Annotated in this window: 44 protein-coding genes and 3 pseudogenes (2 of these 47 only partly in view); 39 read left to right on the top strand and 8 right to left on the bottom strand. The window is 37.6% G+C overall.

Features of this window, described 5'->3' with window-relative positions; all coding sequences use genetic code 11:
• The 3 genes in view from AC06G9_RS16740 to AC06G9_RS16730 are tightly spaced (at most 43 nt apart) and all read left to right on the top strand, a layout consistent with a single transcriptional unit that may run on beyond the window.
• On the top strand, positions 1–279 hold the final stretch of the coding sequence (locus AC06G9_RS16740; protein WP_480956807.1) for an AAA family ATPase. Its footprint begins 975 nt before the window's first position; only the last 279 of its 1,254 coding nucleotides appear in the window; its start codon lies beyond the left edge, outside the window; the stop codon is at positions 277–279.
• A 7-nt stretch (positions 280–286) separates the two neighbouring features.
• The gene (locus AC06G9_RS16735) at positions 287–3,394 is read left to right on the top strand and encodes an HsdR family type I site-specific deoxyribonuclease (RefSeq protein ID WP_480956806.1); all 3,108 of its coding nucleotides are present in this window, start codon (positions 287–289) and stop codon (positions 3,392–3,394) included.
• Between the two features lie 43 nt (positions 3,395–3,437).
• Entirely contained in the window at positions 3,438–3,905 is a 468-nt protein-coding gene (locus AC06G9_RS16730; protein WP_480956805.1) for a tetratricopeptide repeat protein, read from the top strand.
• 756 nt (positions 3,906–4,661) lie between these two features.
• On the opposite strand, the gene AC06G9_RS16725 is transcribed toward AC06G9_RS16730, so the two are convergent.
• Positions 4,662–4,889 (bottom strand): hypothetical protein, encoded by a 228-nt coding sequence (locus AC06G9_RS16725; protein ID WP_480956804.1) that lies wholly within the window; start codon positions 4,887–4,889, stop codon positions 4,662–4,664.
• A gap of 74 nt (positions 4,890–4,963) precedes the next feature.
• On the opposite strand from AC06G9_RS16725, the gene AC06G9_RS16720 reads away from it, so the two are divergent.
• The 10 genes from AC06G9_RS16720 (at position 4,964) to AC06G9_RS16675 (ending at position 13,670) form a co-directional block, all read left to right on the top strand.
• Positions 4,964–5,722: a metallophosphoesterase gene (locus tag AC06G9_RS16720; RefSeq protein ID WP_480956803.1), complete on the top strand. Its 759-nt coding sequence runs from the start codon at positions 4,964–4,966 to the stop codon at positions 5,720–5,722.
• A 131-nt stretch (positions 5,723–5,853) separates the two neighbouring features.
• Positions 5,854–6,336, top strand: coding sequence for a helix-turn-helix transcriptional regulator (locus AC06G9_RS16715; protein ID WP_480956802.1), 483 nt, complete (start codon positions 5,854–5,856; stop codon positions 6,334–6,336).
• Positions 6,337–6,351: 15 nt separating this feature from the next.
• Positions 6,352–6,993: a nucleotidyl transferase AbiEii/AbiGii toxin family protein gene (locus tag AC06G9_RS16710; RefSeq protein ID WP_480956801.1), complete on the top strand. Its 642-nt coding sequence runs from the start codon at positions 6,352–6,354 to the stop codon at positions 6,991–6,993.
• A 298-nt stretch (positions 6,994–7,291) separates the two neighbouring features.
• Positions 7,292–7,723 (top strand): type I restriction endonuclease, encoded by a 432-nt coding sequence (locus AC06G9_RS16705; RefSeq protein WP_480956800.1) that lies wholly within the window; start codon positions 7,292–7,294, stop codon positions 7,721–7,723.
• Positions 7,724–7,737: 14 nt separating this feature from the next.
• The gene (locus tag AC06G9_RS16700) at positions 7,738–8,016 is read left to right on the top strand and encodes a transposase (protein ID WP_480956799.1); all 279 of its coding nucleotides are present in this window, start codon (positions 7,738–7,740) and stop codon (positions 8,014–8,016) included.
• A complete protein-coding gene (locus tag AC06G9_RS16695) occupies positions 8,013–8,864 on the top strand; it encodes an IS3 family transposase (RefSeq protein WP_480956798.1) in 852 nt (283 codons plus the stop codon). The genes AC06G9_RS16700 and AC06G9_RS16695 overlap by 4 nt, the downstream gene beginning before the upstream one ends.
• A gap of 176 nt (positions 8,865–9,040) precedes the next feature.
• Positions 9,041–9,412, top strand: coding sequence for a hypothetical protein (locus tag AC06G9_RS16690; RefSeq protein WP_480956797.1), 372 nt, complete (start codon positions 9,041–9,043; stop codon positions 9,410–9,412).
• 32 nt (positions 9,413–9,444) lie between these two features.
• Positions 9,445–11,529, top strand: coding sequence for an AAA family ATPase (locus AC06G9_RS16685; protein ID WP_480956796.1), 2,085 nt, complete (start codon positions 9,445–9,447; stop codon positions 11,527–11,529).
• Positions 11,529–12,755: an McrC family protein gene (locus tag AC06G9_RS16680; RefSeq protein ID WP_480956795.1), complete on the top strand. Its 1,227-nt coding sequence runs from the start codon at positions 11,529–11,531 to the stop codon at positions 12,753–12,755. Before AC06G9_RS16685 ends, AC06G9_RS16680 begins: the two co-directional genes overlap by 1 nt.
• Before the next feature lie 3 nt (positions 12,756–12,758).
• Positions 12,759–13,670: a hypothetical protein gene (locus tag AC06G9_RS16675; protein WP_480956794.1), complete on the top strand. Its 912-nt coding sequence runs from the start codon at positions 12,759–12,761 to the stop codon at positions 13,668–13,670.
• Between the two features lie 374 nt (positions 13,671–14,044).
• Here the strand turns inward: AC06G9_RS16675 and AC06G9_RS16670 are convergent, their stop codons facing one another.
• Positions 14,045–16,687: an alpha-L-rhamnosidase gene (locus tag AC06G9_RS16670; protein ID WP_480956793.1), complete on the bottom strand. Its 2,643-nt coding sequence runs from the start codon at positions 16,685–16,687 to the stop codon at positions 14,045–14,047.
• 571 nt (positions 16,688–17,258) lie between these two features.
• On the opposite strand from AC06G9_RS16670, the gene AC06G9_RS16665 reads away from it, so the two are divergent.
• The 5 genes from AC06G9_RS16665 (at position 17,259) to AC06G9_RS16645 (ending at position 23,828) form a co-directional block, all read left to right on the top strand.
• Positions 17,259–18,542: a Gfo/Idh/MocA family protein gene (locus tag AC06G9_RS16665; RefSeq protein ID WP_480956792.1), complete on the top strand. Its 1,284-nt coding sequence runs from the start codon at positions 17,259–17,261 to the stop codon at positions 18,540–18,542.
• Between the two features lie 150 nt (positions 18,543–18,692).
• Positions 18,693–19,976 (top strand): Gfo/Idh/MocA family protein, encoded by a 1,284-nt coding sequence (locus AC06G9_RS16660; RefSeq protein ID WP_480956791.1) that lies wholly within the window; start codon positions 18,693–18,695, stop codon positions 19,974–19,976.
• Between the two features lie 379 nt (positions 19,977–20,355).
• The gene (locus tag AC06G9_RS16655) at positions 20,356–21,156 is read left to right on the top strand and encodes a GLPGLI family protein (RefSeq protein ID WP_480956790.1); all 801 of its coding nucleotides are present in this window, start codon (positions 20,356–20,358) and stop codon (positions 21,154–21,156) included.
• A 22-nt stretch (positions 21,157–21,178) separates the two neighbouring features.
• Positions 21,179–21,904, top strand: a complete 726-nt coding sequence (locus AC06G9_RS16650) for a hypothetical protein (protein ID WP_480956789.1) — start codon at positions 21,179–21,181, stop codon at positions 21,902–21,904.
• 244 nt (positions 21,905–22,148) lie between these two features.
• Positions 22,149–23,828: a hypothetical protein gene (locus tag AC06G9_RS16645; protein WP_480956788.1), complete on the top strand. Its 1,680-nt coding sequence runs from the start codon at positions 22,149–22,151 to the stop codon at positions 23,826–23,828.
• A gap of 151 nt (positions 23,829–23,979) precedes the next feature.
• On the opposite strand, the gene AC06G9_RS16640 is transcribed toward AC06G9_RS16645, so the two are convergent.
• A complete protein-coding gene (locus AC06G9_RS16640; protein WP_480956787.1) occupies positions 23,980–24,465 on the bottom strand; it encodes a TlpA family protein disulfide reductase in 486 nt (161 codons plus the stop codon).
• A gap of 127 nt (positions 24,466–24,592) precedes the next feature.
• Between AC06G9_RS16640 and AC06G9_RS16635 the strand changes: the two genes are divergently transcribed.
• From AC06G9_RS16635 to AC06G9_RS16555, 17 genes and pseudogenes are all read left to right on the top strand, one after another.
• Positions 24,593–25,950, top strand: a protein-coding gene (locus AC06G9_RS16635) for an IS3 family transposase (protein WP_430981285.1) whose coding sequence is annotated in 2 segments (ribosomal slippage) — positions 24,593–24,928 and positions 24,931–25,950 — 1,356 coding nt in all. Because the reading frame shifts where the segments join, the coding sequence is not laid out codon by codon here.
• Between the two features lie 97 nt (positions 25,951–26,047).
• Positions 26,048–26,923 (top strand): helix-turn-helix domain-containing protein, encoded by an 876-nt coding sequence (locus AC06G9_RS16630; protein ID WP_254534172.1) that lies wholly within the window; start codon positions 26,048–26,050, stop codon positions 26,921–26,923.
• A gap of 144 nt (positions 26,924–27,067) precedes the next feature.
• Positions 27,068–28,840: an oleate hydratase gene (locus tag AC06G9_RS16625; RefSeq protein ID WP_089765580.1), complete on the top strand. Its 1,773-nt coding sequence runs from the start codon at positions 27,068–27,070 to the stop codon at positions 28,838–28,840.
• Between the two features lie 120 nt (positions 28,841–28,960).
• On the top strand, positions 28,961–30,556 hold the full coding sequence (locus AC06G9_RS16620; RefSeq protein WP_089765578.1) for an oleate hydratase: 1,596 nt from the start codon (positions 28,961–28,963) through the stop codon (positions 30,554–30,556).
• Positions 30,557–30,569: 13 nt separating this feature from the next.
• Positions 30,570–31,466: a 3-hydroxyacyl-CoA dehydrogenase gene (locus AC06G9_RS16615; protein WP_089765576.1), complete on the top strand. Its 897-nt coding sequence runs from the start codon at positions 30,570–30,572 to the stop codon at positions 31,464–31,466.
• Positions 31,467–31,559: 93 nt separating this feature from the next.
• Positions 31,560–31,880: a MarR family winged helix-turn-helix transcriptional regulator gene (locus AC06G9_RS16610; RefSeq protein ID WP_480956786.1), complete on the top strand. Its 321-nt coding sequence runs from the start codon at positions 31,560–31,562 to the stop codon at positions 31,878–31,880.
• 62 nt (positions 31,881–31,942) lie between these two features.
• Positions 31,943–33,006 (top strand): annotated as a pseudogene (locus tag AC06G9_RS16605) (IS3 family transposase); the annotation flags it as partial.
• Positions 33,004–34,284: pseudogene (locus AC06G9_RS16600) on the top strand (TraM recognition domain-containing protein); the annotation flags it as partial. The pseudogenes AC06G9_RS16605 and AC06G9_RS16600, both read left to right, overlap by 3 nt.
• Before the next feature lie 96 nt (positions 34,285–34,380).
• Complete coding sequence (locus AC06G9_RS16595; protein WP_480956785.1) at positions 34,381–34,767, top strand: hypothetical protein; 387 nt, start codon at positions 34,381–34,383, stop codon at positions 34,765–34,767.
• Between the two features lie 160 nt (positions 34,768–34,927).
• Complete coding sequence (locus AC06G9_RS16590; protein ID WP_480956784.1) at positions 34,928–39,268, top strand: CusA/CzcA family heavy metal efflux RND transporter; 4,341 nt, start codon at positions 34,928–34,930, stop codon at positions 39,266–39,268.
• Between the two features lie 66 nt (positions 39,269–39,334).
• Entirely contained in the window at positions 39,335–40,492 is a 1,158-nt protein-coding gene (locus tag AC06G9_RS16585; RefSeq protein WP_480956783.1) for an efflux RND transporter periplasmic adaptor subunit, read from the top strand.
• A gap of 35 nt (positions 40,493–40,527) precedes the next feature.
• Positions 40,528–41,001: a heme-binding domain-containing protein gene (locus AC06G9_RS16580; protein WP_254526883.1), complete on the top strand. Its 474-nt coding sequence runs from the start codon at positions 40,528–40,530 to the stop codon at positions 40,999–41,001.
• Positions 40,998–41,759, top strand: coding sequence for a phosphatase PAP2 family protein (locus AC06G9_RS16575; RefSeq protein WP_341831001.1), 762 nt, complete (start codon positions 40,998–41,000; stop codon positions 41,757–41,759). Before AC06G9_RS16580 ends, AC06G9_RS16575 begins: the two co-directional genes overlap by 4 nt.
• Positions 41,760–41,769: 10 nt before the next feature.
• Positions 41,770–43,563 (top strand): heavy metal translocating P-type ATPase, encoded by a 1,794-nt coding sequence (locus tag AC06G9_RS16570; protein ID WP_480956782.1) that lies wholly within the window; start codon positions 41,770–41,772, stop codon positions 43,561–43,563.
• A 440-nt stretch (positions 43,564–44,003) separates the two neighbouring features.
• A complete protein-coding gene (locus AC06G9_RS16565; protein ID WP_254526881.1) occupies positions 44,004–44,450 on the top strand; it encodes a PaaI family thioesterase in 447 nt (148 codons plus the stop codon).
• Position 44,451: 1 nt separating this feature from the next.
• Positions 44,452–44,667 (top strand): hypothetical protein, encoded by a 216-nt coding sequence (locus AC06G9_RS16560; RefSeq protein WP_480956781.1) that lies wholly within the window; start codon positions 44,452–44,454, stop codon positions 44,665–44,667.
• A gap of 77 nt (positions 44,668–44,744) precedes the next feature.
• A pseudogene (locus AC06G9_RS16555) lies at positions 44,745–46,097 on the top strand (IS3 family transposase).
• Between the two features lie 473 nt (positions 46,098–46,570).
• Here the strand turns inward: AC06G9_RS16555 and AC06G9_RS16550 are convergent.
• Positions 46,571–46,816, bottom strand: coding sequence for a helix-turn-helix domain-containing protein (locus AC06G9_RS16550; RefSeq protein WP_480956780.1), 246 nt, complete (start codon positions 46,814–46,816; stop codon positions 46,571–46,573).
• Positions 46,817–47,570: 754 nt separating this feature from the next.
• Between AC06G9_RS16550 and AC06G9_RS16545 the strand changes: the two genes are divergently transcribed.
• The 3 genes from AC06G9_RS16545 to AC06G9_RS16535 are packed head-to-tail and all read left to right on the top strand — an operon-like array spanning position 47,571 to position 53,597.
• Complete coding sequence (locus AC06G9_RS16545) at positions 47,571–48,986, top strand: TlpA family protein disulfide reductase (RefSeq protein WP_480956779.1); 1,416 nt, start codon at positions 47,571–47,573, stop codon at positions 48,984–48,986.
• A gap of 11 nt (positions 48,987–48,997) precedes the next feature.
• Positions 48,998–52,174 carry a SusC/RagA family TonB-linked outer membrane protein gene (locus AC06G9_RS16540; RefSeq protein WP_480956778.1) on the top strand — a complete coding sequence of 1,059 codons (3,177 nt, stop codon included), beginning with the start codon at positions 48,998–49,000 and terminating at the stop codon, positions 52,172–52,174.
• 10 nt (positions 52,175–52,184) lie between these two features.
• Complete coding sequence (locus AC06G9_RS16535; RefSeq protein WP_480956777.1) at positions 52,185–53,597, top strand: RagB/SusD family nutrient uptake outer membrane protein; 1,413 nt, start codon at positions 52,185–52,187, stop codon at positions 53,595–53,597.
• A 48-nt stretch (positions 53,598–53,645) separates the two neighbouring features.
• Here the strand turns inward: AC06G9_RS16535 and AC06G9_RS16530 are convergent, their stop codons facing one another.
• The 4 genes from AC06G9_RS16530 to AC06G9_RS16515 all read right to left on the bottom strand — a co-directional run bounded on the left by AC06G9_RS16530 (position 53,646) and on the right by AC06G9_RS16515 (position 56,829).
• Complete coding sequence (locus AC06G9_RS16530) at positions 53,646–53,951, bottom strand: hypothetical protein (protein WP_480956776.1); 306 nt, start codon at positions 53,949–53,951, stop codon at positions 53,646–53,648.
• A gap of 121 nt (positions 53,952–54,072) precedes the next feature.
• The gene (locus AC06G9_RS16525) at positions 54,073–54,582 is read right to left on the bottom strand and encodes a MauE/DoxX family redox-associated membrane protein (protein ID WP_480958193.1); all 510 of its coding nucleotides are present in this window, start codon (positions 54,580–54,582) and stop codon (positions 54,073–54,075) included.
• Between the two features lie 199 nt (positions 54,583–54,781).
• Positions 54,782–55,741 carry a hypothetical protein gene (locus AC06G9_RS16520; protein WP_480956775.1) on the bottom strand — a complete coding sequence of 320 codons (960 nt, stop codon included), beginning with the start codon at positions 55,739–55,741 and terminating at the stop codon, positions 54,782–54,784.
• A gap of 101 nt (positions 55,742–55,842) precedes the next feature.
• Positions 55,843–56,829 carry a helix-turn-helix domain-containing protein gene (locus AC06G9_RS16515; protein WP_480956774.1) on the bottom strand — a complete coding sequence of 329 codons (987 nt, stop codon included), beginning with the start codon at positions 56,827–56,829 and terminating at the stop codon, positions 55,843–55,845.
• A gap of 548 nt (positions 56,830–57,377) precedes the next feature.
• Here AC06G9_RS16515 and AC06G9_RS16510 point away from each other — a divergent pair.
• Positions 57,378–57,671: the beginning of a lysophospholipid acyltransferase family protein gene (locus AC06G9_RS16510; RefSeq protein ID WP_480956773.1), read on the top strand. The gene runs 597 nt beyond the window's last position; 294 of the gene's 891 nt are visible here — the first part of the coding sequence; its start codon is at positions 57,378–57,380; its stop codon lies off the right edge, out of view.

Genomic DNA, 57,671 nt, shown 5'->3' with positions numbered 1-57,671 from the left:
GAAAATGCTATTGTTTCTGGTCAGATAAGTAAATATCACTTCAATTTCTTGAGAAATATTCTGGAAAAAACATCTACTTTTCTAGGGCGCAGTAATTGGGGAGAGTTATTGCCGGAAAGGACGGCTGGAGAAAGAGATTTATATTTATCACGTATTATAAATATTTCTAACCATTCTAAACATTCAAGTGAGGAAATATATGAACTAACGGATGAACATAAAAGAATCCTTGCATATATCATGAGAGAAACAGAGATTTTTAACCATTTTAGAAATTAGAAAAGTAATGCCACAATATAACACCATAGCAGAATCAAACAGTTTCATTGTTCTAGATAAGTATACCAAGCATTCTATGCTTAACGAAGCTCCTGTAAGCTATCAAACGGAGCATGCACTTGAAAAAGAATTTATCCAGGACCTAATTAGTCAGGGATATGAAAACCCGAAAGACCTTACTACACAGCAAGCCATGTTAGCTAATGTAAGGGTGCAATTGGAGATACTTAATGATATGGTGTTTACAGATGCGGAATGGACTCGTTTTGTAGCTGAGTATTTGGATAAACCCGGGGATGGTATCATTGATAAAACAAGAAAGTTACATGATAACTATATTTACGATTTTGTATTTGATGATGGTCACATCCAAAACATTTATTTAGTCGATAAAAAGAACATTGTTCGCAATAAAGTGCAAGTCATTTCACAATTCGAACAAAAAGGAGCGCATGCCAATCGATACGATGTAACTATCTTAGTGAATGGTTTACCACTGGTACAGGTCGAAATTAAAAAACGTGGGGTGGCTATCCGTGAGGCGTTTAACCAAGTGCATCGTTACAGCAAAGAAAGCTTCAATAGCGAAAACTCTCTTTTTAAATATTTACAGGTATTTGTTATATCGAACGGTACCGATAGCCGTTATTTTGCTAACACTATAAAACGAGATAAAAACAGTTTCGACTTTACCATGAATTGGGCAAAAGCGGATAATTCTTTGATTAAAGATCTGAAAGATTTTACAGCAACTTTTTTTCAGAAGCACACATTGTTAAATGTATTGCTTACCTATTCAGTTTTTGATACAAGCGATACATTACTCATTATGCGTCCGTATCAAATAGCTGCAACAGAAAGGATTTTATGGAAAGTAGCAAGTTCGTATCAATCCAAAAAATGGTCTTCTACAGAAGGTGGTGGATTTATTTGGCATACTACAGGTTCGGGGAAAACCTTGACCAGCTTTAAAGCAGCAAGATTAGCCACACAGCTTGATTTTATTGATAAAGTATTCTTCGTAGTGGATCGTAAGGATTTGGACTTTCAAACGATGAAGGAATACCAAAGATTTTCTCCCGATAGTGTGAATGGTTCGGATAGCACGGCTGGATTAAAGCGGAATATTGAAAAAGAGGACAACAAGATTATAGTAACCACCATTCAGAAACTGAATAACCTGATGAAAAGCGAGGGAGATTTAGCTATTTATCAAAAGCAAGTGGTTTTCATTTTTGATGAAGCCCACCGTTCACAATTTGGCGAAGCCCAAAAAAATCTGAAGAAGAAATTTAAAAAGTTCTATCAATTTGGTTTTACAGGAACGCCTATTTTCCCGCAAAACGCTTTGGGTTCGGAGACTACAGCATGTGTTTTTGGACGTGAACTACATTCTTACGTGATTACCGATGCTATTCGGGATGAAAAAGTATTGAAATTCAAAGTAGATTATAACGATGTCCGTCCGCAATTTAAAAGTATAGAGCAAGAGCAAGACGAGCAAAAAATAAGTGCAGCAGAAAACAAAACAGCCTTATTGCACCATGCCCGTATTAAAGAAATTTCGCAATACATTTTGCAAAATTTCAGAATTAAGACCCATAGAAATCAAGGTAGCAACAAAGGATTTAATGCAATGTTTGCTGTAAGCAGTGTAGATGCCGCTAAATTGTATTATGAGGAACTCAATCGCCAGCAAAAAGAGATTGAAAAACCACTTAAAATTACAACCATCTTTTCTTTTGCTGCAAACGAAGAGCAAAATGCAGTTGGTGAAATTCCTGATGAAACCTTTGAACCAACAGCAATGGATAGTAGTGCTAAGGAGTTTTTAACCAAAGCCATCAATGATTATAACGCAATGTTCAAAACCAGTTATGGGGTTGAAAGCAAAGAATTTCAAAATTACTATCGTGATCTTGCAAAACGTGTGAAGAGCAAAGAAGTTGATCTGATTATTGTAGTAGGTATGTTCCTTACCGGGTTTGATGCACCTACGCTTAATACGCTATTTGTAGATAAGAACTTGCGCTATCATGGCTTAATGCAAGCCTTTTCGCGTACCAATCGTATTTATGATGCGACAAAAACTTTTGGCAATATCGTTACATTTAGAGATTTAGAACAAGCGACCATTGATGCCATTACTTTATTTGGTGATAAGAACACCAAAAATGTGGTGCTTGAAAAAAGCTATAAAGAGTATTTGGAGGGCTTTACAGACATTGCAACAGGCGAAGCCCGCAGAGGTTATATTGATGTTGTAAATGAGTTGAATGAAAGGTTTCCTAACCCTGATGAAATCGTTAAAGAAAAAGACAAAAAAGAATTTGCGAAGCTTTTTGGGGAATACTTGCGTGTGGAAAATATATTACAGAATTACGATGAATTTACCCATCTAAGAGCATTACAGGAAATCGATTTGAATGATGCTGATGCTGTTGATGCATTCAAAGAAGCTTATTTTGTAACAGATGAGGAAATTGATACCATGCAAACAATAGTTCTGTTGCCGGAAAGAACAGTTCAAGATTATCGTTCTACCTATAATGATATACGCGATTGGATAAGACGAGAAAAAAATGGAAAAGAAGCAGCGGAATCTACAATCGATTGGGATGATGTAGTTTTTGAAATAGACTTATTGAAATCACAAGAAATCAATCTGGATTACATTATCGAATTAATTTTTGAACACAACAAAAATACCAAAGATAAAGTTGCTTTGGTAGAAGAAATTCGTAGAGTTATCCGTGCCAGTATAGGCAATAGAGCAAAAGAGACCTTAGTTGTTGACTTTATTAACGAAACAAATCTTGATACGATTCAAGATAAAGCAGGTATAATAGATGCCTTTTTTGAATATGCACAGGCAAAACAAAAAATAGAGGCGTCAGAATTAATTACAGATGAAAATCTAAACGAGGACGCGACAAAGAGATACATAACTGCATCGTTAAAACGTGAATTTGCCAGTGAAAATGGTACTGAGCTGAATGCTATTTTACCTAAAATGAGTCCGTTAAATCCACAATATTTAACCAAGAAACAAAACGTTTTTCAAAAAATTAGTGCCTTTGTAGAGAAGTTTAAGGGAGTGGGAGGGACTCTTTAGGTCTTGATAATTTTAAAATTGAAGAATTTAAATAATATAATTTATGAGCCGTTATTCTTACATCATAATTTTATCAGTTGTTATTATATTTTCATCATGTTTTAGAAAAACAGCATTGGAACTAGCCAAAGTTGAATTTGAACAAGGAGACCATGCTAAAGTTTTAGAATTAATAGCTTCAGACACTTCGTTTGATGCTAAACTATTAAAGGCAAATAGTTATTTACAAACTAAAAACTATGAGAGTACCGTCCAATTGTTGAAGAGTTTGAATCAAAAGCAAGATACAGTAAATGTTTTATTGATTGAAGGACTATATAAATTGCGTTTGTATAATGATTGTTTAAAAGCTATTAATATACTAAACGAAAAAAGACAAAATAATTTCTTTGTTTTAGATAAGTTAACAAGGATATATCATAATATGGATGATTATAACAAGCTCTTACTGATCAGTAATCAAGGCCTAAAGTTATTTCCGGATTCATCCATTTTTCGTTTAGGGAAGTAGTTGCATAAAACTGAATAAAAGTAGATATTAGTAAAATAATATAAAACCTTGAAGATTAAATATTTTCAAGGTTTTTTGTTTGTATTTGGTTATATTTGATTAGACCGATTTTTACAGGAGTTGTACGTGGATAGTATTTTTTGTACGTCTCACGTACACCACGTACAAACTTTAAATTACTATTATGACATCTTACAGAGTTACGCTTCGCGAGCAAAAGAACAAATCAGGAAGGAATAGTTTATACTTAGATATCTATCCCGCAATTTATGATGACATCACATAAGGTAAAAACAAGTGAAGGTTATTGTTAATCTTAATATCAGGGAATATATCCTTTATCAAACTAACTGAACTTCCATCTTCGTACATCGTTAAAATCTGATTTACTATAGACTCATCAACTGTCTGTAAAGGGGAACTCTTGGAATTGTAATAAAATCTTTCCTGTGCCATTTTAAGTTTATTTGGAGAAATAAAGAAAGGCGCGAAACTAAGATCATATCCTTATCAGAGGCTTGCGACGGCCTTACAACCAGATAGACATAGCTCGCGCCCCAATATCAGGCACGAGCGTAGTCTATCGTTAAAATGGTTGTAATCTGAAGGTCGCAATTTCTGATAAACCATAACGATAGCTTACGCTGTTTCGTTTAAAAAATTATTAGTGTAAAGATAAGTAAAATTGAAGGATATTATCGTTAAAATTCGCTCTTTAATTACCTTAAATATGGTTCATTACAATTTCTAAAGCGGTTATTTTCTCATATCTTTTTTTGCAGCCCGATGATAGTATTGCTTTCCATCTTTTGCGCCGTCCCAAACGTTCGTAACACCTTGGATTTTGATTGGAGCTTCTTTCTCCACGCTAATTAATCTTTTACATATTTTTCTAAATTTTCGATTCCATAGTCGTTTATCCTGTTTCTCAGATATGGCTGTAGTAATTCCGAATATTTTAGTTTTTCTTACTGATCTTGACATCGAACCGTGTATTTTATAGTTTGAATATAACAAAGTTGATCAATAACAAGTATATTGTTTCATAAATTTGTTTTATGAAAATACAGTATTGTTCAGATTTGCATTTAGAATTTCCAGAAAATAAAAGGTTTCTTGAAGAATTTCCTTTACTTCCAGTTGGTGATATTTTAATATTAGCTGGTGATATAGTTCCGTTTAAAAATATGGATCTTGCCAAGGACTTTTTAAAATTTTGTTCCGAAAATTTTCAAGAAACATATTGGATAGCTGGAAACCATGAATTTTACCACATTGCTTTAGATGGTAGAACTTCAGAGTTTAAAGAAGAAATAATTAAAAATGTTTTTTTGGTAAACAATTATACGCTTGAAAGGGAAGGTGTGAAAATTATTTTTTCTACATTATGGACGAAGATCTCTCAAGAAATGTCTTTTTTTATCAAGAAAGGATTGTATGATTATAAGGTAATAAGAGATGGAAATCAGTTCTTCTCTGTAGATCGGTGCAATGAACTTTTTGAAGAAAATCTAAATTATATTAAATCAGCAGTTTCATCTGATGATGAAAAACAAAATATAGTCGTTACGCATCATGTTCCGACCTATATTAATTATCCTCAAGAGTATTTAAACAGTAATATAAGTGAAGCTTTTGCTACGGATTTAAATGATTTTATAGAGTCGGCGAAGATTCATAGTTGGATTTATGGCCATCATCATCGTAATGTTCCTGATTTTAAAGTGGGAGGTTCAAATATGTTGACCAATCAACTGGGATATGTAAAATATGGAGAGAATAGGAGATTTAGATGGGATGCTTTGGTTGAAATATGAGTAAAAAGTTTGGTTATTTGGAATTGTCTTTTGACGCGGCTAATGTTGTTGTTTTTCCTAGTGCTTTTACTTTGTAAGTAATCTATTGTGCACAAATTTTAAATTGTAATCAAATTTGATTACATTTGATTATGGAAAAGAGATTAGAACGTTTTAAAGGTATACATCCAGGTCTGATACTAGAACGAGAACTTAATAAGCGTGCGATTAAGCCAAGTCCCTTTGCATTGTCTGTTGATACTCATAGACAGATTTTTAACGCCATTCTTAAAGGGAAACGAGGTATTCCAATTCCTTTGTCTTTAAAAGTTGATCAAGCTTTAGGATTAGAAGAGGGGACTTTTGCGATGTTACAAACTTTTTATGATATCCAAAAGGTTAAAGAAAACGAGCTGAGTAAAATTCATCCTGATTTGGGTATTATTCGAAAAATACTTTTTTGGGATACGGATATTCATAAAATTGATTGGAAAAAGCAGTATAATGCTGTTATTCAGCGTGTTTTTGAAAGAGGTAATGACGAAGAAAAGAAAGAGATAGAACGTTTTTACGGTTTGGATAGAATTCAAGAGGTTTTAGCTTCAAATAAAACTGAACCAATGTCACTGCATTAACAATAAGATATTTATATGCTTTATTACAACACAGTTAATGAACTGCTTAAGAGTACACTTATTAGATTAATGCAATTAGATGTTTTTTCCTCTTTTCGATTAGTCGGAGGGACAGCCTTAAGTTTGCATTTAGGTCATCGTGAGTCTATAGATATTGATCTTTTTTCGGATGTAGACTATGGAACTTTAGATTTTGAGACTATTGATATTTATTTAAAAAATTCTTTTTCTTATGTAGATTACCTGTCAAATGTAGCTCCAGCTATGGGGAAATCTTATACGATTGGGACAGATGCTGAAAATACAGTAAAACTAGATGTATTCTATACGGATTCTTTTATTAAAGATATGGTTGTAGAAGATGAAATTCGCTTAGCATCTATTGAAGAAATTATAGCAATGAAAATTGATGTGGTACAGCGCGGTGGGCGTAAAAAGGACTTTTGGGACTTGCACGAATTGTTAGGAAAGTATTCTATAATGCATATGCTGGAATTACATGAACATCGCTACCCTTACACGCATGATCGTAATTTAATTATATCAAATCTTGTCAATGTTGAAATTGCGGATAATGATTTTGACCCAATATGTTTTAAAGGCAAATACTGGGAATTTATCAAAGCTGATTTTGAAGATATTATAGCTAGTTTATAGTTATGAAAATACAGGATGGCTTGAATTATAAATTTTAAAACGCCATTTAGTAATTCTACAGCTTGGCAAACTGCAAACTAATAAAAAATCATTTTTGCATATCCAATATTAAAAATATTCCTGTTATTTTAACGGTTTGATTATTAATAGATAAAGACAAGTATTATTGATTAATGATCGATATCTGCGGATTCCCGTAATTCTTATTTATTGGTTTGTTTTACTTTTATTCATTAATATTTAGTAATATTTATTAATTAAAGATATCTTTAAGGAGTATTAAACCATACACCTATTAATGAAATTTAACGAAGATTCTAGAGTCAAAATACCAGCCTTATTGCATTTATTGCGATTAGGTTATCGATATATTCCTATTTCCAAACAGGATCGTATAGAAGAGAATAATATATTCCCTGCTATCTTCATTCCTAAAATTGCTACTTTAAATAATATTTCGGAACAGGAGGCTGAACGTGTTTTAGAGGAAATCAATCTGGAGCTTGATTATGAGGATTTAGGAAAGAAATTTTATGAACGTCTGACAGCTACTTCAGGTGTTAAACTCATCGATTTTGATCATTTTGATAACAATGATTTTCATGTTACAACAGAATTGAGCTGTATAGCTGGAGATGAAGAATTTCGTCCTGATATTACTGTATTGATTAATGGTATGCCTTTGGCTTATCATACTACCCAAATACTGGACAACTGCATAAATGTTTAAATTAGCAGTATAAAATGAAAAAAGAACGCAGGAAATTCAGTGCCAGCTTTAAGGCGAAGGTAGCCATAGAAGCTATCAAGGAACAGCAGACCATTCAGGAACTAGCCGTTAAATACGAGTTGCACCCGACCCAGATCAACACCTGGAAGCGGGAATTTCTGGATAATGCTGAATCGGTTTTTACGACAGAAAAAAGCCCGATAAAAGATGACTCCAAAGAGAAAGAGCTTTATTCCAAGACCGGGGAACTACAGATACAGGTTGATTTCTTAAAAAAAGTATTGGGCAAATGAGTCTTGACGAGAAACGCGGGCTTGTTTGCCCTTCCTATAAGAAAATGAGCGTTTACAGGCAGTGCAAAGTTATTGAGTTACCCCGGAGCAGTTATTATTTTAAACCCAAGGGAGAATCTCTGTTCAACCTGCAGGTTATGAATGCCATAGACCGTAAGTTTCTGGACTGTCCCTTTTACGGGGTAGAGCGCATGACGGACTATTTGAGGCAGGATCTGGGCTATTTCGTTGGGCAGAAGCGGGTTCGTAGGCTGTATAAGCTCATGAACCTGAAAACCATACATCCTAAAAAGAATCTGAGCAAAGCAAACATGGCAGACTATAAATTTCCTTACCTGCTTAGGAACCTTAAAATCGAAAGGCCTGCTCAGGTATGGCAGGCGGATATCACTTACATCCCCATGTTTAAAGGTTTCATGTATATGTTTGCTATCATCGATGTATATAGCCGAAAGATAATGGGCTGGGACGTATCCAATACAATGAATGCTGAATGGTGCAGGGATGTACTGGTAGATACGATCCAAAGGCATGGTAAGCCCGAGATATTCAATACCGATCAGGGGTCTCAGTTTACATCTGAAGTTTTTGTGAAAGCCTTGCAGAAAAATGAGGTAAAGATATCAATGGACGGCAAGGGTAGGGCGCTGGACAATATCTACATTGAAAGGTTCTGGGGATCGCTAAAAAGAGAGAAGATCTATCTCAATCCACCCAATGGTGGGGTTGACTTGTACAAACAGGTGAAGGATTATGTGCACTTCTACAACACCGAGAGAAGGCACAAGTCATTAGGACGAATAACACCAGATGAAAAGTTCTATCAGGAAATTAAAAATGTATCGTAATTATATCTTAGTTTAGTAAAAAGTTGTCCAGCAAACAGGGAGTATCATAAACAACGAAGGTTGATTTAGTGTTAGGTGATGAATGTTATTCATTAGCTAATCATGGAGCTAATGATGTAGGTCGATATAGCTTTAGAAAAGATATCTATCGAATAGAAAATGTTGATCTTAAACTGATGGGATTCGAAGATTATACTAAAAAGGGTTTTGTATTTATCTTGACAAATGATAGGAAGTATTATTTAAATGATGTAAGTGCTAAAAATTCCTTAGATGCGCATTTTTCATTCCATCATGGAGCGGTTTTGTCAAAAGATTATATAGGATGGAATCTTGATAAAGTATCAAAAGATAAGTATTATTTTGGTTCGCAAGACACGATAGATGCTAATAAAAAGAAGCATTGGACGCTAGGTAAAGAATATGTCTATCAATTAGGTCTAAAGTCTGACTATTTAATTCAATGGACCGATTATTCAACTTTTGCTTTGGATAAAGGAAAAGTTGTAGATTTTAAGTATTGTTTGATTGAGATTAATGGGGAATAATAAAATATTTTGATAGTTCAAGTAAAAAATAAATGATATCTAATAAAAACTATTGGCTCTATCAGCCAGGTGAAGATGCAAGATTTTGGGAAGAGTTCTATGAGCATTCTATAATAGGTTTAGGATGGGATTATTTAGGTGATCTTAGTCAGTACAATTCTAAAAATGAAATTGCTGATCAATTACGTAAGTTAGAAAAATCAAGTTCTTCTAAAAAGAATGATGCAACTGCAAATTGGGACTTTTATAAGACTATGCAAGTTGGAGATATTGTTATTGTAAAGAAAGGTCGCAGGAAAATATTAGGATTTGGAGAAGTTATTTCAGATTACATCTATGACCCAAATCGCTCTGAGTATACTAGTGTTCGAAAAATAAAGTGGATTAAAAAAGGAGAGTGGACTGTACCTTTCGATTTGGTATTAAAGACATTAACAGATATTACTAAATATGATTCTGAAGTTTCAAAAGGCCAGAAATACTTTGAGTTTCTTTTATCAATTATGAACGCTGAACAAAATTATAAAGAGCAATTTAGAAATTGGCTGCTTAATAAAACCTCGGATACATCAAATCGCGTAGGATCTTATATGCGTGCTATTGAGATTCTGGATGAGCTTGTTTCACTCAAAATTTTTGAAATGAATGATTTAAAATTCTTGGGTGATTTATATCAAGATCTTATAAAAGAACAACGCAGAGTAGATGGTAAATATTATTATGAAAAATCACCTTCTTATGGTAATAATGGATATTTCTCAGCTGCAATTAGAGAATATATGGATTTTCATAATGAACTATTAAATACTATGAATACATCAGTAGATAATTTGGTTTCTCTTAACCAAATCCTATATGGACCTCCAGGAACAGGAAAGACTTATAAATTAAAAAATGAATATTTTAGCCGTTTCATTGTTAAAGAGATTAGTCAAACTAGGGAACAGTTTCTAAATGAATACGTTAGTGATTTAACATGGTGGCAGATAATTACTATTGTTTTGTTAGATATTAAAAAAGCTAAAGTATTAGATATTCATAATCATGAGTTAATCAAAATCAAGGAAAATCTATCTGCGTCAAAGACTGTTCGCCCGACTATTTGGGGACAATTGCAATCACATACCGTTCTCAATTGTGAGTTTGTAAAAGTAGCGGATAGGTCAGAACCATTGTATTTTTATAAAGATTCAGATTCATATTGGACTATTGTTGAAGATGATCTAAAAGAGAAGTTTCCTGAAGGATATAATTTATATGAAAAATATAAAAATCATGTTGCATCACCAGATGTAGAAATTCATAATTATGATTTTGTTACTTTTCATCAATCTTTCTCGTATGAAGATTTTGTAGAAGGAATAAAGCCAATTCTTGATGAAAATAGTGAGAGTGATATAAAATTTAAGGTTGAAGATGGCGTGTTTAAAAGGTTATGTGATAAGGCTAGAAGAGATCCCAATCATGATTATGCACTTTTTATTGACGAAATCAACAGAGGTAATGTATCAGCTATTTTCGGTGAGTTAATCACCTTAATAGAAGATACTAAGAGAGAAGGAAGTGATGAAGCGCTACAAGTGACTTTACCCTATAGCAAACAAAAGTTTTCTGTACCAGCGAATCTTTATATCATTGGTACGATGAATACGGCAGATCGCTCAGTAGAGGCTCTGGATACGGCTTTACGTAGACGTTTCGTGTTTGAGGAAATGTTACCTAAGCCCGAGCTTTTGAAACAGGATCTCTATGGTTTCGCTGCTTCAGCGATTCTTGAGCGGATTAACCAACGCATCGAAAAACTGATAGATCGTGACCATTGTATTGGGCATGCTTATTTTATAGGCAAAGATGAATCTACAATCATTGATTCCTTTTACAAGAATATTATACCATTGCTGCAAGAGTATTTCTTTGGCGACTATGGCAAGATTGGATTAGTTTTAGGAAAGGGATTTGTGCGTTTGAAAAAAGAAGAAGGTAATGTATTTGCTGATTTTGATTACGATTATGTTGATGATTTAGCAAGTAAACCAATATATGAAATCATCGATTATAGGACGAATCAAGATCTTGATTTATCTTTTGAGAAAGCAATACAGGATTTAATGCGCTAATGTTACAAGAGAATCTAAAACATATTATTCGATTTGAGCATGAAAAGCTTGTATTTGATATGCAAGTCGAGGAAGAGCGAAAACTCTATGAAGCATTAGAAGCATATCATGGTGAGTATACGCCATTTTTTAAGCTGATTAGGAATGGTGTGCAATTTTGTGAATATGTTGGAGTGTTGCAGGTAGGAGGTACTATTATCGAGATTTTGCCAAAAGCTGATAGATCTAGGGATGCTTCTGTCTGGCAGAATATCTTGATTAATATGATTCGTTCGGTTTGGGGATTTTCTGTTAAAGAGTCTGGATCGTCAAATCTGAAATTGAAGCATAACTCGGTCTTAGATTTGTATTTTGAGCTTTTTGTTAATGAATTAGAATCTTTGATTCATCAAGGCTTAATAAAAAAATATATCCGTCAAGAACAAAATGCTAAAGCGCTAAAAGGTAAGTTATCTTTTGCTAAGCATATTCAGCATAATATCATTCATAAAGAACGATTCTATATTGAAACAACAGCTTATACAGTTAATCATAAATTGCATCAAATTATTTATGCAGCTTTAGTATTACTTCAAAATCTTAATCGTAATCCTTTATTAGCTTCACGTATTGGGAATCTGTTGCTTAATTTTCCAGAACAAGAACGTATTAAGATAAATAGCAAAACTTTTGATACGATAACATATGACCGCAAATCGCAATCTTATAAAACTATTATAGATATTGCTGAACTTATATTATTAAACTACCATCCTGATATTAGTAAAGGTCGAAGACAAATTTTAGCCTTGATGTTTGATATGAATGCTTTGTGGGAACAATTTGTCTTAGGATTATTGCGTAAAACATTAAAGGATTATAAAGTTTCGGGACAGATTACTAAGAGGTTCTGGAAGGGAAATACTTTAAGTTCGAATATGCGTCCTGATATTGTTTTGCAGGATGATAATTTTACTACGGTGATTGATACCAAATGGAAAAATCTGAACGGCAAAAGTCCATCGCCAGATGATTTACGTCAAATGTTCGTATACCATGAATATTTCGAGGCCAACAAGGTGGTGTTACTTTATCCTGGAGATGGAAGTTTAATCGAAGGACAATTTTATCTAAAAGATCAATCTGGTTTTGATAATAAACATTGTCATGTTTTACAGATACCCGCTGATAAGGAATTCGGTACTTGGAAGAATAGGATTATTTTAGAAATTAAAAAAACTTTGTAAGTCATGGAGATATTAGATAGATTAAAGTCTTTAGATTTAAATTTGGTAGATGTTAATCAAATATTAGATTTACTTAGAAAAATTAATAGTCAGTTTTTTGTTACTAATAAACTTAAAAAAGGTACAAGGTTGTGTCGAGTTCGTATTTGGAATGAACTACCTAAAATTCCTACAAATGTTAGTGAATTCAGTTATAATCCTAACCCAAGTAAAGAATTTGGTAGAGCTCATTGTATTGGTGAATCTATATTCTATGCTAGTTTAAATTTAGCTGATCCTTTAGTACCTCACTATATGAATGCTCTTCTAGAAACAATAAATGATGATTTAACTAAAAATTTTTCAAGGAGTTATTTCGCTATCTCTAGTTGGATACTGAAAGAGGATTTGCCATTTGTATTGGTAGGTTCAAATTTATTACATTCTAGAGAAAATAAATCTTTAAGAGGACATTTTATTAAATCAATAGACTTGGATAGTAAATTTAAGGATGAGGCAATAATAGTTGATGATTTTTTCAGCAATGAGTTCTCAAAAAAAGTTGAATATAATAACGATTATAAATTATCAGCATCATATTCCAAATACATATTTGAAAATGGATTTAATGCAATTATTTATAATAGTGTTGCATCTAATGGTGCAGGATTAAATATTGCGATAAATAAGGAGTCAATTGATCAAAATATTATAGAGCCTGAACATGTTGTTTATGGAACCTTATATAGAAGAGGTCTTGACTATATAAATGAATATAATATGAAATCTAACAAAATTAGAGAAGATGGTACTATAGAGTGGGGAAAATTATATGGACCAGAATATAAATTAGATCCGAAAACTAAACAATACTTTTTAGGTAATTTTGACATAAAACCAAATTTAACGAACCGACATATATTAAATTTAGATTAATGGTGTTGAAAGACGACTTCTCAGACAATAAAATGTTACAAAATTGAATTTTATTTGTATTTATTTTAAAATAAAGTATTGTAAATCAATTATTAACACTTTTTGTATCGGGAAGTAAGTTTAGAGTTCAATAAAGAAAACTTATTATTATTCAGTATACCTGTTCTTTGATGAAAGTTTATCGAAGTAATGGAGTATCTTTCCAAGAATAGATCAAGATACAAAAAAGGCTGTTTAAGATTAATCTTAAAAGGCCTTTTTTGTATAAAATTAGTAATAAAAAGATTCTTTTGATCATGCAATTTACATATTCAATGATATCAATTTACCCCATACTTCTTGGACCTGATCATTCAATTTGAACAAGTTATAATTTATATTAGCTTAAAGATAAGTTGATGTTCACCTGAACCCAGTTGTATAGTTGTTTGGTCTTTTATATTCGTTGGAGGATAAAATGTAGCTGTAGCATTAGGTGGTATCACAACATCATAGGTTATGGTCTTCTTGTTTTTTTTCCATTTGGAGACAATTGTACCATAGGCTGATCGGTGCGTCACTTCAGATTGATCAAGTGCACGCGGGAATATCGGCTTTAATAAAATGTGTTTAAATCCCGGTTGATCAGTGTCAGGTAAAATACCTCCCAGAGACTTAAAGAACCAGCCACCTATTTCACCAAACATCATATGGTTATCCGAGATATCTCTTTCAGATGCTAAATCCCAATTTTCCAACAATGTAGTAGCTCCATTCACAACCCACCAGCCCCATGAAGGGTAAGTGTCTTGTACAGCAACTTGATATGCAGTTTCTTCATAACCATTGTTTTTTAAAGCATTTAATAGAGCTTTTGCTCCCAAAACACCAACATCAAGATGGAAATTTGTTTCTTCAACTTTCTTGTTCAGATTGAACGCAACCTTAGATCTCATGTCTTCAGGGACTACGTCCCAGTGCAACGGCATGCTTAATTCTGTTTGCGTACCGCTTGCATAAATTCCAGTTGATACATCTAAAAATTTATTATTGATGGCACTTTTGATTTTTTTACTTAAAGCATTATATTTCACATAATCATCCTGTTTGCCAAATAGCTTTGCTGCAGATGCTAATATGGTCGCATCAACGTAGAAATAGATAGAAGAGGTAAGCTCAAGATTGGATATTGATTTAACAGGTACCCAATCTCCTCTACCAAAAGTAGTTATTCCCTCTGGACTAATGCGCGATACGTAGTTAACATAGCGTTTTATATTTTCATAACAATCCTCCAATAGCCTACTATCTCCGTAAAACAGATATATTTGCCATGGGATAATGGCGATTGTACTGGTCCAGTCCAACCCATTTGCAGTGCCATATCCCCATCCTCCTGTGGGAATAATATCGGGCAGTACCCCATTGGGTTGTTGTTCATCGCGATGATCAGCTAACCATTTTTCATAAACTGTAATACCATCAAAATTGTATAGAGCAGTTTCAATAGCGAGATGTCCATCGCCTGTCCAACCATTTTTTTCTCTTTGTGGACAATCTGTTGGATACCCCATTAAATTAGAAAGATAAGCGTTATTGGTTACTTTCCAAAGGTCATTGACCAGTTTCGAAGATGTTTTGACTTCCCCAAGTGCATCAACATCACTATGCATGAAATAAGAAGTAATTTTTAAATCTTGAAGCGAAATAGGTTCTGTACTGTTTATCTCAACATAACGAAATCCTTTATAATTAAATTTAGGAATAAATTCATCCTCTTTTTTACCACTTAGAGTGAAGATATCCGTTTGGAAGGGATCTGTAAACTTGTCTCCGCGAAAATAAACATCGATATTAGATAAATTAATTCGGCCATGATCATCCAGACGTTCCCCATGTTTTATTTTCAGGACCGTTCCAGCAGCCCCCTTTGCTTTCACTTCCGTTACACCTGCCATATTTTGCCCCATGTCAAAGACATAAGTTTTATCATCTATTTTTTTGATGGAAATTGGTGAATAGGGGGTGATCAATCGAATTGGTACCGTTTGTTGTGAAATAATAAGTTCTGCAGGAGCACTCCGATATTTCACACCTTTCCATTTTGAGTCATCAAAATGAGCTTTATTCCAATCTTCTTGTTCTAATCTTGCATCATAGTGCTCGCCAGTATAAATACTATTATAAGTAATTGGTCCAGAAGAAGTCTTCCAATCTTGTTCAGATACAATCGTTTCTTCGGTACCATCTGTGTACACAATACGCAAATCCATACAAAATGCCGGACGATTTCTCCAAGGTGCTTTATCGAAATCCCATACTGCCAGAGATTGGTGATTGTACCAACCATTTCCCAGAATAACTCCAATAGCATTTTTACCCGATTGCAATTGTTTTGTAACATCATGTACAACGTATAGTGTGCGTTTGTCGAAACGGGTATACATCGGATCAAGCCAATTTTTACCTACCTTTTCTCCATTTAAAGACAGCTCATATAATCCTGCCGCTGCAATATATGCTCGTGCAGATAGAATTGTTTTTTTTATTTCAAATGCCTTTCTGAAATAAGGTGCTTGTTTGTGATGAATATCATGATGATCGCTTATCCATGAACCTTTCCAATTCGATCGTCCCATCATCCCTGTTTCAAAAGTTGAAATTTCCGAAGAACTGGGTTTTCCGTTTTTGTCCCATACATTGACCTTCCAATAATACTTCGTTAGTGGGGCTAGACTTTTACCCTTATATGAAACAATAATATCCGATTTGAGCTGCTTCCCGGTATTCCAACTTTCACCGATATTATGAGTAACAGCTATTGAATCTGTTCCAATAACGATTTGATATGCCGTTTGCATAGCGTCTTGCCGGGTATCTTTAAGCATCCATGTCAATCTGGGATTTGGAATATCTATACCCAAAGGATTGCTGAGATGTTCGCATTTCAGTCCTATCGGTTCACAAATGTTTACATTCTCTTGTGCATATAGATGAGTATGTATGACTAGGTATGTAATAAATAAGGCTATCTTCATTCTAAATGGTTTATTATCCTCTCTTATTGAATAAGCAATCGCTTCATCGAGTATTTGAAATGGTCAGTTTGGTTTATATCTAATGTAAAAATACATTTTTACTTAATTATTTAACAATGCTAATGCGTTTTAGTGATTAAATAAATGATTTATCCAAATTTTAATGATTTTTATCATTCTGATTCAAGTAATCTTTTAGCCGATCAATCGCGGTTAATAGCAGATCGTTTTGTAACTTATTTAATATATAAGGAAAACATATACTGACCATAAAATCTGGTTATTTTTTGTAAATAATGCTTCTACCTAACGATAAACAAGATAAATCAGGTTTTATATGATGGTCTTTGGTTGCTATGATATGTGTATTTATGAAATGTCTTAATATACAGTAGTTTGAGTCAAACAATATTTTTTCTATATTAGAAAGTATAAACTAAACAAAAACCTAAAATCAGCTGATTTTTACTTAAGGATAACATGAAAACTGAAAAGTAATAAGCTATTCAATTAACCATAACTTCATAGCGTTTTCATGTGATCTCTGAAAAATTGGGGCTACTGTATGATCATGAATAGACAAAAATTTCTTAAAACGTCAACATTACTAGCTGCGTCGGCATTATTATTTAAAGGAACTCAAGGGCTTGCTCAAACAAAAGCAATCCGTATTGGGGTGATCGGTGTGAATGGAATGGGGTGGTCTAACTTAATGGCTATATTACAAAATAAAAATGTGTTCTGTACAGCACTGTGCGATGTCGATGAGAATGTGCTTAAAAAGCGTATTGCTGAACTGGATAAACGTAATATAAAAGTTCAATCTTATATTGATTACCAGGCATTGTTAAAAGACCAAAATGTAGATGCTGTCATTATTGCGACGCCCGATCATTGGCATTGCTTGATGATGGTAGATGCTGTAAAAGCAGGTAAACATGTTTATATAGAAAAACCAATAGGCAATTCGATCAAAGAATGTGAGGTCATGGTGAGTGCTGCTCAGAAATACAATGCCATTGTTCAGGTAGGGCAGTGGCAAAGAAGTCAACAGCATTTTGAAGATGCGATGAAATTTTTACATGGTGGCAGTCTAGGTAAGGTGCGGATGGTTAAAGTTTGGGCATACCTAGGTTGGAAGAAAGATGTTCCAATTTTACCAGATACTGCAATTCCATCTGGAGTACACTATGAACGATGGCTAGGTCCCGCTCCGAAAAGACCATTTAATCGGAATCGATTTCATTTTAATTTTCGTTGGTTTTGGGATTATGCAGGTGGCTTGATGACAGATTGGGGAGTACATATGTTAGATTTTGCACTCATTGGGATGAATGTTTCTGATCCACGTTCAATAATGGCAGCAGGAGGTAAATTTGCCTACCCTGATGATGTAGAGGAGACTCCAGATACCTTGACTACTTTATATGAATTCGATGGTTTTAACGTGCAGTGGGAGCATGCTATTGGAATTGACCAGGGCCCCTATAACAAAGGACATGGAGTCGCTTTTATAGGTAACAACGGAACTTTAGTGCTCAATAGACAAGGTTGGGAAGTATTGCCAGAAGGTAATCGAATGGAAGCAGTTCCACTACAAAGAGCAAAAGACGATGGATTGGAAAGACATATGAACAATTTTGTGGAAGCGATCTTTGCACAAGACAGAACTATACTCAAAGCACCAATTGAAGCTGGTGCCCATATTGCCGTTTTATCACAAATGGGAAATATTGCTTATAGAACAGGTAAAAAGTTGTATTGGAATAAAGAGAAACAACAATTTTCAGATAAAGAGGCCAATAGATATTTAGATGCAGCTTACCATAACGGCTATACATACCCTAAAATTTAGATTTAGTAATCTTAAGGTATGCTTATTTAAACTAAACCTATAGCGGAAAACCGTCATTATCAAAAAGTTTAATGACATCAATAAAAATCATATAGATCAAAAATATTAAAATATAAACCTAAAAAGGACTTAACCAAGTATATACTAATTATGAATAGGAGAGATTTTATAGATAAAAGTGTGAAAGCTAGTTTGGCTTTTACAATTGTTCCCCGATCGGTATTGGGAGGAGCAAATTTTATAGCACCTAGTGATCGGATCAATCTGGCATATATCGGAGTAGGTAAACAATCTTATACCCTTATGAATCGTTTAGCGAATTGTAAAGAGGTATTGATACATGCGGCATCTGATGTCGATTCTAAAAAGTTGAATAATTTCATTTTAGAGACGACCAAAACGCAAACAACTTTGAGAAAACCATCCATTCAAATGAAAGGTTATGGGTTATATCGCGAGCTATTGGAACGAAAGGATATTGATGCTGTGGTCATTGCTACTCCCGATCATTGGCATGCACAAGTTGCCGTAGATGCAGCTCGTGCAGGAAAGGATATCTATTGCGAAAAACCACTAGCATTGACCATTGCTGAAGGCCGAGCGATGGTTAATGCGAGTAGAAAGTATGATCGAGTTTTTCAAACAGGAAGCATGCAAAGATCTTCTTACAATTTTAGACAAGCAGTGAATCTGATACGAAATGGGTATATAGGGCAGGTGAAGGAGGTAAATGTAGCTATTGGAGAACCTGTGAAACAATGTGATCTACCAACGATGCCAGTTCCAAAGGAATTAGACTGGGATATGTGGGTAGGACCATCTATGTATCGTGGATACCATCCGATATTAGCCCCAAGGTTAGAAGATCCAGAGTGGGCTGGTTGGAGATGGTATCGTGATTTTGGTGGTGGTTATATTACAGATTGGGGAGCGCATATGTTTGATATCGTACAATGGGCTTTGGATATGGATCAAAGCGGACCAGAATTATTTCTCCCCCCTAAAAAACCGATGGCCCAACATGGCCTTTCATTTATTTATAAAAATGGTGTAAAAGTGAATCATACGCCTTGGGGAGAGCACAATGCTATACAGTTTATTGGTACAGAAGGTAAGATCGAAGTGAGCCGTTCCTTTCTCCGAACAAGTCCAGAGCGTTTGGCCTCTTTAAAGTTGACTGCACAAGATAAACTTGTTTATCACAGTGATAATCATTATCAAGACTGGATAGATGCCATTAAGAAAAGGTCAAAACCCATATGTGACGTTGAGATTGGGCATCGCACAAGTTCGGTTTGTAATGCCGTAAATATTGCATATGAATTGCAAAAGGATTTAAAATGGAATCCTGAAAAAGAAGAGTTTAATGATTATTCCGCTAACTTAATGAGGGGTAGATCATATCGGGGAGAATGGGATTTTAATGCATTTTAAAGAAATCAAGTGATTTTCCGTGCGTCCCAAAATCGCTGCTGCTTCTTTGGGACAGATACATAGACGATATTTATTTTTCATTGTAAGTTTACTTTGGGGGATGATCTTTTGACCAGATCATCGTGTGAATGAATATGGATGGTGTGCTACCGTACACAGACATTCCATCTCAAACTATCTGCTAGGCAAGTATCAAGCATTCATACCGTATGGGTAAGGCTTGTTTGCCTATGTGCGGTATTGACATCGGGTAAGTGTATAGTAAGTGCATGGTAAGTGTATCAAACACCCTGTTTTAATACTCTATCTATGCACTATCTATGCTTTACATATGCATATGCCATGCTTTACATATGCATAGCATCTACTATTATGCTTTATGAAAATTATTTTTTTATTGTTTCAATTCACTATTCAGGCACAGGTCAAACCTGTGCAATTTGATACGAAGATCCTTTATAAGTTTACCTATCATAACGATAGTACCTCCAGTGCTTCGAGGAAAAGTGTTTTTACACAACTGATGGTTGGTGATCAAGAAAGTCATTTTCAGACCCTATCAAAATTTAGAAGCGATTCAGCTTTATCCTTAAGTTCATTTAAAATTGGTATTTTCTATAGTTATGGTTCTATACCACTTACTAATTTTTTAATTATAAAAAAGGATGATATGATTTATACCTATGAACCTGTGAATGGGATAGGATTTGACGGTAATAATGAATTGTCCAATTACGAAGAAAAGAAGGAGGATATGCAATGGGAAAGTCATCCAGATACAGTCCATTTACATCAGTTTATCTGTCAAAAAGCTACAACCAATTGGGGTGGGAGAAAATGGACAGCCTGGTTCACCATGGATATTCCTATTTCAGATGGACCGTATAAGTTTTGTGGACTTCCGGGTTTAGTGTTGTCCGTATCAGATCAGGATAAGTATTTTACATTCGATATAGCTTCCATAAGTAAAGTAAAAAGCGTCTCACTCATTTTAGATCAACTACGTCCAGATCTTGATCTTCAAAAAACAACAAAAGATGCTTTTTATAAAGATCGAAAAAATTTAAGAAACAATATGACCGCATATGCTTTAGCAACTGGAACAAGGTTGGATGAAGTAGCTAAACGAAGAGTCACACTAGATACAAAGACAGATAATAACCATATCGAGCGGTATTAATTTGATGAGCAAAAAGATCCATATGAGAGATAAGCTCTTTTTTACAGTCATTTTTATATTGGTTAGTGTCCATTCATTTGCCCAAACTGTTATCACGGGTAAATTACTCACTGAAGATCAAAAGCCGATCGCTAATGTCACGGTATCTTATAAAAAAATCGGTTCACCAGCTTTATTGGGTTTTTCAAAAAGCGATGTAAGTGGTGCCTTCAAATTGACGATCAAAGTCACCGATGTAGATTCCGTACAGTTAGACTTTAACCATCTTAGTTATGCCAAGCAAAGCGTGAATGTTGTGAACGCTAGCGCTAACTATGCTTATATTCTAAAAAGCGAGGTGAGGAAAATACAAGAAGTAAAGGTGGCTGATGTACCCGTTTACAACCGAAAAGATACGATCAATTATAATGTAGCTCCGTTTACTGGAAAGCAAGATCGGATAATAGGTGATATCATCAAGAAGCTTCCAGACGTAGAGATGCGTGGAGGTGAGATTTATTACCAAGGCGAACCTATCCAGCAGTATCGCGTCAATGGTTTGGATATGATGGACGAACGCTATGGACTTATCAATCAAAACCTCTCTGCAGATGCGGTTTTGAAAGTACAGATTCTTGAAAATCATCATCCGATTAAAATGCTGGATAAGTTGGTTTTTTCCAATCGCGCCACACTTAATCTGCAGCTTAAGAAATTTACCACGACAGGTACAGGTAAAATTGGTTTAGGGGCCAGTCCCGCACTTTGAGATGCCAATATCACGCTGATGACATTTGCAAAGACCTTTCAAATGCTCAATTCATTTCAGACCAACAATATTGGTGATGATGTGTCACAGCAGTTAAAACCATTCTATTCAGGTACGGGTTATTTTACTTCCCGATCTAGCTTTTTCTGATGGTCCGACTTATCTTTCTATTCGGGATGTGGCCACTCCGGGTTTCGATCAGAAAAAATGGCTGGATAATCAGATTTTTTTAATGAGCAGCAATATGATTCAGAAACTGAAGAGCGGTCTCAAAGTGAAAGGTAATTTTTCATATTTCCATGATAATCGAAAGCGTCAGGGAACAACCATGACACAGTATTTTACAAATGACGAAGTGATTCACAATCAAGAAGTAGTGGACAATAGTTATGGAGCCGACGAGCTGAATATTGGCGTATTGGTCGAGAAGAATGAAGCCAACATTTACCTCCGCAACAGTACCAATTATCGTAAATATTGGAACAACAGTATCGGGAATATTCTTTTTAATAAAGACACCCCTATACATCAGGACAAAAAATTTTCAGACGAAGCCTTTCTTAATTCTTTTTCACTTGGCCGTTTTATAGGCAAACAGTTGGTCAATATCACTTCTACGATAGAGTGGCATAGTACACCCCAACGTCTTTCGGTCAACCTGGGGCAATTTGAATCGTTGATCAATGCCGGGAAGCCATATGATCGGATGGGGCAGATTGTCCGTTTTAAGAGTTTCAATTTTGAAAACGGATTAAGTCTATCGCATAAGATCAAAAGATGGACCTTATCGCCAAGCGTTAACCTGAATTATAAGAACAGTAACTTAAACAGTCATATCGAAGTACAGGAACAAGATGATATTCGAATCTTGGACAGTGGCTATTTCAATGATATGAACAACGAACAGCTGCAGCTGCCCATGGCACTTCAAATTAGAAAAGAAATACGGAAATTTATATACAGTTTCAATCTGCCATTTAGTCAATATTACTATAATGTCAAACAGCAAGGTGTGCAGCGTCTTCAAAATGAAGTACGGAGCACTTGGAATCCATCTGCTTCATTGACCTATTTGATTAACGGTCAAAATACGATTGGTACAAACCTGAGCGGAGGGAGAAACTTTGGTGGGCTCGGTAATTTCTATAATGGTTACATCATCAGTCAGTATCGCAGTATCCAAAAGTATGATGTACGCTTACTCAAAGATGAAGACCTTAGTGGAGCAGTAAATTACGATTATAAAAACACGTTGAAGGCAAATTTTGCCAATCTGGGTTATAATGTCAGAATGAGCTGGCGTGACTATATGTTTAGTACAGCATTGGATAGTTTGGGGCGCAGCACCACCAGTATTAATAACCAACATGCACAGAGTCTGTCTCAAGGGATAAGAGGAGGTCTTTCCAAATTATTTATAAGCATCAAAACTGTTGCAAAGATGAGCGGAAACCTAAGTTGGAGTACTTCAGATTATCTGCTCAATGAGCAGTTGGTCAAACAACATGTGAATAGTCAATCATTCACTTTTGAGTTGATTAATTCGTCCTCATCTATCATTTCTGGAGATTATAGAGTTTCTATGGGGCGTACCCATAATAGATTGGCAGATGGGCTGAGCAATGAGCTGTTATATAACAATCATTTTTTTAATCTGGTCTTTGCTCCCCATGATCGACATTTGATCACGTTGGCCAATTCTTTCTATGCGAATAATGTCAAGGCACAAAAGAGTCAGTATTTTATGGACGCTACTTATCGGTTCAGGCTAACCCATTGGTATACATATTTAGAGCTGACAGCATCCAATATGTTGAATAATAAAAATTACCTGCAGCAGTTTTCTTCAGATTATGAACTTGTTCAAAGTTATTTCGAATTAAGACCCAGACAGTTTTTGATATCGATGAGATTTAAAATTTAGTATTTGGAGTTGCTAACTTAGTCGGCAGATGAAGCTAGCAACTCCAGTTTTAAGGGCCTTAAAAAATCAGGTCAACATTTAACAAAGAATTATCAAACTCCAATAAGCAATTCTGAATTACCAGTATTAGTATAATAACCTCTTTGATTAGTTAAACATCATCAATTTTTGACAGGAATTGCTTAATCGATTGTATTCCAACATCATTTGTACTTCTATAAATTATATTTCCCGATTTATCGATGAGAATAAATGTAGGAAAAACTTTCACATCAAATTTCTTATTTAAACCTGCTGGATTACTGAATAATTTTGGCTCTCTGATATGACTCCAGTTCATTTCTTTTTCCTTGATGATAGTTTTTAATTTTGGGAGATCTTCATCATGATCAAAAGCTATACTGATAATTTCAATCCTATCTTTGTATTCGGTAGCGAATTCTATTAATTCTGGAATCCCTGCAATACATGGGCCACACCAGCTACCCCAAAAATCAAGCAGTATGTACGACCCCCTGAAATCAGACAATTGTAATTCCTTCTGGGTAATCAGATCCTTGCCCTTAAAATTGTAAGCGGTGGCATCATATTTACCTACATAAGTCAAGATTAACTCATTATTATTAAAATTCAACATATACCTATCTTTATCAAGGGTAATGGTATCATTGAGTTTATAGGTTGTAAATCGTCAGCATAATTTGGACATAATTCAATAAAAACTAAGAGAGTGTTTTCCTGAAAAATTTTTAACTTTAATCATTATGGGAAGACCAAAAAAAACTACCCCCGAAAACTTTATCAAGGATGTACGTCGCAGTACACGAAGAATCTTCACTGCCGAGCAGAAAATTTTGATCGTTATGGAAGCGTTACGAGCGGAGAATTCTATTGCCGAGATCTGTCGTAAGCACAGTATTAACGAGTCTCAGTTCTATAAATGGAACAAGGAGTTTTTGGAGGCAGGAAAAAAGCGACTTGAAGGCGATGTTACCCGTGAGGCGACCTCAGATGAAGTTGCCGAACTTCGAAAAGAAAACGCCAGACTTAAAGAAATGGTTGCCGATCTGGTTCTACGCTATGATATCGTAAAAAAAAGCTTGGATCTGCTGGATTAACTGATAAATACAAAAAGTATATGCGATTATCAGCGGGAGAAAAAATGGAGATTATCGAGGCTGTTACCCGATCTGAGCTTGGCGTGAAGCGCACCTTAACTGAATTTGGTATTTCCAGAAGTACATTTTACAGCTGGTATGACCGGTACCTCAAAGACGGCTATGAGGGGCTAGAACTGAAAAACAGGGACTGCAAACAACAGTGGAACAGTATTCCAGAACAAGTTAAAGAATTTGTTGTAGAGGTTGCCCTGGATAAGGTTGATCTATCGGCCCGCGAGTTAGCACATCACATCACAGACGAGCACGAGATTTTCATTTCTGAATCTTCAGTTTATAGAATCCTTAAAAACAAAGGTCTGATAAGTGCTCCGACCCATATTTTGATCAGTGCATCCAATGAATTTAAGGATAAAACCGGTTTTGTGCATGAAATGTGGCAGACAGACTTTACCTATTTCAGAATAAAAGGCTGGGGTGATTATTATTTAAGTACCATCCTGGACGATTTCAGCCGCTACATCGTACATTGGGAGCTTTGTACATCCATGAAGCATGAGGATGTGATACGTAATGTGGACATGGCAATAGAAAAGGCAAAATTAAAAACAAAGGTTAAGCCTAAATTATTGTCAGACAATGGATCCTGTTACATCTCCAAGGAGCTGGGAAAGTACCTGAACGAAGAACTGGAAATGAAACAGGTGCATGGCAGACCAGCACATCCACAGACTCAAGGAAAAATTGAAAGGTATCACAGGACAATGAAGAATGTGGTCAAATTGAACAATTACTATTCACCAGAAGAGCTAAAAGAAGCCCTAGAAGAGTTTGTAAATAGATATAATAACGAACGCTATCATGAGTCTTTAAAAAACCTCACCCCGGCTGACGTATATTATGGTCGTGGAGACCTCATATTAAAACAAAGAGAAAGCCTAAAAAAACTGGCCATTAATAACAGAAAAACAGAATATTTAAAACAAAAATTAATAGATTTATAAAACTAAAACACTCCTTAAGCATTTGTCCAAATTAGTTTGAAGACATACAGATGTTTAACAAGGTAAAATCCCCGATGAAGTTATTTAAAGGATATATATGAAATCATACGAAAATTTAAAGGAAACCCTTGCATTTTATGGGGTTAATTGCAACGAGCCTTATTATATTTCCTCAGGTAATTCAATTCTTAAATTCCCAAAGAAATCATTCCGAATAGATTTTTATGCATTTTGTATCTGTCTTGCCGGTAATATTGAACTTGAAATAGATAACAATACATATAATATCAATCAGAATGGCTTCCTCATTTCCGCACCTTCTACTATCATAAAATTTAAAAAAGTAAGCAAGGATTTCAGGATGAAGCTGCTATTTTTTTCAAAAGACTTTCTGCTTAAAAATATTGCCAACCCCTTCATTATTGACAAGATGAATCTGTTTCGGTACGGCTCGTACAATATTCTGGAAGCCGACATACAACAAGCGGTTCCATTGTATGCGTTTTTGGACTATCTGCAAATAAAAACTTCCGTAAAAGGTAAATTTACAGAAGAGATAATTCGCACGATTATCTTTAATCTTTTGCTGGAAATTGCGGAGATAGTTAGTTTAGAAGGAGGCGATTCGAAAGAGAATAAAAAGAAGAAAAAGGAATTGTTTTTGAAGTTTGATGAATTGGTAAAGGAAAATATCCTGCTTTATAAAGATGTCGGTTTTTATGCAAAACAGCTGTGCATATCTGACAAATACCTGATAGAAGTGGTAAAGAAAGCCACCGGCAAAACACCTCATCAAATCATCGATGAAGCGCTGCTGAAAGAAGCGTATGTTATGCTTGGCAATCCTGGATTCAATATTTCCCAGATTGCAGATCTGCTTCAATTCAGTTCCGTTTCAGCTTTCGGTAGGTTTTTCAAAAAATATGCTTCCATTTCTCCTACCGAATATCGTAGGCAGCAGAATATCTCCTAACCCGAATTTCAGAACGACATAACTGAATTTCGGGTTGAAAAAGAATTTGAATATATACGTAACTTTATTAAAGAGCAAGTATGCAAGAATAGATTTCAAAACGTTTTCTATTAGCATAACAAAAACATTCTTAAAAAGGAAATTATGTATTACAGCAATGGAAATTATGAAGCATTTGCAAATCCCAAAAAACCCGCAAATGTAGACCAAAAATCAGCGTATCTGATTGGTTCAGGATTGGCATCTCTTTCTGCTGCGGCTTTTATGATCCGCGACGGGCAGATGAACGGCAGTAAGATTCATATTTTAGAAGAACTGGCACTTCCAGGCGGCAGTATGGACGGTATCCTGGATGAACAAAAGGGATATATCATTCGCGGCGGCCGTGAGATGGAAGTCCATTTCGAAACCTTGTGGGATCTTTTCCGCAGTATCCCTTCCCTTGATACCGAAGGAGCATCTGTACTGGACGAATTTTACTGGCTGAACAAAGAAGACCCTTCCTTCTCTCATACAAGGGTGATCGTCGATAAAGGAGAACGTCTCTCTACCGATGGACTGCTTACCTTGACACCAAAAGCCATACAGGAATTAATAAAACTGGTTTTGATTCCCGAAGAAAAATTGCAGGATTTGCAGATAGACCAGGTATTCACCGAAGATTTCTTCAATTCCAACTTTTGGTTATACTGGGCAACGATGTTCGCTTTCGAACCCTGGGCCAGTGCATTGGAGATGCGCCGCTATGTGTTGCGTTTCATACCTCACGTAGGCAAAATTGCCGATATGTCTTCGCTTCGTTTTACCAAGTACAACCAGTACGAGTCGTTGATTCTACCGCTTGTCAATTATCTTAAAGAACAGGGGGTTGATTTTCAATACAATACCCAGGTTCAAAATATTATAGTTGATACAAAAGACCATAAGAAAGTAGCACAGCGTATAGAATTGATTCAGGACGGTCAAGAAAAGCAAATCCAATTAACAGAAAATGATTTGGTATTTGTAACGAATGGCTCCATCACGGAAAGCACCACTTATGGCGATAACAATACGCCGGCTCCCGTAACGTCAGATATCGGTGGCAGCTGGAAGCTTTGGAAAAAGCTGGCACGACAAGATGCCAGTTTCGGAAAACCAGAGAAATTCTGCGAAAATATTCCAGAAGCCAACTGGGTCATTTCCGGAACCATTACGTTGACGGACGATAAAGTATTGCCTTATATTGAAAAAATCACGAAAAAAGACCCGAAGAGTGGCAGTATTGTAACCAGCGGGCCTGTAACCATCAAAGATTCCAGCTGGTTATATGGTTTTTCCATCAGCCGCCAGCCCCACTTTAAAAAACAGAAAGACAATGAGGTGATTGTTTGGGTGTATGGATTGTTCTCCGATAAGCCCGGTGATTATGTCAAGAAAAAAATAACCGAATGTTCCGGAGCCGAATTGTGCGAGGAGTTATTATATCATATCGGTGTTCCCGAAAGTGAAATCGCAGCTATTGCCCAAAATTCGGCTAATACCATCCCTTGTCGTATGCCCTATATTACTTCTTATTTTATGCCTCGTGCATTGGGCGACCGTCCTTTGGTCGTTCCGGAAGGTTCGGTCAACCTCGCGTTTATCGGCAATTTTGCTGAGACTGAAAAAGATACGGTATTTACGACAGAATATTCCGTACGTACAGCAATGGAAGCGGTTTATACGTTGTTAGATGTAGACCGGGGCGTTCCTGAAGTTTTTGCTTCCTCTTTCGACATCAGGGTTCTATTAGAATCCATTTATTTTCTGAATGATAAAAAGAACCTCAAAGAACTGGATCTTCCCTGGCTTTTATCCATTGTAGAAAAATATGGGCTTAAAAAAATTGAAGGAACATACGCTGAAGAAATATTGCGTGAAGCAAAGCTTTTGTAACCAACCAATTCCGGCAACCGAGTACAATAATTTTTCAACCGGCTGCCGGTTTTCAATTTTTATATAATTATAAAATACAACTAGGAAATACTTGTTGTTGATCTAAAATTTATTAAAAATATGAGCACAAACAATTCAGAAAAACACGCCTATTTCGTCGGAGGCGGATTGGCCAGCCTGGCAGGAGCCGTTTATCTATTGGAAGACGGTGGATTCAAAGGAGAAAACATCCACATTATAGAAGCCTTGCCCATTTTGGGCGGAAGCAACGACGGGGCAGGCAGCAAGGAAAAAGGCTTCATCTGCCGTGGCGGAAGGATGCTAAACGAAGAAACTTACGAGAATTTCTGGGATCTTTCCAGCCGCATTCCCTCTCTGGAAGTTCCTAATATTTCTGTTAAGGATGAAATATTGGCTTTCGACCACGCCAATCCTACGAATGCCCAAGCCCGTCTGATTGATAAGGACGGTAATAGATTGCCCGTTACCGATATGCAGTTCGATACCAAGGATCGTATGAAAATGGTAAAGCTGTTTTTTACCGATGAAGATGAACTGGATAATGTAACGATCCGCGATTGGTTCGATGACCATTTCTTCACCACCAATTTCTGGTATATGTGGCAGACCACCTTCGCCTGGCAGGAATGGAGCAGCATCTTCGAATTTCAACGCTATATGAAAAGGATGCTGTTGGAATTTTCCCGTATAAATACATTGGAAGGCGTGACTAGAACGCCCTATAACCAATATGAATCGGTCATTTTACCCATCAAAAAATACCTGGACAAATACAATGTGGACTTTTCACTTCGTAAAACGGTTACAGACCTTCATTTTAAGGACAACGATAACATCACCGTTTCTGAAGTAGAATGTGTCAATGCTGAAGGAAATACGGAAATAATTGCCGTAAACGAAGATGATTTGGTCTTCTTTACGAATGGATGTATCACCGATAATTCCAACAATGGCGATTATAAAACGCCTGCCAGATATTTACCCGGCAATCCGCCAAGTTTTGCCCTATGGCGCAAAATAGCAGATAAGAAACCGGGAAGATTGGGCAATCCCGATCCTTTCTTTACCAAACCGGACGAAACCAAATGGTATTCTTTCACGCCGACCTTCAAGGGCAACAAGATGCTGAAGCTCATTGAGGAATATTCCGGAAATAAACCAGGAAGCGGAGCCCTGATGACTTTCAAGGACTCTTCGTGGCGGATGTCCATCGTTGTGGCGGCACAACCGCATTTCAAGGCACAAGGTGATGATACCACCATACTTTGGGGTTATGGATTATACCCTGATGCTATCGGCGATTTTGTCAAAAAACCGATGATAGACTGTACAGGCGAAGAATTGCTCACTGAATTAATTCACCACCTGCATTTTGAGCAGCACGAAGCCGACATCAAGGAAAGCGTCATCAACGTTATCCCTTGTATGATGCCTTATATCGATGCCCTTTTCCAGCCGAGAGCCAAGGCCGATCGCCCTGCCGTGGTACCTGAAGGTTCTACCAATCTCGCCCTGATCAGCCAGTTCGTGGAAATACCGGAAGATATGGTGTTTACCGAAGAGTATTCCGTTCGCGCGGCAAGGTGGGCAGTATATACGTTGCTTGGATTGGACAAAAAAGTAGCACCTGTAACCGAATACTGGAAACGACCTGATGTATTGGCTAAAGCCATTCATACTTCGTACAGATCATAAAAACAAAAAGATTATGAATTTTAAAAATGTAACAGTCGCCGGAAGTGGCGTATTAGGATATCAGATTGCTTTTCAAACCGCATTTCACGGATTCAATGTAACCGTGTACGACATTAATGATGAAGTTTTGGAAAAAGCAAAAACTAAGTTCCAAATCCTGAGCGAAGCCTTTAAAAAAGATTTAGGAGCTACGCAGGAACAATTAGATGCTACCAAAAGCCGGTTGTCTTACCACTCGGATTTGGCGGAAGCAGTAAAGGATGCCGACCTGTTGATAGAAGCAGTACCGGAAAATCCGCAGATTAAAATTGACTTCTACCAGAAACTAGCCAAGGTAGCACCTGAAAAAACGGTCTTTGCGACCAACTCGTCTACACTCTTGCCAAGCCAATTTGCCGAGTTTACTGGAAGACCGGAAAAATTTGTTGCCCTGCATTTTGCGAATGAAATCTGGAAACACAATACCGGAGAAGTGATGAGGCACCCGGGCACTTCGGATGAGGTTTTTGAAAGCCTTCTCGTATTCGCAAAAGAGATTGGGATGGTACCGTTGGCTATTCATAAAGAGCAGCCGGGGTATATTGTCAATTCCCTATTGGTACCTTTATTAGGAGCTGGTCTGGGATTGTTGGTAAATGGTATCGCGGACGTGGAAACCATAGACAAAACCTGGATGGTGGCTACCGGAGCACCGGTGGGTCCGTTTGGGATATTGGATGTAGTTGGGGTTACTACTGCTTACAACATCAACAAAATGGCAGCTGAAGCTACAAAAGACCCCGTTAAGCAAAAAGTGGTGGAATACCTGAAAGAAAATTTCATCGACAAGGGTAAACTGGGGATTGCAACCGGCGAAGGATTTTATACATATCCTGATCCGGCTTATAAGGACAAAGACTTTTTGAAGTAAAAATATCCCTTACCATTTAGTACTTTCTCCCGATGAAATAGAAATTTCATCGGGAGGAGTTTTTACAATATTGTGCCGGAAATAAAAATTGAAATGACAGACCAGCTAAAATTAACAAATCAGGGATGTTTTCCGGTCTATGCATTGGCCAAAGAAATCGTAAACCACTACAGGCCCTATCTGGAAAAGCTGGATTTGACCTATCCTCAATATTTGGTGATGTTGGTATTGTGGGAAGAAAATGAACAGACCGTTACCCAATTGGGAGAAAAACTGAAACTGGACAGTGGTACTCTGACCCCGCTGCTGAAAAGAATGCAGCAAAAGGAACTGATTTTCAGAAAACGGAGCCATGCGGACGAACGTGTCGTAAATATATCCGTAACCGAAAAGGGGCAGCAACTAAAAATGTAAGCTCCCCCGAAAACAAGACTGTTAGAGAATAGAAAAAAGAGTGCTAACTTTAACAGTTAATTATGAAAGGGAAACGATTCAAACCGGAGCAGATCAGTAAGATCTTAAAAGAATTTGAAGCAGGCAAAAGTGTTCAGGAGCTCACACGGGAATACGGGGTGAGTTCAGCCACGTTTTATAAATGGCGTCAGCGGTATGGGGGTATGGAGAGCAGTGAACTGAAGCGGATGAAGGAGCTGGAGGAAGAGAACCGGAAGCTGAAGCGTATGTATGCTGATCTGGCATTAGACCTGGAGGCGGCAAAGGAGGTGATAAAAAAGCTTTGAAGCCCTGCCAGCGCAGACAGGTTGCTCAGGAATTGGTGGATTTGGGCAAAGGCATCAGCAGGGCGTGCCGCACAGTGGGATTGAGCAAGACCTGTTATTATTATGTATCGGATCGCGATGATAGTGAGGTGGAGAAAGCCTTGCGCATCAAGGCCGAACAGTTCCCCCGGGAGGGTTTCTGGAAAGCCTACGGCCGCTTGCGCCGGGAAGGTCATTTATGGAACCATAAGCGGGTACACCGCGTTTATAAGCTGATCGGGCTGAATATCCGCAGGAAAATGAAAAGACGTCTGCCCCAGCGAGTAAAACAACCATGGATCATTCCGCTCTCGGCCAACGACACCTGGAGCATGGATTTTATGAGTGACGCGCTCAGCAATGGGCGCAAATTCCGTTCCTTCAATGTGATGGACGATTTCAACAGGGAGGCGCTGCATATCGAGGTGGATTATTCCATGCGCAGCTCACGGGTGGTGTGGGTGCTGAACCACCTGATCAAACGTAGGGGAAAACCCAAGAAAATCTGGATGGATAACGGTCCGGAGTTTATTTCACAGATATTGACCGAATGGAGCCAGGTTAATGGTATCGAGTTTCTGTACATCCAGCCAGGAAGGCCTATGCAGAACGGACTGGTGGAAAGATTGAACGGTACTTACCGCGATCATGTGCTGGACAGCTACCTTTTCGACACGATAGACGAAGTCAGGGAAGTGACATGGAAATGGATGGACGATTACAATAATTACCGACCCCATGATAGTCTCGGTGATCTTGCTCCTGTAGAGTATGCCGCTTCCACGATTGCCTACAATCACTTATTAAAGAACGGGGATAAATACAAAGTACAGCCAAAATTTTATGTGATAAATTTTGACGACCCTCGCAAGAGCCACCGTTGCAACCCACTCAATCCCGACTTTATGACCTACATCAGCGACGCCTATGAAGCAGCATAAACCATAATGTTAAACCTCAACAGGTCGTGGATACAGAAGCAAGGAGATTTCTTCGTGGAAAGCCCGATTATTCTATTAGCAGCTATTATTTGGTATTTAAAAATCTATGATAACGGAAAGTATTGTACCTTTCCACACGGCATTGAGTTACTGAATAAAAAGTACGCAGACGTATTTACGATTTTAACTTCTTATCCTGATTTAGAGAACTATTTATCTCCCTTTATGGATGCTTGGCAGGGAGGCGCACAAGACCAATTACAGGGACAGATTGCATCAGCTAAAATACCTTTGTCAAGAATGATTAGCCCACAGTTGTATTGGGTAATGACAGGCGATGATTTTTCATTAGACATAAATAACCCACGTGAGCCTAAAATCCTTTGTGTAGGAAACAACCCCGACAGGCAAAATATTTATTCGGCGGCTTTGGGTTTGTACAATTCCCGAATTGTCAAACTCATTAATAAAAAAGGACAATTAAAGAGTTCTGTCATTATAGACGAGTTACCGACAATTTATTTTAGAGGCTTGGACAATCTTATTGCAACGGCGAGAAGTAATAAGGTAGCGGTTTGCTTAGGCTTTCAGGATTTTTCCCATTTAATTCGTGACTATGGAGATAAGGAAGCTAAGGTAATTCAGAACACGGTCGGTAATATTTTTAGCGGTCAGGTCGTGGGCGAAACGGCAAAGAGCCTGTCAGAACGCTTTGGGAAAGTATTACAGAAACGCCAAAGTATGACGATTAACCGAAATGACAAATCAACTTCAATTTCTACCCAATTAGACAGTCTTATTCCAGCTTCAAAAATCAGTACACTTACACAAGGTATGTTTGTCGGTTCAGTGTCCGATAACTTTGACGAACGTATAGAACAAAAGATATTTCACGAAGAAATTGTAGTAGATAACGAGAAAGTTGCTGCCGAAACAAAAGCGTACCAGAACATACCGGAAATTTTATCCTTTGTCGATGAAAGCGGAGAAGATAATATGAAACGGGATATTGAGAACAATTATCGTCAGATAAAATTAGACATTGTTCATATCGTGGAAAGTGAAATGGAGCGTATAAAGAACGACCCGAATTTACAGCATTTGATACAGGAGGGATAATATTGAATTTTTAAATCATTTATTTTGAAATATTTTAAAATACAGCGTCTTATAAAAGAGAGCAGACTTTTTTATTAACTTTGTTAAGTGAAAAAAATGTTTTCAATATTATTATTGTCTGTGTATTTAATTTCGACAACTGAATTAGGTCAGTTATTGAAGTTTCCTATACTTATAGAGCATTATTTCGATCACAAAGAAAAAAATCCGGAGGTTACTGTTTTGCAATTTTTGGAAGTTCATTACGCCGGGAACCATCTGGAAAACCATCCACACGATGACGATTATGAACAAGACAAACAATTACCGTTTATCGTACATATCAATGTTTTGAATATCAGTTTTGTACTTGCCCCCCCTTTTAGTTTTGATATAGAAACCAAAAAACTTGTAGGCAAAGAACCCAAAACCTTGCCTTTGGACGATACATTTTCTGATGACAATTACCTTTCTGCCATCTGGAAACCTCCGAAATTCTGTTAATCTTTTTTGATTTCCACGATGAATCCTTTCATCGTGCATTTGCTGTTTGATAATACTTTCATTCGGGCAGTCTGTGTATTTTGTGTCCGCCTGTAGGATTGATTATGTATTGGAAACGTCAAATCTCTTTATTTATCATTTACGATTAACAGAATAAATTATGCTTACAAAAATCATTGAGTTTTCTGTAAAGAACAAACTCATTATAGCATTATTGGTTCTTGGTTTAATCGGCATTGGCTCTTATCAGGTAAGCAAATTACCGATTGATGCTGTGCCGGACATTACCAATAATCAGGTGCAGGTTATTACAATCGCTCCGTCTTTTGGGGCAACCGATATCGAACGTCTGGTTACTTTCCCAATTGAACAGGCGAACTCCAATATTTCCGGACTCAAAGAAATCCGCAGTTTCTCCCGTTTCGGATTGTCCTTGGTTACCATTGTTTTTGATGATGGTATTGATGTGTATTGGGCAAGACAACAAGTGGCAGAGCGGCTGCAACAGGTTCAGAATGAAATTCCGCAAGGTATCGGAACACCGCAATTAGGGCCGATTTCTACCGGTTTGGGCGAAATCTATCAATATGTCGTTCGTCCTAAAAAAGGTTTTGAACAAAAATACGACGTTACGGAACTCCGTACCATTCAGGATTGGATTGTGCGTCGACAGCTACTTCAGGTCAAAGGCGTAGCGGAAGTCAGCAGTTTTGGCGGTAAATTGAAGCAATACGAGATTGCCGTGAATCCCAACCGACTCAATGCTTATGGCATTACCATCAATGATGTTTTTGATGCACTGAATGCCAATAATCAGAACACCGGCGGTGCTTATATCGAAAAAGGGCCAACTGTTCTCTACATCCGGAGCGAAGGTTTGGTGGGCAACATTGAGGATATTCAAAACATTTCCATTACAAACAAAAATAATGATGTACCATTGTTTATCCGCGATGTAGCCGATGTAAAAATTGGCTATGCCACCCGTTACGGAGCGATGACCTATAACGATCAGGGCGAAGTTTCCGGTGCGGTGGTAATGATGCTGAAAGGTGCCAACAGCAGTCAGGTCATCAAAGATGTAAAAGCCAAAGTGGCTCAAATCCAGAAAACCCTGCCCGAAGGCGTGGTGATAGAACCCTTTCTTGACCGTACCAAAATGGTGAATAACGCCATCAGCACGGTTGAGAGAAACCTTCTGGAAGGTGCTTTAATCGTGGTATTTGTCCTCGTTTTATTTCTCGGAAATTTCAGAGCCGGCTTACTCGTGGCTTCGGTGATTCCACTGGCAATGCTTTTTGCCATTTGTATGATGAACCTTTTCGGGGTGAGCGGCAATCTGATGAGTTTGGGTGCACTGGATTTTGGATTAATCATCGACGGAGCGGTCATTATTGTAGAAGCCGTCCTGCATCAGTTATCCCTCAATCCTAAGTTCAAGAGCCTGCTGAAAATTCCGTCCAATGATATGGATAGTGTAGTTACAGAATCTGCCGGAAGAATGATGAACAGTGCAGTTTTCGGACAAATTATCATCTTCATTGTGTACATTCCGATCCTAACATTGCAAGGGATTGAAGGGAAAATGTTCCGCCCGATGGCAGAAACGGTGGCGTTTGCATTATTAGGTGCATTTCTGCTTTCCCTAACCTACATTCCGATGATGAGTTCGGTTTTGTTGAAGAAAAGAAGTTTAAAACCTTCGTGGTCGGACAGGGTAATGAAGAAAGTAGAAGCGCTTTATTTGAAAACCTTGCTGAAAGTTTTACGCATTCCGAAAACCATTTTTACCATAATCGGGATATTGTTCATCACGGCAATAATTCTACTAAGCAGAATGGGCGGCGAATTTATTCCGTCTTTGGAAGAAGGTGATTTTGCGGTGGATACCCGCGTTTTACCGGGCAGCAACCTTACCACCACGATTGAAAGTACGCAAAAAGCAGCCCATATCTTAAAAACCCGTTTCCCCGAAGTGGAAAAAGTGGTCACCAAGATAGGAAGTGGAGAAGTGCCTACCGATCCGATGCCAATGGATGCTTCGGATATGATGGTCATTCTGAAAGACAAAAAAGAATGGACTTCCGCCAAAACGTTTCCCGAATTATCAGAAAAAATGAGCAAAGCACTGGAAGATGTGCCCGGTATTACAGTTGGTTTTCAGTATCCGGTAGCGATGCGTTTTAATGAACTGATGACCGGTGCAAGACAGGATGTGGTCATCAAAATCTTTGGCGATAATCTGGATTCTTTGGTTCAAAATGCCAACCAACTCGGTAAAATCATTGAAACGGTAAAAGGTACACAAAACCTTTATATAGAACCGGTTTCCGGGCTTCCGCAGGTGGTGGTAAAATACAATCGTCCCCTGATTGCTCAGTATCATCTTTCTGTTGCAGATGTCAATCGGGTGATTAATACCGCTTTTGCCGGACAGAGTACAGGTTTGTTTTTTGAAGGCGAAAAACGCTTTGATATGGTAGTACGCCTGAATGCCAGTGACCGAAAAAACATCAATGATATTCAAAATCTATTGGTTCCAACACCTGCAGGCAATCAGATCCCGCTCAATCAGCTGGCAACCGTAGATGTGGTGGAAGGTCCCAATCAAATTCAACGTGAAAATGCACAACGCCGTATTGTCGTCGGCTTCAACATCAAAGACCGTGATGTGCAAAGCATTGTGGAAGAATTGCAGGGTAAAGTGGACAAACAGATTAAACTTCCGGCCGGCTATTCTATTACGTATGGCGGTTCTTTTGAAAATCTGAACAACGCCAAACAACGGTTGATGATTGCCGTTCCGCTGGCATTGGCATTGATATTTGTCCTGTTGTTTATGGCGTTCAAGTCGATTAAAGAAAGTCTTCTGATTTACAGCGCCATTCCGTTGTCGGTCATCGGAGGTGTATTTATGTTGAATTTACGCGGAATGCCTTTCAGCATCAGTGCTGCCGTTGGTTTTATCGCTCTTTTTGGCGTAGCGGTTTTGAACGGTATTGTATTGATTTCAGAATTTAACCGACTACATAAAAACGGCATTAGAAATATCGTCAGAATTGTGATTGATGGCGGCGAAAGCCGATTGCGTCCGGTGTTGATGACCGCAGCCGTTGCCTCCCTCGGCTTTATCCCGATGGCAATAAGCACAGGTGCTGGAGCAGAAGTGCAGCGACCTTTGGCGACCGTGGTAATTGGCGGACTGATATTGGCCACTTTGCTCACCCTTTTTGTCCTACCGCTTTTATATGTCAATATCGAAAATGGATTTAAAATGAAAAAACCAAAATCCAAACATGTCGCCTCTGTTCTGTTGATTTTTATGCTGTTTTCAGGAATAAAAATGAAGGCACAAACCATAATTTCTTTAGATGAAGCCGTGCAAACAGCGTTGCAAAACAATCGCAAACTAAAAAATGAAAAACTGCGTTCGGATTATGCCAAAGCATTGATTAAAACTTCTAATGCCGATATTCAGCAAACCGCAGTTACAGCAGATTACGGACAAATAAATAGTGCATACAACGATATGAAATTCGGGATTTCGCAGAGCATCGCTTTTCCGACTGTGTATCAGAAACAGAAAAATTTGCATTACGAAGAATGGAAAAAAAGCCAGTTGAATGTTTCGCTTAAAGAATTTGAACTGAAAAAAGCCGTCAGCCAAAGTTATTTCCAGATGGTGTATTGGAAAGATAAGGAAAAATTGCTGAATGAAACGTTGCAACTGTACACCCAATTTTTAGACAAAGCCAGTTTGCGTTTAAAAGCAGGAGAAAGCAATATTCTGGAAAAAACAACGGCTTCCAACCAAAAATCGGCGATTGAGATTCAGTTGAAACAAGTGCAGCAGGAAATAAAAACCTTGCAGTTGCAGTTCAGTTGGTTGCTCAATTCCGAAACGGAATATCTTCCTTTGGATAATTCCAGACCGGTTCTTTTGCTTCAGGAAAATGCTTCGCATCCCTTGATACATGTATTGGAACAGCAAAAAACGGTTGCCGGCAAACAAACCGAAGTGGAAAAATCCAGACTTCTTCCGGGTTTGCAAATCGGTTATAATCTCAATTCGTTCAAAGGTATGGGACCTGATGATAAACTGTATTCTGCTACACCACAGTTTCATTCGGTGATGGTAGGTGTTGGCATTCCAATATTTTCAGGCGGACAAAAGGCAAGAATTCACGCTTCTAAAGTGGCGGAAAGCATTGCGGAAAACGATTGGCATAATACTGAATTTGCATTAGAGAAAAAACAGCAACAGCTCAAGCAAATGTATCAAACGAATCTCGAAATAATCAACCGTTACGAAACTGATGAACTGAAAAATTCAGACATCATTACCAAAACAGCACAGCAACAATTCATTAACGGAGAAATCAATTATCTGGAATTTGTAATGCTCGTCAATCAGGCAGTTTTGCTCAAAAGCAATTATGCAGATGCCCTATTGAAACTAAACGAAAGCGTTGTTGAACTGAATTATATCACGCTTCAGTAGTTGATGAACAGGATATTTTAAACAGTAAACAGAATTTTTCAAATCAATATATAATTAGACAAGAAAATGAAAATATTAAAATTATACGGTTCTTATTTTTTGGTCTTGATAGTACTGCTTTCCGCAGTTCAATGTCAACAAAAACAAGAAACCACCGCCACCAAAACTGCAAATCCGAAAGACGAAAACACGGTTATTTTCACCGATGCACAGTTACACAATACCCCCATTGAAACCGCGGAACTGTCGATGCAGCATATTTCCACCGTATTGAAACTCAACGGTAAAATTGATGTACCACCGCAAAATCTGGTTTCCGTAAGTACACCGCTGGGCGGCTATCTGAAAAGCACCCGCCTTTTGCCAGGAATGAAAGTAGTTAAAGCTCAGGTAATTGCCGTTATTGAAAATCCGCAGTTTGTACAGTTGCAGCAGGATTATCTGATGGCAAAATCCAAATACCACTTTGCCCAACTGGATTATAACCGACAAAATAAGCTCAACCAAAGCCAGGCAAGTAGTGATAAAGTGATGCAGCAGGCACAATCCATTATGAGCGATCAGCAAATTCTGATGAATTCCATTGCCCAGCAACTGAAGTTGGTCAACATAAATCCGGCTAAGATATCTGCCGGAAATATTCAGCAGAGCGTACCTGTCTATAGTACCATCAACGGTTTTGTGAGCAAGGTGAATGTGAATGTAGGCAAATATGTAACGTCTTCGGATGTGCTGTTTGAACTCATCAATCCTTCTGATATTTACCTCAATTTAAAAGTGTATGAAAAGGATTTGGAAATGCTGAAAACCGGGCAACAGATTGTGGCTTATACCAATGTAGATCCTTCAAAAAAATATGCCGGTGAAATTTTGCTGACGAGTAAAGATGTGGACGGAAGTGGCATTGCCGATGTGCATTGTCATTTTGAAAAATACGATCCGGCACTCATTCCCGGAATGTATATGAATGCCGAAGTGGAAACCGAAAATTCCTTTGCCAACGCCATTCCCGAAGAAAGTGTGGTGGATTTTGAAGGGAAAAATTTTGTTTTTGTAGAAGCCGGAAAACAAAGCTGGAAGATGATGCCGGTCACGTTAGGAATTTCTGAAAATAGCTATGTTGAGATCCTCAACTTTTCTGATTTCAAAGGCAAGAAAATCGTAACCAAAAATGCTTATACTTTATTGATGAAGCTGAAGAACACAAGCGAAGATGAAGATTAATAGTCAGATAAAATCTCATATAAATATTTAAAAAAATGGAAATTATAAAAACAATCATTCCCCTATTACTGATTTTGCTGATTGGCATCCAGTTCTTTGGGGTAACGCCCAATACTTCTGCAATAGTGCCTGAAAGTGCCATAGAAAACCATTACAGCATTCCCTCAAATGTGCAGCAAATCCTGAAAACCAGTTGTTACGACTGCCATTCCAATAACACGGTTTATCCATCTTACAACAAGTTGCAACCCATCAAATGGTGGCTGGCAGAACATATCGCGGATGGAAAAAAACATCTGAATTTTGATGAATTTAATGCATATGCTACAGATCAGAAATTACGTAAGCTGGCTGAGATTGAGGAAACCGTAAATGCAGGAGAAATGCCATTGAAAAGTTATACCCTTATCCATAACAATGCAAAATTGTCGGATGAGCAGAAGCAGCAACTCCGGGATTGGGTCATTGCCACAAAAAAGGTAATCAATCGTAAAGCTATTAACCGATGAAGAGGGTTATTGTATTAATCCTGTTGTGCTTATCCCAATGGAGTGTGGCTCAAAGTGGGTTGCAGAACATTGCCCAAAAGCCGGCATCAGATTCTGTATCGGTATATCAATTCAAATATAAAAAGCTGATAGTACCATCTGTTTTTATTGGATATGGAATCCTAAGTCTGACTTCTGATGACCTGAAACAGTTGAACAACTCCACCAGATATGAAATTGGTGAGCATCAGCCGGATAAATCAAAACTGGATAATTATGCCCAATATTTACCGGCAGCATTGGTTTATGGATTAAATGCTATCGGACTTGAAGGAAAACATAATTTGAAAGACCGAAGTATTATTTTAGGCACATCACTGTTGATTTCAAGTGCTGTCGTATTACCTGCCAAGCATTTGGTAAAAGAAGAGCGACCCGATGGTTCCAATGCACTGTCATTTCCGTCCGGACACACGACGTTTGCCTTTGCAACTGCCCAGTTTATGTTTCGGGAATATCAGGATGAAAATATTTGGTTAAGTTTGACTGGTTATCCTATTGCTGTTTTTACGGGAGTTTATCGGATTTTGAATGATAAACATTGGGTGGGTGATGTGGTTGCAGGTGCCGGTATTGGTATTCTCTCCACAGAAGTTGCTTATTGGCTGTTCCCGAAAGTCAGTCAACTATTTTCAATAAATCATACCGAAAACAGTGCTCTTGTATATCCGTTTTATCAAAGTAAAACAATGGGATTAGGTTTGTCTCTAAACTTTTAAAATTATAAAAATGAAAAATATATATAAATTCATTGTCGTTCTCAGCATTGCCTTAGTGGCACTTGTTATGGAATTTATTCTAAAAGAACCCTATTATTCTAAAATCTTAATTACGGCAACCGGCATTTTGATGTCTATTGTTCTTCTGAAAGGAATGATCGACGTGCTTCGTTCCGGGAATTTTGGCGTGGATATTTTGGCGATTTCTGCCATTGCTGCAACCTTAGCTGTTGGTAATTATTGGGCGGCACTCATTATCCTCATTATGATTACCGGAGGTGATTCGTTGGAAGATTATGCCCAGAAAAAAGCCCGGAAAGATTTAAAATCATTGCTTGATAATACCCCCCGAATTGCTCATAAAAAAACAGGAAACGATTTAGATGACGTTCCTGTGGAGGATATTAAAATCGGTGACATCATCATCGTAAAACCCAAGGAAATTATTCCCGTGGACGGAATTTTACTGAGTTCAGAGGTGCTGCTGGACGAATCTTCGCTCACGGGCGAATCCAAACCCGTCAACAAAACCAAAGGCAACGGCTTATGGTCGGGTTCGGTGAATGGTTCGGGAGCCATTACCATTCAGGTTTCCAAACTCGCCAAAGAAAGCCAGTACCAGCAACTCGTGCAATTGGTGCATAATTCCGAAAAAGAGCCGGCACATTTTGTGCGAATGGCGGATCGGTACGCTTTGCCTTTTACCATCGTTGCTTTTTTAATTGCCGGAATTGCTTATTTGATTACCAAAGATCCCAACCGCATTGCCGAAGTGTTGGTGGTGGCTTCGCCCTGCCCGCTGATTCTGGCGGCTCCCATTGCCCTGATAGCCGGAATGAGCCGTTCCAGCAGAAATGGGGTGGTGGTAAAATCCGGGACTGTCATCGAAAAACTGGACAGAATGAAAGCCATCGCCTTCGATAAAACCGGAACTTTAACCAAAGGCGATCTTACTTTGGACGACATTATCCCGGAAAATCCTTATTCGAAAGACGAACTGATTGATTTTGTAGCCAGCGTGGAACAGCAATCTTCCCACGTTTTGGCGGTTTCGGTGATGAAATATATCGGCGATAAAACGATTCTTCAGGCAACACATTTAAAGGAAATAGAAGGAAATGGTATTCAAGGAAAAGTTGATGGCAAACTGGTGAAAGTAGGTAAACTGAGTTTTGTAACGGCTGAACCCATTCAAATTAAAACGGAAAAAACCTCGTTGTTTGTTTCGGTGAATGACAAATATGTTGGGGAAATCACCTTTATCGATGAGGTGCGTCCCGAAGCCCGGCAAACCATTGCCCAATTACTAAAAATGGGTATCCAAAAAATTATGATGATTTCCGGCGATAAACAAAGTATTTCTGAAAACATTGCCAAAGAAATTGGCATTACGGAAGTGCACGGTGGCTGTTTGCCTCAAGACAAACTAAAAATCCTGAAAAGTATGCCCGACGAATTTCGCCCGGTTGTAATGGTGGGTGATGGCGTGAACGATGCACCGTCGTTAACCGTTGCCGATGTAGGCATTGCGATGGGTGCTAAAGGATCGAGTGCCGCCAGCGATTCGGCTGATGTGGTGATTTTAAGAGACAATCTGCAAAAAGTGAGTGATACTATTCTCATTTCCAAAGAAACGATGAAGATTGCCCGTCAATCCGTTTTCATTGGCATTGCCGTTTGTACCGTGCTGATGCTGATTGCAGCCTTCGGTGTTTTACCGGCATTGATTGGTGCAGGATTGCAGGAAGTGGTGGATCTGATTTCCATTACCTCGGCATTAAGGGCTTTGAAGGACAGAACGTAACCACAACATTTGTTAATTGTCAGGAAAACCTTCAAAGGTCGCTGTTCAAGTAAAATAAAAACGTCCATAAAGACCGAAGGGCAAAACATCTATTATCTGGGTTACATCAGCGTCGATAATGACCTGTTGAAAGGCATAAAGGGTTGTTAAAAAGAATCGCTTCTAATTAAGCAATTTTAAAAGGGGATTGTCTCACAAGGACAGCCCCTTTTGTTTTGGTTTAGCGTGCTGTTTTCATAGCCTTACAGTTTTATCGGAATACCACTGTTACAAACGGCATCCACTAATCCAAGTATAAAATTCCTACTATCAAATGAGAACTTTTCACAGGTAAAACCCAAGCTGTGAAAGATTTATTTCCATTTCTGTTTGCCGGATAAATTTTATTCTTTAATTTTACATAACCAATTATGTAAATAGTTATTTAATCCGTTTATGATATGCAACAAATTGAAAGGAGGAAACTAACACCAGAACACGAACAAAGAATAAGGGTAGGTATTCCAAAACAGGTACTAATGAAAATGTACAATGCAAGTGCTGAAAGCGTTGCAGAGGGCTACGTCCAAATTGCCGTGCCACATCAGGAAAGTTTGGTAAGAAAAGGCGGAATTTTTTACGGTGGTGTACTATCAGCATTGGCAGATACAGCCGCCTATTTTTCGGCTGCATCATTACACGATGCAGATGCTTACTTCCTTACCGTAGAACTCAAAATAAACTATCTAAACCCAGCAATAGGCGAAAAAGTTTTTGCCACGGGGGAAGTAGTGAAAAATGGTAAAACATTGAATATCTGTAAATCTGATATTTATGTAGTTACAGGCAATGAAAGAAAATTAGCTTGTACTTCCCTTGTTACTTTAATGCAGACAAAAAGAAAATAATATGGAAATCACATCTGTAAAATCATTTATTGATTACTACGAAAAAATTAGAGAGCGTACCAATCGTATAATAGCAATCGTACTGCCCGAACATATTGACTTTGCTTACAAGCAGGGAAAATACACCATAGGCGACCAAATACGTCACATAGCCACCATTGAAAGGTATATGTATGCCGAAACCATTTCGGGCAGAAAAAGTGCTTATCAAGTGTAAATCGTCAGCATAATTTGGACATAATTCAATAAAAACTAAGAGAGTGTTTTCCTGAAAAATTTTTAACTTTAATCATTATGGGAAGACCAAAAAAAACTACCCCCGAAAACTTTATCAAGGATGTACGTCGCAGTACACGAAGAATCTTCACTGCCGAGCAGAAAATTTTGATCGTTATGGAAGCGTTACGAGCGGAGAATTCTATTGCCGAGATCTGTCGTAAGCACAGTATTAACGAGTCTCAGTTCTATAAATGGAACAAGGAGTTTTTGGAGGCAGGAAAAAAGCGACTTGAAGGCGATGTTACCCGTGAGGCGACCTCAGATGAAGTTGCCGAACTTCGAAAAGAAAACGCCAGACTTAAAGAAATGGTTGCCGATCTGGTTCTACGCTATGATATCGTAAAAAAAAGCTTGGATCTGCTGGATTAACTGATAAATACAAAAAGTATATGCGATTATCAGCGGGAGAAAAAATGGAGATTATCGAGGCTGTTACCCGATCTGAGCTTGGCGTGAAGCGCACCTTAACTGAATTTGGTATTTCCAGAAGTACATTTTACAGCTGGTATGACCGGTACCTCAAAGACGGCGATGAGGGGCTAGAACTGAAAAACAGGGACTGCAAACAACAGTGGAACAGTATTCCAGAACAAGTTAAAGAATTTGTTGTAGAGGTTGCCCTGGATAAGGTTGATCTATCGGCCCGCGAGTTAGCACATCACAGACGAGCACGAGATTTTCATTTCTGAATCTTCAGTTTATAGAATCCTTAAAAACAAAGGTCTGATAAGTGCTCCGACCCATATTTTGATCAGTGCATCCAATGAATTTAAGGATAAAACCGGTTTTGTGCATGAAATGTGGCAGACAGACTTTACCTATTTCAGAATAAAAGGCTGGGGTGATTATTATTTAAGTACCATCCTGGACGATTTCAGCCGCTACATCGTACATTGGGAGCTTTGTACATCCATGAAGCATGAGGATGTGATACGTAATGTGGACATGGCAATAGAAAAGGCAAAATTAAAAACAAAGGTTAAGCCTAAATTATTGTCAGACAATGGATCCTGTTACATCTCCAAGGAGCTGGGAAAGTACCTGAACGAAGAACTGGAAATGAAACAGGTGCATGGCAGACCAGCACATCCACAGACTCAAGGAAAAATTGAAAGGTATCACAGGACAATGAAGAATGTGGTCAAATTGAACAATTACTATTCACCAGAAGAGCTAAAAGAAGCCCTAGAAGAGTTTGTAAATAGATATAATAACGAACGCTATCATGAGTCTTTAAAAAACCTCACCCCGGCTGACGTATATTATGGTCGTGGAGACCTCATATTAAAACAAAGAGAAAGCCTAAAAAAACTGGCCATTAATAACAGAAAAACAGAATATTTAAAACAAAAATTAATAGATTTATAAAACTAAAACACTCCTTAAGCATTTGTCCAAATTAGTTTGAAGACATACAGTCCCAATCGTACTTTTCTTTAATAAATATTACGATCTGTTTTCTTTCTTTAAAAGTATCAAGGAAGTTTGTATTTAAAATTTTATTATATATGGTACAGATGGTATGGTATTTAAAATAACATATTTTGAAGGGTCGTTTGAATATTTTTTCAGAAGTTTTTCTCTAAGATTTCTCGGCGGTATATAATCTCTCCTTGCTAATTTCTCTAAGCCTATAGTCGTAAAGTTTGATATCTTATTTAGAATTGTAAGTGAGGGTACGGTTTTTACTATTTTCGATATTAGTTAGGGTTGTTCTCAAAAAGTTACAAAGAAGAGCAAAGTTATCTTGACTAAGACCAGTAGCATCTCAATAATATTAGGTATCAGAATTTTTATTGTTAGTTCAGATTTTGTGATTCTTTAATTTAGCAGATATATAATTATAACATAGCCTTTTCAGGCAAAAAATCTTTTGGGGACATTCCAAAATGGTCAGCAAGTAAATTAATGTGGTCAATATTATATTTCGCTCTATTGGATGGATTCTCAACATTTGTAATAAAGACTCTGTTGACTCCAATGATGGTTGCTATATCTGCTTGATTAAGTTTTCTTTCTTTTCTGAATTTAAACACGTAATCAATGATGTACTGCTCAATTTTACTAATATTTCCTTCTTTATGCATTATGATAAAGAAATCTAAAATAAATTACAAAAATGTATTGCATGTATTACATTTTATTTCTATCTTTATAATCGTATTATAAGTGGTGATATTATTGAATAAATATACAGAAAAGTAAAATAAGTTAATATATAATAACAAAAACGAACCTCGTAACGAAATCTGGCGATTTTTTTATACTAATGCGAGTGTGAGTATTGCGTCAATTCATTATCTTTGGAGAATTTCCTAGGATCGGATTGACGCTTACTTAAAGCATCGTATTAGATTGAATATTTGGGCCTAGACAATATTCTAGAGGCTCCGCCAGAGCCTTCGTTACGATGACAGTAAGCGATCAATCCATTTTTTTGATTTCTTATTAGTTCGTGCAAAGAACTGATTATGAAAATACCATCAAAATAAATTTATAAAGCATTGGAGTATTATTCTAAATAATATTTCAATGCTTTTTTATGTCAATATCGAATAGCTATCATTGAAGACAGATTAAAATGAATAAGCAGCAAATACACAAAAACATCAAATCCCCGGCCGATTAGGTTGGTTCAAGTAGCCATTATGGCGATTTTCTAAGAGAATGCGTATCGATGACCGATATGAAACCTGTATGATAACTTTATAACGCATTCTAAAGCAATTAACCATTTTTTTATTTGTGACCTACGCAAAGCTTAGGGGCAGGAAGATGCATTTGTTAGTATCTGCAAGCTAATCTTTTGTTATTAGGTCACAGCCCTAAAAACCTTTAAGAATGAACAATTTTTACAAGGGTGGGAGAGAACTGGCCTATTTAAAAGGGCTGTCCCACTATGCTGTACAGCAAAAAACTACAGCAATCCGACAACATTTACAGATGCAAGTGCAAGCCGCTATACTTGCTAATGCCATCAGGTTTATTGACCCCATCACTTTACTCCGTAAGCTATGGAAAAGCAAAGCAATCCTTTTACTCTGGATCGCTTTGTTACATATGTTTAGTTTATCAGCTCAGACATTATCTATATCAATAGATGTTAAGAAGGATTCTAGTATACATCCTATAAATATTGGCGATCATATTCCTGAGAAGCTTTGGAATACCATATTACCCGTAATGCATCATCCGCAATTAAAAAGGGATATTTACCTAAACGAATTTAAGTCAAAGAAATTAGTCATTATTGACTTTTGGGCTACTTGGTGTGCTCCATGTATTGCATCGCTTAAAAAGCTTCAAATTATTGAAAAGAAATATCCCCATCAGTTTTCCGTATTGCCAGTTACCTACGAGAAATTTGATTTCCTTCAAAAGCAAATGGCCAAACTCAACTTTTATCCGTTCAGTGTCCATTCGGACCCCTCCTTGCTACAGTACTTTCCGCATAGAAGTATTCCGCATCAAGTATGGATCGTAGATGGTCGAGTGGCACATATCGGTGATGCAAATAGTGCTACTGTAGAAAATATTTTAGCAGCTATTGAAGGTCATATACCGCAGATGAAAGTTAAAAAAGAATTTTTAGATTATGAGCTAACTAAGCCACTGGAAGAATATGCCATGAAGGCAAATGCAAAGATTTATAAAAAATCTGTCATCACTGGCTCCATAAGCGGAATCGGAGGTAGCTATGGTATAATGAAAGATGCCGGTAATAGGTTACTGTACTATAATAATGCTACTATCATCAATATGATATCTTATGCAACAGATATTCCTTTAAATAGGATCTGGATAGATACGCTAGGATCAGCGAATAAAGTAATTGTAAAGCAAGTGTCTTGTTATCAATTGATAACCTCTGGAGCTACTTCCGATGATAATATGAAAACTTTCTTTAAAGATGATCTCTCTGCGACTTTTAATTTCCGCCTCGATCAGATACTGAAGAAAAAAGTGGTCAGTAAAGTAGTAAGATCTATACATGTCGATAAGCAGCAGCTTGATAAATTAAGCTACAGTATAGACATTATGTCTTTAATAGGTTTGTTAAATCTAAGTTTCAACTGGAAACAGGATCTTCCAGTTTATGTATCAAACTTGCCGTCGGATACGATCATATATTCAGATAAAGTAATTGGACCTATAATAAAAAACCAAAAGCTATTGGCTGAGCTACTCCGATTAAATGGAATGTCTATACAGCAGGATGTCCAGGACCTCGAAATGCTTGTTGTAGATTCAAATTAATAACCAGAATAATGAAGATATTAATAATTTGTGTGATAACAATGCTTGGGCTGGGCTCTCAAGCGTATTGCCAGAAAAACATAAGCGGTCGTATTATAGATGATAAAGAAGAATTATTGCACAATGCCACAGTGCGAAACTTAACCTCCAATGTAACTGTGTCGACAAATATAGCGGGTAGGTTTTCCATCATCGCTAATGATACTGACTCCCTAAGAATAGCACTCTTGGGCTTCGAATCTAAAATTATTGCCATTAACGATTGGCCAGAAAACGGAATTATTCTATTGACGAGAAAAGTATTTGTACTGGATGATGTGGAGGTGGTATATACAGGGTTTCAGCGCCTAAGAAAGGATCAAATAACAGGTGCCGTGGATGTAATCTCCGAGAAGATGCTGAATAGAACCACGGGCACAAATATCCTATCACGTATTGAAGGTCTTTCTCCTGGCATTCAATTCAATAAAGGGGATGCTGCGGAAACGGATGCGTTTTTAATACGAGGACGGAGTACCATATCCGCAGAAGCAAAGCCACTTATTGTTGTGGATGATTTTCCGTATGAAGGCGATATCGGACAGATAAACCCCAACGATGTTGCCTCTGTTTCTATTTTAAAGGATGCTGCTTCGGCAAGTATATGGGGAGCACGGGCTGGAAATGGTGTTATTGTCATCAAAACAAAACAAGGCTTGAACGATAAATTGAAGGTTGATATCAAGTCTGATTTTGCGATACAGAATAAGCCTGATTTCGATAATTTGAAATGGATCAAATCGGCTGATATGATTGAATTTGAAAAACAACGGTTTACGCAAGGTGCCTACGATGACTTGTTGAACGGTCCCTACTATTTGACGCCTATAACTGCGGTTGTGGAGCTGTTATTTAAAAAACGGAACAATCCAAATGGCGATATACTGGATGAACAGATCGAACAGATGAAGAGCAAAGACGTCAGAGACGATATTGCGACTCATTTATATCGGCTGAGCTTTCGTCAGCAATACCACATGTCCATATCTGGAAGAGCAAAGCAACATGCTCATATGACATCTGTGGGGTATTTTAAAGAGCTTGCCACATTGCGCGGTAAAGCTGATCAAAGATTGACGGTAAGAACTAACAATACATTTCGTTTTTCACCGATGATTGAATTGACGCACAGTTTACAGTATAACCACCTAAAACAAAAGACAAATGCCAATCCAGGTTATTTAATTACAAATAATCGGGAAATCTACCCATATGCCTCCCTAGTTGATCCTGATGGCAATCCGAATAATTTATATTTGAACTATCCTAAAGCATATTTGGATACGATTGGTGGCGGGGATTTAAGGGATTGGTCTTTTAATCCGGTACGTGACCTTAATACAGTAGAAAATAAAATGTCAGGTTATAATCTTACTAATAATATTGCACTGATAATAAAACCAGTTTCTGATCTTTCAGTGAGCATAAGATATCAATATCACGTTGGGTCGGATGATAATGACAGACATTATAGGCAAGAATCTTACTTTACCCGGAGTTTATTCAACCAATATGCTTTCAAAAAGAATGGTAATTGGATCAGTGCTGTTCCTGAAGGCGGCATATTAGACTATAATGAAAGTACACTAAGATCCCATCAAGCACGTGCGCAAGTAGATTATAATAAAAAATTCAATGATGTGTTTCGATTGGATGGTATTGGCGGTTACGAAATTCGTTCGAAAGTTGAACAAGGGAAGTATGGGCGTTTTTATGGTTATGTCGATGATCGTATGTCTGTGTCTAGGAATGTCGATTATATCACTAACTATGTGCTATTGAGTAGTGGTGCTTCCGCAAAAGTTCCTGCTATAGTAGGGGTAAACAAGAATACGGATAATTTTCTTTCTTGGTTTGCAAATGCTGTATTCTCGTATAAGGATCAACTATTTATTTCGGGTAGCGTCCGAAAGGATGAAGCCAATTTGTTTGGCGTGGAAACGAATGCGAAAGGAACTCCTTTTTGGTCTACAGGTTTGCGATGGGAATTGGGAAATTTAGCTGTATTTAAAAACAGATTATTAAATCGGATGGCGCTACGAGCGACATATGGTGTTAATGGAAATGTTTCCAGATTGGCCACAGCCTTAACAACGATTCAATATATTTCGTATACCCAATCGGGATTGCCAGCAGCTACGTTAAACTCACCACCAAATAAAAATTTGCGTTGGGAAAAAATTAATACGGCCAACTTTGGAATAGATTTTTCTTTATTTGATAGCCGTTTGTTGGGCTCATTTGACTATTATATAAAAAATGGAAGGGACTTGCTGTCGCAGGCTCCAATGGATCCAACATTTGGGGTAACATCTTTTTTCGGAAATGTGGCTTCAATGGACGGTAAAGGATGGGATCTAACCCTGCAGTCGCGAAATCTTAAATCTGTAGTGTCATGGAATACATTCCTAAATCTGAGCTATTCCAGTAGTACCGTTAAAAAATATCTCATGCCCAAAAGTACATCTCCAATGCCATACTTAGGAAGTTCTGGTATAAGCCCGCTAGAAGGTAAACCGCTATATGCTGTTTTCAGTTATCCATGGAGGGGATTAAATCCATCCAATGGTAATCCGCAAGGAAATTACCAAGGCGAGATTTCTGAGGATTATAAAAACATATTGATAAATACAGCGATTGAGAATATGGTATTCCATGGGCCTATGCAGTCTCCCTGGTATGGCACTATACGTAATGAATGGGAATACAAAAATATAGGCCTTTCCGTCAACTTAAGTTTCAAATTTGGAGGATATTACCGTGTACCGTCTTTTTTTAGTTCTAATCTCTTAGCTGGATTTAGTGGACACAGCGATTATGCCAAACGTTGGCAAGCAATCGGTGACGAGGTGAAGACTGAGGTTCCCTCTCTGGATTTAAATAGGAATGCGGATCGAGACTCATTTTATAAATATGCATCGGTGTTGGTTCAAAAATCCGATAATATACGTGTTGAAGATATATTAATATATTACTCCCTAGTCCCTAAATCAATGCTTAAATGGGGTGTTGAAAACGCGCGTGTTTTTGCCCAAATTCAAAGTCCCAATTGGGCATGGATAGGTAACAAATCTGGGATTGATCCTTATTTTAATAATGTGCCAAAGTCGCAACCAATCTATGCTTTTGGTTTAAGTTTTACATTTTAAAAATGCAAAGATGATGAGAAGTTTAACGCTATTTATTTTATTGACAACCGGTGTATTTTATAGTTGTTCAAAGAAAGATTTTTTGGATGCCAAATCTGATCAAAGTTTGGTGGTGCCTGCTACCTTGGAAGATTTTCAAGCGATTTTGGACTATGATTTTGATATGAACGGTGTTCCTAATGGGTTGGGACTTGTCCCTGAACTTGGAGAGATTGGATCAGATGATTATTATTTGACGGCAGATCTGTATCAAAATCGCCTGACAAGTCTTTATCGTGATTTTTACATCTGGTCGGAAGATGCTAATTCGGGAGATAATTTAAACGATTGGGATAGAGGCTACAATTGTGTTTTTATGGCCAATGTCGTGTTGGATGGTCTCTCACAGATGAAAGAAGGTACTTACGATAGTTCCCAATGGAAGGAGATCCGAGCTGCTGCGTTATTCTATCGTGCGCATGCTTTTTATCAATTGGCACAAGTCTTTTCTTATCCTTTTGGAATGACTGAAATGGAACGGTATGGTCTTCCACTTCGATTGAGCGCCGATATTTCTGAAAAAATAGAACGAAGCACGATATCAGAAACTTATGCTCAGATCATAAAAGATTTGGAAGAGTCTGTTCAGTCGTTGCCCCAAACATCGGCTTACAAAGAGCGACCTTCCAAAGCGGCATGTTTTGCATTGCTGGGAAGGGTATATCTTTCTATGCGTGATTACGATAAAGCATTGGACGCGGCAAATGCGAGCTTGGAAATTACAGATGTTTTGTTAGATTATAACAATCTTTCTGCCACTGCTAACTATCCTTTTCAAGGATCGGCGATTATGGAAACAGAAGTTTTGTTTAAAAGTACTTTTGTAACCCAGTCCGGTATAACGAGCCCGTTAAGCATATTTATAGCCAAGATTGATCCGCATTTATATGATAGCTATGTTCAGGATGATCTGAGAAAGGTTATCTTTTTTAGAAACTCGGCCCCAAATGGATTTAGATATAAGGGTAGTTTTTATGCAAGTACTGCATTTTTCGTGGGCCTGGCGACAGATGAGGTCTATTTGATAAAAGCAGAATGCTTAGTAAAGCTTGGTATGTTGCATGAAGCAGTTGAGACTATGGAGAAACTTAGAAAGAAGCGTTTTACAGTGAATTCGGATGGTTATAAAATTGCGGACATAATCGTTTCAAATCATAATGAATTATTGAAATTTATACGGGAGGAACGGCGACGCCAGTTGATATTTAGAGGTTTAAGATGGACAGATATCAGGCGATATAATATGGAAGATGGGGCAGAAAGTCTGCGACGAGTGCTTGATGATAAGACTTACACACTGATGCCCAATGATAAGCGATATGCTTTTTTGGTTCCGAGCTTGATTATGGGCTATAATCCCGATATGGTTCAAAATCCAAGGTAAATGCAAAAGGCTCCAACTGGAGCCTTTTGTTTGATGCAATCTTTTTCGTTAATTACTTAACGGTTCGCGAGGAATAGTTTGAACTGCAGGGGTCAAATCATTGACGAATGAGGCTCCGGGATTGGAGTTTAGGCCTTTCATACAGATTTCTGTATCCGTAATCGGCGCTTCACATTCTGGATTTGATGGCTGCGTTGGACTTTGACCAATGTAGGTGTAATTACCTACGGCATCGCGCGAATACCAATGAAGATCATCGGTTTTTTTGAAGCTATTAAACCCAATAAATGATGCCATTGCAACGGCCACAGCTACTGCGGCTTTTGCATTAATTTTGATTTTTCTCATATGCATAGCATATCAATTTTAATTGTTTATAATATGTGTTAGTTTTCTCTTATTGGACTCACTTTCATTTGACCAAAAAGAATCTTTTCACTGTCTTTTGGCAGACTCGCCCTTCCATCGAGCCAGCTTAGTGCTCAATTTCTGATGTACCATGTTGTGTTTTTTTTATTTTGCAGCTGCTAGGAAGTACCTCAGTTTCCTGAGTCCGTCTTATGCTTTTATCCAGTAGTAAACCTATCAGACAATTCAACGTTATTATTCCGTTGATCCATAAATGTGCAATCCAACTGTTGTCAAATTCTAGTACACAATCACAGGGGATACTTCCCCACTTGTCCAGAAGGGCTAGAAGGATATAGGAAGAAAAAATAATCATTAAAATAATCGAAAACCAAAACGCCATTGACTTTGTGCGTTCGAAAATGAAGAGTATTCCAGTCAATAGCGCTATTGCAGGTAATACATAGGATAGGAAGATCCCATATTGATCATCAAATGGTTGCTTGATCATGGAATCCTGATAATCACTGAAAGTAAATAACTTTTTTGAGCCAACATACATCCACAAGCAAATGAAGGCGTACGTTAAAATCTTTAGGGTAGATTCCTTTGGGTGGCTCTTTAAATCCAGTACCATCTTTATCATTTTAATTTTTATCGAATCGGCTCCTATCTTCCTGCTTATTGGCAATCCACAGGTTTTAATATGTTGCTTTCCTTGTACCATTTTGTTTTCTGTTTCTTTATAAACTTCTACAATGCTAAATTACGACCTTAGCTCACCACACCGTTAGGCAGTTTTTGATGTGGAATGAGGCAGTATCTGATAACTCCATTTAAGGTTCATAATCTGCGTGCCTATATGGATAACCAAGGGGAAATTGATCGTACACATGGAGATAGGCCAATACCAGCGGCGATATCTTTCTTCGGTTGTAGAGGGCAATGATGCCGGGCAAGTGGAGCGGATCTACAGCTGGATCGTCAAAACCTTCCAATACCTGCTCGATATCCAATTGTATTTGCCAGAGCTGCTGCTCTTTTTCTACATAATGAAGGTCTTGATAAAAGATCTCCTGATAGCTTTCCTGCAATTCGGTGATTAAAAGCAATTCATAATCCCAGAAGTTCAAATGAAAGTCTTGTTTTTTTAAGATGAGGAATAGGGTCTCTAAACAGTGGAGTAAGTCCATATCGTCTAATGGAGGGCAGGGGCATATGGTAAGCATGTGATTTGCTTCCTCTTTTTCGATCTGTTTATTACGGTAGGCGATTTCGATAATGAGCTCTTCGAGCTGGATTTCATCGAAATAGTAAGCATAGCTGTGATGATCACGGTATAGTGTTGAGTCTACTGTTATGTCAAGTAAGAGACCTGCTAGAATATAAAAAAGCTCCAGATGATCGTGATATAATGGAGGAAAAGTAATGAGGAAATAACTGTCAAAATCAATTTCCTCATTCCAGCGTATCTCTTGTTCTGGAGTAAATGGACTATAATGATGATGTGCTGGTTCTTCTTTATTGCTATCCTTACAATCATTGTCATCACACCAAGGTATCTCTTGTTTTAGATTAGGAAGGTCGACAGTTTTGGACTCAGGATGAGAACTATTAATGTCTTTATAATCATCATACAGCATTTTGCGGTAACTGATCATCTCTTGGTGATAAGGTGTCTGTTTCCAACCTAGTGGTGCGATAGCCTGCATGACCTGAGGTACGGTATTGTATACTTCTTGTAATATAGCAAGGACGATTGTTGAGGTTAATTTTTCGATTTTTCTTTGTTTCATATGTGTATAACTTGTTTTTCAATGGTCATATGGAATACTCCTGGATATTTGTGCTTTGCTAAACATGAGTATTTCATAATTAAGGTTTCCATGTTAAGGGACTACATTTTTAGTTTTTGTTCAGCTTGCTGTTTAAATTGTGATGCGGTAAGTCCGGTATGCTGGCGAATAAATCTGTTCATCTCGTTGGGTCCGCTAAATCCGGTCTGCTCTGCCGTAGCAATCAATTTGTCGTTTTCGACGATAACCTGCTCGATCAAGTTGAGCAGCAATTCGTGACGATAGCTGTATAGTGTCTGATGGTATTTCTTTTGATGTTCTCGGCTCAGGTACTCTGGGGCGGTTTGCAATATGAGCGCGATTTCTTGGAGATGCGTCTGCGCTCCTTGCTGCACGATCATGATGTCGAGCAACTGTCGGGCCTGATCCACCAGATCCTGTGCTGTGCCATGGAGTAGTTTAAATCGGCTTAATTCGACCAAAAAGATCAAGTGTTTGAGTAGAATATACTCGTTGTTAAGGGTATTGGGATTCAGTCTGCTAAATAGAATCCGCAAATATTTGAGTGTGGTAATACCTACCCTGAAATCAACACTCTTGTCTGTATGAAATGCGTGTTCTTTTTTAGCTCGTACCAGATGGCTGATGAAGTCAAAATGACGGATGGCCGGTGGTCTAAACATACCTGCATCTAGAATAATACCTACCAAAATGTGATGGCCAACGGGAAGATGAAGGTTATACATACCCTTGGCTAAATAAAAATAAGAGCCTTTACCGGGCGTGAGCTCAAAGGTAAAATCCACATCTGTCCTTTTGCCATAGATACTTTGCTCACTCAATAAGGGGTAGATCAGGTGCAGATCGTGCATGCTGATGTCAATGGGTATATCCATCGATTCGCTGATCCAGTATTCGTAGTAGTAGAGGTATGCAAAGCGGCCGTCAAATACTTGTTCGCTGATCTGGTTGGAAGGGGACCACCAATTTTTTTCTTGCGCATTGCGTATGGGGTAACTAAGTTGCTTGTGAGGTGCTTCTACGGATTTAAAATCTTCATTTAATGTGAAAGTGTAGGGTCTTTTCATCTTGGTTATAGCGTTGGTTAAAAGATGAGTTTAGGAAGTTTATTCACTAATAACCAAATAAAATTGTACATCGACCGATTTTGGCTGTAACTCCGTACTTTCAGATTGCAACTCGCCCTTTTTCGTTGCAATTCGCTTTTAAAGTCGATTGAGATATTGCAACTCGGTTATTCATGCTATTGTACTTTTATTTGAGGGTCCTTGTTTTTCAATATCCATATTTGCTCCCATTGGATCCGATATGGAGTTATTAATCGTCTAAAATAGAGCCTGTACAACTTTGTGGCAGACTATATGTAAAACAATAAGATACTTTGAAATGAACGTATTGAAAGAACAGATTTTAATAAACGTAGCCCAGGTGGCTGAAGGACAGGCAATATTAGAATGGAACGAGTTATTGCCTTTTATAACAGAAGAAGCTGCGAGCGGGGATCGGTGTCCCATCTTAACTTTCTAATCTAAGCAGCCACGTTACCCCTGTGGAAGGAGAAGCACGGTTGTGCATGCTCCTTCCTATTTTATGATCTATTAAGAAGTTTTACTACATGCCTATTGAACATAACCAAAGCTGGGAATATGCGCTTTTCTCAGCTCATTTGTACCGGTACATACCAGCAATAAGTTGGGATGATCATGCCGAGATTTATAAAAAATGGACGATCGTTCACCAGCCCAAGCCTATAATAAGTGCCTTACAGTGGGATCGATCTTTTTTACTGGAATTAGATTGGGCTGCGCCACAGATTATCTGTTTATACCATCTAGGGATGCATGCGCAGATTCCTTTGGTACTGGCTTCCTATGGTCTCTGTTTTGATATTCTGATGGATAGAGCTGTG

This window comes from Sphingobacterium sp. MAE (assembly GCF_056711605.1).
This window is presented reverse-complemented; position numbering and strand designations above follow the sequence as displayed.

Excerpts from the sequence above, each read along its gene's own strand:
- AC06G9_RS16560 (WP_480956781.1), top strand. The coding sequence starts at position 44,452 with ATGGAAATCACATCTGTAAAATCATTTATTGATTACTACGAAAAAATT.
- AC06G9_RS16550 (WP_480956780.1), bottom strand. The coding sequence starts at position 46,816 with ATGCATAAAGAAGGAAATATTAGTAAAATTGAGCAGTACATCATTGAT.
- AC06G9_RS16730 (WP_480956805.1), top strand. The coding sequence starts at position 3,438 with ATGAGCCGTTATTCTTACATCATAATTTTATCAGTTGTTATTATATTT.
- AC06G9_RS16615 (WP_089765576.1), top strand. The coding sequence starts at position 30,570 with ATGAATTTTAAAAATGTAACAGTCGCCGGAAGTGGCGTATTAGGATAT.
- AC06G9_RS16580 (WP_254526883.1), top strand. The coding sequence starts at position 40,528 with ATGGAAATTATAAAAACAATCATTCCCCTATTACTGATTTTGCTGATT.
- AC06G9_RS16515 (WP_480956774.1), bottom strand. The coding sequence starts at position 56,829 with ATGAAAAGACCCTACACTTTCACATTAAATGAAGATTTTAAATCCGTA.
- AC06G9_RS16680 (WP_480956795.1), top strand. The coding sequence starts at position 11,529 with ATGTTACAAGAGAATCTAAAACATATTATTCGATTTGAGCATGAAAAG.
- AC06G9_RS16625 (WP_089765580.1), top strand. The coding sequence starts at position 27,068 with ATGTATTACAGCAATGGAAATTATGAAGCATTTGCAAATCCCAAAAAA.
- AC06G9_RS16685 (WP_480956796.1), top strand. The coding sequence starts at position 9,445 with ATGATATCTAATAAAAACTATTGGCTCTATCAGCCAGGTGAAGATGCA.
- AC06G9_RS16610 (WP_480956786.1), top strand. The coding sequence starts at position 31,560 with ATGACAGACCAGCTAAAATTAACAAATCAGGGATGTTTTCCGGTCTAT.
- AC06G9_RS16575 (WP_341831001.1), top strand. The coding sequence starts at position 40,998 with ATGAAGAGGGTTATTGTATTAATCCTGTTGTGCTTATCCCAATGGAGT.
- AC06G9_RS16735 (WP_480956806.1), top strand. The coding sequence starts at position 287 with ATGCCACAATATAACACCATAGCAGAATCAAACAGTTTCATTGTTCTA.
- AC06G9_RS16640 (WP_480956787.1), bottom strand. The coding sequence starts at position 24,465 with ATGTTGAATTTTAATAATAATGAGTTAATCTTGACTTATGTAGGTAAA.
- AC06G9_RS16535 (WP_480956777.1), top strand. The coding sequence starts at position 52,185 with ATGATGAGAAGTTTAACGCTATTTATTTTATTGACAACCGGTGTATTT.
- AC06G9_RS16670 (WP_480956793.1), bottom strand. The coding sequence starts at position 16,687 with ATGAAGATAGCCTTATTTATTACATACCTAGTCATACATACTCATCTA.
- AC06G9_RS16520 (WP_480956775.1), bottom strand. The coding sequence starts at position 55,741 with ATGAAACAAAGAAAAATCGAAAAATTAACCTCAACAATCGTCCTTGCT.
- AC06G9_RS16720 (WP_480956803.1), top strand. The coding sequence starts at position 4,964 with ATGAAAATACAGTATTGTTCAGATTTGCATTTAGAATTTCCAGAAAAT.
- AC06G9_RS16630 (WP_254534172.1), top strand. The coding sequence starts at position 26,048 with ATGAAATCATACGAAAATTTAAAGGAAACCCTTGCATTTTATGGGGTT.
- AC06G9_RS16705 (WP_480956800.1), top strand. The coding sequence starts at position 7,292 with ATGAAATTTAACGAAGATTCTAGAGTCAAAATACCAGCCTTATTGCAT.
- AC06G9_RS16690 (WP_480956797.1), top strand. The coding sequence starts at position 9,041 with ATGGGATTCGAAGATTATACTAAAAAGGGTTTTGTATTTATCTTGACA.
- AC06G9_RS16565 (WP_254526881.1), top strand. The coding sequence starts at position 44,004 with ATGCAACAAATTGAAAGGAGGAAACTAACACCAGAACACGAACAAAGA.
- AC06G9_RS16595 (WP_480956785.1), top strand. The coding sequence starts at position 34,381 with ATGTTTTCAATATTATTATTGTCTGTGTATTTAATTTCGACAACTGAA.
- AC06G9_RS16660 (WP_480956791.1), top strand. The coding sequence starts at position 18,693 with ATGAATAGGAGAGATTTTATAGATAAAAGTGTGAAAGCTAGTTTGGCT.
- AC06G9_RS16525 (WP_480958193.1), bottom strand. The coding sequence starts at position 54,582 with ATGGTACTGGATTTAAAGAGCCACCCAAAGGAATCTACCCTAAAGATT.
- AC06G9_RS16650 (WP_480956789.1), top strand. The coding sequence starts at position 21,179 with ATGAGAGATAAGCTCTTTTTTACAGTCATTTTTATATTGGTTAGTGTC.
- AC06G9_RS16655 (WP_480956790.1), top strand. The coding sequence starts at position 20,356 with ATGAAAATTATTTTTTTATTGTTTCAATTCACTATTCAGGCACAGGTC.
- AC06G9_RS16710 (WP_480956801.1), top strand. The coding sequence starts at position 6,352 with ATGCTTTATTACAACACAGTTAATGAACTGCTTAAGAGTACACTTATT.
- AC06G9_RS16665 (WP_480956792.1), top strand. The coding sequence starts at position 17,259 with ATGAATAGACAAAAATTTCTTAAAACGTCAACATTACTAGCTGCGTCG.
- AC06G9_RS16695 (WP_480956798.1), top strand. The coding sequence starts at position 8,013 with ATGAGTCTTGACGAGAAACGCGGGCTTGTTTGCCCTTCCTATAAGAAA.
- AC06G9_RS16725 (WP_480956804.1), bottom strand. The coding sequence starts at position 4,889 with ATGTCAAGATCAGTAAGAAAAACTAAAATATTCGGAATTACTACAGCC.
- AC06G9_RS16620 (WP_089765578.1), top strand. The coding sequence starts at position 28,961 with ATGAGCACAAACAATTCAGAAAAACACGCCTATTTCGTCGGAGGCGGA.
- AC06G9_RS16570 (WP_480956782.1), top strand. The coding sequence starts at position 41,770 with ATGAAAAATATATATAAATTCATTGTCGTTCTCAGCATTGCCTTAGTG.
- AC06G9_RS16675 (WP_480956794.1), top strand. The coding sequence starts at position 12,759 with ATGGAGATATTAGATAGATTAAAGTCTTTAGATTTAAATTTGGTAGAT.
- AC06G9_RS16645 (WP_480956788.1), top strand. The coding sequence starts at position 22,149 with ATGATTCAGAAACTGAAGAGCGGTCTCAAAGTGAAAGGTAATTTTTCA.
- AC06G9_RS16590 (WP_480956784.1), top strand. The coding sequence starts at position 34,928 with ATGCTTACAAAAATCATTGAGTTTTCTGTAAAGAACAAACTCATTATA.
- AC06G9_RS16530 (WP_480956776.1), bottom strand. The coding sequence starts at position 53,951 with ATGCATATGAGAAAAATCAAAATTAATGCAAAAGCCGCAGTAGCTGTG.
- AC06G9_RS16585 (WP_480956783.1), top strand. The coding sequence starts at position 39,335 with ATGAAAATATTAAAATTATACGGTTCTTATTTTTTGGTCTTGATAGTA.
- AC06G9_RS16545 (WP_480956779.1), top strand. The coding sequence starts at position 47,571 with ATGAACAATTTTTACAAGGGTGGGAGAGAACTGGCCTATTTAAAAGGG.
- AC06G9_RS16540 (WP_480956778.1), top strand. The coding sequence starts at position 48,998 with ATGAAGATATTAATAATTTGTGTGATAACAATGCTTGGGCTGGGCTCT.
- AC06G9_RS16700 (WP_480956799.1), top strand. The coding sequence starts at position 7,738 with ATGAAAAAAGAACGCAGGAAATTCAGTGCCAGCTTTAAGGCGAAGGTA.
- AC06G9_RS16715 (WP_480956802.1), top strand. The coding sequence starts at position 5,854 with ATGGAAAAGAGATTAGAACGTTTTAAAGGTATACATCCAGGTCTGATA.